This is a genomic window from Armatimonadia bacterium (assembly GCA_039679385.1).
Classification (GTDB): domain Bacteria; phylum Armatimonadota; class Zipacnadia; order Zipacnadales; family JABUFB01; genus JAJFTQ01.
This window is the reverse complement of the sequence record JBDKVB010000097.1, coordinates 1-57,671: the sequence shown is the minus strand read 5'-3', so window position 1 is coordinate 57,671 and position 57,671 is coordinate 1. Positions and strand designations below refer to the sequence as shown.

The following is a 57,671-nucleotide window of genomic DNA, read 5'->3' as shown; positions in this document are numbered from 1 at the left end:
CCGGCAATCGCGAACGACTAGGGTACGGGGAGAGCCTGGGACGACTGATCGCCACAGGCGCCCCGCTCGGGGTCGACTGCCCGCACCGCGACTTCAGCCTGTTGGGGCAGGCCTACGCCCTCGGCGTCCCGGCGACGGTCCACGCAACCCTGGGCACGGACATCATCGACCAGCATCCAGAGTTCGACGGCGAGGCGAAGGGCGGCTGCAGCGGTCGCGACCTGGGAGTGTTCGCCGAGCACGTCACTCATCTGGCCGGTGGGGGAGTGGTCCTGAACGTTGGGTCGGCCGTGACCGGCCCGGAGGTCCTCCTCAAGACGGTGTCGATGGCCGCCAATCTTGGGAAGGCCCCCACGGGGCTTATCACCGCCAACTTCGATCTGCGCACGGGAGCCCCAGACGATATCGTCGACCCTTCGAAGCACAAGTTCTACTACAGGGACATCAAGAGCGTGGTGACGCGGATCCCGCAGGCCTTCGGCGGACAGGGCTACATGGTGGCGGGCAACTTCCTCGACACCTTGCCCGCGCTGCACGACCTGCTGACCCGTACGCACTAAGGTCCGGGCAGACTCCCTGGAGTCTTTCCGCAACGCTTCCGTTACGCCGCCGTTGGTTCAGGCATGGTCCTCGCTCACCGATAGGAGGTGTAGTACTTCAGCCAGAACCGCCATGGAACGGATGCTTGCGAATGCCTCGCCCGACTGCTGCCCTGCTGAAGCATGACGCGGACGACCCACTGGCAGGCGACCAGGCCACAGGGCGCCATGCCTTTCCTGGCCTGCAATGCCCGCAGTTCATTGATCGTGACTTCGCCCACATGCTCGCCCACGATCTGCGGTCGCCGCTGACGGCAATCCAGATGGCCGCCGAGATCCTTGCCGAGCGGGACGACCCCAGGATGCGCGCCAGGCTGGCAGGCGTCGTGTCTGATCAGGCACGGACCATCGCCTGGGGTCTGGAGAGCCTGGTCATGCTGGCGGACGAGGAGCAGCTCCAGGACGCGCCCATGGAGCCCGTCGACCTCGCGCGGGTTCTGCGCGGGGCCGCTGCCGACTTGTCCCCGCTGAGCGGTTCGCGCCAGGTAACGACCACGCTGCTCACTGCCTCGGAGCCGGTGATGGTGGCAGGCGTTCCGCAGGCCCTGCACCATGCTGTTCGATGTGTGCTGCACGTCCTCGTAAGCATCACGCCCCCGGGAGGGCAGGTCACTGCCAGACTCATGGAGGCATCGCCGGTTAGCCCCTCCGATGACACCACGCTGACCATGCTGGCCGAAGCCCCAGAAGCAGGCCCCGGGCTCCCCGTTGACAGCTCCGGTCTGCCCTGGCACCGACTGCCGCTACTCTCCGTCTGCAGCCTCATCGCTCAGCATGGTGGGGCTGTCGAACCCCTTGGCGAGTGGGTGGGCATCACGCTCCGGTTAGCGCCCCTGCACAGCAACTGCAGCAGGATTGGCGCTGCGGCCTAACACTGATCACCGACCCCAGAAGCCCTCTCTCTGCCCTTTCCCCTTGCCTGGTACCAGTGCGTCTGGTTGCCCATGCCACCCCCGGACGTGTCACGTCCCCAGCTATCACGACCCCAATCGACGGACTGCATGTCTCGATAACGCATTTGTGTCAAAGAACGGCCTCCTTACGTACGTGACAAGCAACAGTGGATACATTCTGGAAGTGAGTGGTTGACAAAACAGAGCAAAGCGCCTATTCTCTGTATGTCTGAAGCTGATGTCATGTCGCGAGAAGTGTAATATGGTCTAAGTTGTGGCTATTCTCTGCGGCGCCGGCGGCAGTCGGGGATTGGTCCGGGCTTGGGGCAGCTCGGTCGACGTCGAACCCGACCCACCCGCCGAAGACCGCACTTGGCCATTTGACGCAGACCACCCAGGGGGGACGGCCGGTGACTCGCGCCGAACGTGAGCGTCTCATCGCCGATCATATTCGTCTTGTGCACCAGATTGTCGGGCGCATTGGTGCACACCTGCCGGAGACTGTCGAAAGGGAAGACTTGGTGAGTGCGGGTATCCTGGGGCTGATCAAGGCAGTCGACCGCTATGACCCAGGACGCGGAGCGAAGCTCGCAACCTATGCCAGTTCGGTGATCAAGGGCGAGATCATGGAGTGGCTTCGCTCCAAGGACTGGGCACCACGAAGTGTACGGAGAAGGGCCAGGGAGTTGGCGACCCTGTCGGCCGGCCTTGAGTACGAGCTGGGCCGGGCGCCGACCGAGGCCGAGATCGCCGAGGCGATGGGCGTCGACATCGACCAGTACCGCAAGCTTCTCGACGAAACAAGCGCAGCAGCCGTGCTATCCCTCGAGGAGACCCTCGCGGGAGTCGACGACGAGCGCGAGCCGCCCAGCACGCGTCAGGACGGTTGCGGCGAGTTTGCGGATCCGGCCCTGCAGGTCGAGAACGAGGACGTGCGGAGGGTGCTGGTCGGAGCCGTCGAGCGTCTGCCCGAGCGCGAGCGACAGGTCGTCGGCATGTACTACCAGGAGGGGCTGACCCTCAAGGAGATCGGTGCTGTACTCGGAGTCACCGAATCACGGGTCTGCCAGATCCACAGTCAGGCAATCGCCAGGCTACGAGGCGTCGCGGCCCGCGAGCTGCTTGTGGCCGTTCCTCACTAGAGGTGTCCGTCCCTTTCTGGGCCCCAGGGGCGATCTGCCCTCATGGGGCCTACTCCTGCGACTCCGTGGCGTCCGCTCGCAGCCTGCCCTCATGCCTGCACCGAACTGGGTGCCGCCTCGATCAGGGCTCCGCCAGACCGCCGGAAGCGCTGGCCACGGGCACCTTGGGAAGGCAACTTTTGTTTGTATCGCTGGGAGCCGTATGCTATAATCGCGTGGTTGTTCTGGACGGCTGTCCCATTGCGAAGGGAGTTGTCTGTATTGTCAAGGTACATGAGGCTGATCGGAGCGGGGCTGCTCGTAGCATGCTCCCTCCTCGTCCTGGCAGGCTGCGGGAACCAACCGATTGCCGTGGTCAACGGGAAGAAGATCACCCGTAAGGAATTCCTCGACCGACTCGAGAAGGAATCCGGACGTGACGCCTTGGTAGCGATGGTGCAGCGTCAGTTGCTGGACGATGCCTTCACCGCCGCCAAACTCACCATTCCGGAAGCAAAGATCACCGAGCAGATCAACACGCTCAAAGAGCGGCTTGGCGGGGCAGAGGGTCTCAACAAGGCTCTGACCGCTCAGGGCATGACCGAGCAGGACCTCCGTGACCAGATTGCTTCGAACCTCAAGCTTGAGATGCTGGCCACGAAGGACGTCAAAGTCGACGACAAGGCGCTGCGCGCCTTTTTCGAGCAGTACAAGATGCAGCTCGATCGGCCAGAGATGGTCAACTACAGTGAGATCGTCGTCGCTTCGGAAGACGTCGCGAAGCGCGTCGCCGCGTCGGTGGCCAAGCCTAACGCCAACTTCGCCGATCTTGCCAAGCAGGACAGCGTCTCCGATACCCGCGATCGTGGCGGTAAGGTCTCTCCGCTTCCCTGGCAGGCCATTTCCCCGGCAGAGGTTGCTGAGGCACTGCGCACTCTCAAGCCGGGCAGCGTGAGCGCGCCGATCACCTCTCAGGGCCGATGGTACATCGTCAAGCTCGAGAGCATCACGCCTGCGCAGAAGGCTGACTTCGACCGCGACCGCCAGAAGATCGAGGAGATGTACAAGGCCAGTCAGGCGAAGGCCGGCCCCGAGCTGCTTCAGGAACTTCTCTCGAAGGCGAACGTTAACATCGTTGACCCCAAGTACGCGGACCTCAACGAGAAGTTCAAGCCCAAGAGTGCCCTCCCGCAGTTCGGCACCGGTGGAGCCGGGGCGCCCGCCGCGGGGTCAAACGAAGCTCAGCCGCAGGGGCAGCAGCCGGCGCCGCAGGGCCGCTAGTTCGCAGTCAGCTCCCCTCCATGCCATACCCGACCTTGATCGGTTTCCGGGCGTCCGCCATTGACAGAGGCGGGCGCCCAACGTTGCGACAGGACTGGCCTTGCACATGAAGCAGTTTGACGAGCTCGTACGAATCATGGCCCGCCTCCGTGCGGAGGAAGGTTGTCCCTGGGACCGCGAGCAGACCCACCAAACCCTCAAGCCCTACCTGCTCGAGGAAGCCTATGAGACGCTGGAGGCCGTTGACAGCGGCGACCCCCAGAAGCTCTGTGCCGAACTGGGCGACGTCCTGCTGCAGGTTGTCTTCCACGCCCAGGTGGCCGACGAAGAGCACAACTTCAGCATCGAGGACGTCTGCAGGCGCATCAGCGAAAAGCTCACCTTCCGACACCCGCACGTCTTCGGTGATGTGGAGGTGCGCGACAGCGACGAAGTAGTCACCAACTGGGAACAGCTCAAACGGATGGAAGCGGAGAACGGCGAGCGGGAGTCGGCCCTCGACGGCGTTCCCCCGGCGCTCCCCGCCCTGATGCGGGCAACCTCTCTGCAGAAGAAGGCCTCCAAGGTCGGCTTCGACTGGGAGGACATCTCCGGTCCGCTTGCCAAGGTCCGTGAAGAGCTGGCCGAGCTCGAGCAGGCACAGAAGACCGGCGACAGCCAGGCGCTTGCGCACGAGCTGGGTGACCTGCTCTTCGCCGTTGTCAACGTGGCCCGCTTCCTCAAAGTCGACAGCGAGCAGGCGTTGCGGATGGCTTGCGAGCGGTTCTACGGACGTTTCCGGTATGTCGAAGACGCCGCGCAGGCTGCCGGCAAGGACCTGCACGGAATGGACCTTGCGGAGATGGACGCACTCTGGGACGCTGCGAAGAAGGCGGAGTAGCTTGCGTCTGGACCAGTTCCTGCGAAACACGGGCCTCATCGTCCGCCGCACCGTCGCCAAGACGGCGTGCGATGAGTCGCTGGTCGAGCTCAATGGCAAACCGGCGAAGCCCGCAGCCGAAGTCCGGGTCGGCGACCGGCTAACACTGAAGCTCGGGCTGCGCATCAGCGAGTACGAGGTGCTGCAAGTACCCCTGCGGCCTGTGCCCAAAGCAACGCGAGAAGACTACGCAAAGCTCTTGCGAACAGAAAAGCTGGAAGTCGAACTCTGAGACGCGACGTTACGTAACCTTGTGCATCACTGGGCGTCGCCCAGGTCAGTAGACCGGCGAACGCCGTCGAACCATATCAACTCGGAGCATTCGCGACAAGAGATCCGAGCCCACAACTGGATAGGGAGGACCCTAGATGGCGAAGTACAAGCCCGTCTACATGTTCAGCGACGACACCACGGAGCTGGAGAAGGAACTGAAGCACGAGGGCGAGGCCCTCAAGAACCTGCTGGGTGGCAAGGGCGCCAACCTCAACATCATGACCCGCGCCAAGCTGCCGGTTCCGCAGGGCTTCACCGTTACCACTGAGATGTGCAACGAGTTCACCAGGCTCGGTGGTAAGTACCCCGCCGGCCTCAAGGACGCCATCCTTGCCTGCATGCGCAAGCTCGAGGCCGAGACCGGCAAGGAGTTCGGCAACCCCCAGAACCCGTTGCTCGTCTCCGTGCGCTCCGGCGCTCGTTCCTCGATGCCCGGCATGATGGACACCGTACTGAACCTTGGCATGAACGACGAAGTTGCCGACGGCATGATCGCCATCACCGGCAACGAGCGCTTCGTCTGGGACGCCTATCGGCGCCTCATCATGATGTTCGGTAACGTCGTCATGGGCGTCAAGCGCGAGCTCTTCGAGGGGTGTTTCACCGAGGTCAAGAAGGAAGAGGGCGTCACCGAGGACACCGAAGTCTCCGTCGAGGGCCTGAAGAAGGTCGTCGCGATGGAGAAGAAGGTCTACAGCAAGGAAGTCGGCAAGCCCTTCCCGCACAAGTCCGAAGAGCAGCTCATGGAGGGTGTCCGCGCCGTCTTCGAGTCCTGGGAGAATGACCGCGCAATCGCCTACCGCAACATGAACAAGATCCCCCACGACTGGGGCACTGCTGTCAACGTGCAGACCATGGTCTTCGGCAACATGGGCGAAGACTCCGGTACGGGCGTCGCCTTCACCCGCGACCCCGCAACCGGTGAGAAGGTCCTCTACGGCGAGTACCTACAGAACGCCCAGGGCGAGGACGTTGTGGCCGGCATCCGCACCCCCGTGCCGATCGCCGAACTCGAGAAGATCGACAAGAAGTGCTACGACCAGTTCGTCGACATCTGCGCGCGCCTGGAAGCCTTCTACAAGGACGTCCAGGACATGGAGTTCACGATCGAAAAGGGCAAGCTCTTCATGCTGCAGACCCGCAATGGCAAGCGGACCGCGCAGGCCGCCCTCAAGATCGCTGTAGACCTCCACGATGAGGAGCGCATCACCGAGGACGAGGCCGTCATGCTCGTCCCGCCGGATCAGCTCGACCAGGTCCTGCATCCCCAGTTCGACCCGGCGTCCCGCAAGAAGCACCCTGTCATCGCCGAGGGCGTCGACGCTTCGCCAGGCGCGGCAGCCGGTAAGGTCGTCTTCCACGCCAGCGACGCCGAGAAGTGGGCCGAGCAGGGCGAGCGCGTCATTCTCGTCCGCACCGAGACCTCGCCGGAAGACATCCGCGGCATGAAGGCAGCCAGGGGTATTCTCACCTCCTTCGGCGGCAAGACCTCCCACGCTGCTGTTGTTGGTCGCCAGATGGGCACCCCGTGTGTCGTCGGCTGCGGCGAGATCGAGATCGACGAGAAGAAGAAGCAGTTCGTCGCCCGCGGCACGACCGTCGTCAAGGAAGGCGACTGGATCTCCATCGACGGCGGCGACGGCGAGGTCATGAGTGGCGAAGTCCGCCTCGGCGAGTCCGTCATCATCCGTGGCCTCCGTGGCGACAAGAAGTCCCAGAAGGACCCGATGTATGTCTACTTCACCCGGCTGATGAGCTGGGCGGACAATGCGCGGACCATGGGTGTGCGCGCCAACGCCGATACGCCCGAAGACAGCACTCTGGCCATCGCTCTTGGCGCCGAGGGTATCGGCCTCACCCGCACCGAGCACATGTTCTTCAATGAGGAGCGCATCCTGAGCTTCCGCAAGATGATCCTCGGCGAGACCGCTGAGCAGCGCGAGACCGTCGCCCTCAAGGAGCTCCTCCCGCATCAGCGCAAGGACTTCACCGGCATCCTCAAGGCCATGGACGGCATGCCCGTCATCATCCGCCTGCTCGACCCGCCGCTGCACGAGTTCCTGCCGCGCGAGAAGGAAGCGGTGGCCGAAGTCGCCGCAGCCATCGGCAAGACGCCCAAGCAGGTCGTCGAGATGACCGAGGCCCTGCACGAGTCCAACCCGATGCTCGGTCACCGTGGCTGCCGCCTCGGCGTCACCTTCCCCGAGATCTACGAGATGCAGGTGCGCGCCATCTTCGAGGCCGCTTGCGACCTTAAGAAGAAGGGCCTCAACCCGAAGCCTGAGGTCATGATCCCGCTGGTCAGCCTCCAGGGCGAGCTCGAGATCTGCTTCGAGTACACCGAGCGGATCGCCAAGGAAGTCATGGCCAAGAAGGGCGTCGAAGTCGAGTACATGATCGGTACGATGATCGAGCTGCCGCGTGCTGCCCTGATCGCCGATGAGATTGCGCAGAAGGCCAAGTTCTTCAGCTTCGGTACGAACGACCTGACCCAGACCACCTTCGGCTTCTCCCGCGACGACGTCGAGGGCAAGTTCTTCGGCGACTACATCGAGAAGCGCATCTTCCAGGTCAGCCCCTTCGAGACGCTGGACCAGCAGGGCGTTGGCAAGCTCGTGAAGATGGCTGTTGAGCTCGGTCGCGGCACCAACCCGAAGCTCGAGCTCGGTATCTGCGGAGAGCACGGCGGAGATCCCGCGTCCGTCGAGTTCTGCCACAGGGTCGGCCTGAACTACGTGTCGTGCTCGCCGCTGCGCGTCCCGATCGCCCGCCTCGCCTCTGCCCAGGCAGCGATCAAGGACAAGGACGACAAGAACACCGTCGGCGAATAAGCCTCTGTACGCCAGGGGGAGGCCCGTCCTCCCCCTGGCGTTGCTCGTTTTGTGTAGGGTCCGGCTTGTCATTGGGCGGGGACGCCGGATACGCCAGGCGAAGCCCTCGTTACCACACACGACCTGGCGGATAACCGCAACGCACCACCTGCGGCCGCGACGACCGCTCCTCAGTCCGGACACCGCTGATTGCCAGAGACGATTTGACTTAGCTGTTTGAGGGATGAACCTCCTTCGGAGCCCCGTGCCGGGACGCCGCAAGGCCACCAGATGCTGAGGCCTTGCTTGCCTCCGGGGTGCTCCTGCCGAGGTATCGTGCATAGGAATGGGTGAGCCACGATGACCTATATTGAGAGCATTTTCGCACGCGAGATCCTGGATTCGCGCGGCAACCCGACCGTGGAAGTCGACGTTGAACTGATCGGCGGCGCTACCGGCCGCGCAGCAGTGCCCTCCGGTGCCTCGACCGGAGAGAGGGAGGCCCTGGAGCTCGTCGACGGCGATAAGGAACGCTTCGGTGGCAAGGGTCGCCTCAAAGCCGTAGACAACGTTAACGAGAAGATCGCCCCCGAGCTCGTCGGCTGGGACGCAATCGACCAGACCGCCATCGATGCTGCTATGATCGAGCTCGACGGCACCGAGAACAAGTCCGACCTCGGCGCCAATGCCATCCTCGGCGTCTCCCTCGCTGTCGCCAAGGCCGCAGCGAACGCCGTGGGCCTGCCGCCCTACCAGTACATCGGCGGCGTACACGCCCATACCCTTCCGGTCCCGATGATGAACATCCTCAACGGCGGGTCCCACGCGGACAACAACGTCGACCTGCAGGAGTTCATGATCATGCCGGTCGGCGCTTGCTGCTTCTCCGAGTGCCTGCGCTGCGGTGCCGAGGTCTTCCACGCGCTGAACAAGGTCCTCAAGGACCGCGGTCTCGCCTGCGGCGTCGGCGACGAGGGCGGCTACGCCCCGAACCTGCAGTCGAACGAGGACGCCCTCAAGGTTATCCTCGAGGCCATCGAGAAGGCCGGCTACACCCCTGGCGAGCAGGTCCGGATCGCTCTCGACCCGGCGGCCAGCTCCTTCTTCGACTCCGACAAGGGCAAGTACGTCCTCGCTGGCGAGGGCAAAGAGCTGACCTCCGCCGAAATGATCGACTTCTACGCCGACCTCGTCGAGCGCTACCCGATCATCTCCATCGAAGACGGTCTTGACGAGAACGACTGGGAGAACTGGCCCAAGCTCCGCGACAAGATCGGGCACAAGGTCCAGATCGTTGGCGACGACCTGACCGTCACCAACACCAAGTATCTCAAGCAGGCCATCGACTGCGGCGCCATCAACGCGATCCTGATCAAGGTCAACCAGATCGGCTCGCTGTCCGAGACCCTCGCAGCCATCGAGATGGCCAAGCGCGCGAAGATGACCGCCGTGGTCTCGCACCGCAGTGGCGAGACCGACGATGCGACCATCGCCCACATCGTGGTCGGCACCAACGCCGGGCAGATCAAGACCGGCGCGCCCTCCCGCATGGACCGCGTCGCCAAGTACAACGAGCTGCTGCGCATCGAGGAGCAGCTTGGTGAGATCGGCGTCTACCCCGGGATCGAGGCCTTCTACAATCTGGGCTAGTCCTTAGCTGAGTTCCGACCTGCCGCGAGCCGGTGCGCATCTCTGTGCACCGGCTCGTTTCGTCAATCGAGGCTACCCGGAGGGCAGGTAGGTCGCTCCTCAAGCTCCGTGGACAGATAAGCCCCAGAATCTATATTACGATAAGTAACCGCCTCGCTGCTCCACCTGACCGATCTCCCGCCCTTCGCGCTCTTACCACGGACCGGAAGCGCCTCTGGAGAGTCTCTATAGAATTTCATGAGCAACTCTTGATTTTACCTTTCATTTTCGTTTAGAATACGGACGCATTGCTGGCAACTCCTGCAAGTCCCAACAGCCTCTGAGCCGGGTGGGGGGTCACCACGGCAGGCGGTGTGGGGCAAACTCCGCCTCCGTGGATGGCCACCGGCCATCCACCCCTCTACCCGCGCCAGACGCTTCGTGCCCAGCCGAACAACCGCTCTCACACTGATCCACGGGTACTGAACGCAGATGGCAGAATCCGACATCCTCAATCTAGGCAACGAAGCCGCCTCGGTCTCCGAGAAGTCCGCGGCAAGTGGCGCCGCCCAGTACTGGCCGGCCGAAAGCGAGCAGTTCATCCGGTTGCTCGCGGCAGCCTCTTCCGGTACGGCGCAGACGGCGATCGTCGTTGGTCCACCGGGGCGCGGCAAGAGCTGGCTACTTGGTGCGCTCATCGACGAAGCCAGGGCCGCCGGACACATCGCCCTGCATGTCCACGTCGACCGTTACTTCACTCCCGCAGGTCTTGCCGGGCGCGTCTCGCAGCGCCTGATTGAGCTCCATCCCCAGTTGACGCTCACCGATGCAGTCAAGCCCTCGGCCGATCCTGAGCTGCTGCCGCAACTTCTCGCCGCAGTCGACTTGCAGGCCCAGGCGGGCCAAGTCGCGACAGTGCTGGCCTTCTCAGGGCTAAACGCACATCTCGACGCACCCGCTAGCCTCGACGTCTTCGGTTACGTCTCAACCCTCCTCGAGCAGGGACGACGGCAGCTCCGCAACTGCCTGACCCTCGTGGAGTTGCGCTCCGGTTTCCAGTCCTCCAGGTTGGAGGGTCTGGCTCGTAGTGGACTGCTCCACTTCCCGGTGGGGGAGCCGGTCGACAAGCTGATCGAGCTCGTCCTGGGTTCGGACTCGGCGACTGGGCTTCCCTTCTCGCCGACGGTGCGGCCGGTTGCCGCAGCCCGGGCACGTGGCAACCTCCACGTCCTGCGGGCAGCGATGCGCAGCATTGCCTCACGGGCGGAGGCGGCTGGTCTGTCGGAGATCGGACCGGTGGAGTGGGAGGCCCTGGGTACCCGCACCATCGCCGATGAGCTCGAGGGCCTTGCCTTGCCTCGCTGCAACGCTTTGCTCTCCGCACTGGTTGACTGGCCTGCAGGCGGCTACATCCACCTCTCCGATCTCGAGCGGCGCCTGCAGATTGAGAACGCTGTCGCGACGCCGGAGGAGTTCGCGGAGCAGCTCCTGCAGTTGCGTCAGGGCGCGCCGGTCCTCGATCTCGTGCCCCAGGGCGACCCACCTCATCTCCGGTTCCAGTGGCCTGAGCTGCGGTCGGCCCTGGCGCGCTCACGAAGGCGTGGTATCCCGACAAGCGTTCTGGTTCTGCGACGGCGTCTCCAGGCACAACTGATCGAGGCCGGGCAGGCCGCGCAGGCTGACGATCCCGAGACGGCCCTCCGGGTCCTGCAGCTTGTCGTGGCCGATTCTGAGGATGAAGAACTGGAGACCTTCCGCAAGCAGGCCGCTGCGCTGGCCGTCGAGATCTGGCAGGGGCATCACTCGCCGACTACCGCCCAGCGGGTAACCGCGGCACATCTGCTGCGAGCGACCGCCGGGCAACGTGCCATCCGCTATCTGGTTGTCGGCCTTTCGTACCCCGACAGCGAGCTGAAGCTGGTCGCCGAGGAGTGCCTCTGTGAGATCGGCGCGCCTGCTGCCGGCGCTGTAGCAAGCCTGCTGGCCGCGCCGGACGTTGAGCTGCAGCTCGTGGCGATCCGCCTCCTTGGTCGCATCTCCTCGGGCGAGGCCTTCGATGCCCTGGAGAGAACGCTGACGGCAGAGGCGTCCGTGCTACGACTGGCTGCGATCGAGGCCCTGACTGCACTCGCCGACAGACGCGCGGGCAAGGCGTTGGCAACTTGCCTGGGCGACCCAGAGTCCGAGGTGCGGATTGCGGCGCTGTCAGCGATCGCCTCTCTGGGCTACACTGGCGCAGTCGACGCGGTCGGCGCTCTTCTCATTGATGAAAGCCCGCGAGTTCGCGAAGCGGCCGCCGATACTCTGACCAGCCTTGGGCACCGCGATGCCGTTCCGGCGCTCATGCACTGCCTGGCCGACGCCAGCCTTCAGCTACAGGAGGCTGCCGCCAGGGCCCTGGTGACCTTCGGCGAGAACGCGCGAGTTGCACTGCTCGACGCCCTGGGCGCCCCGGAGGTCAGCGAGCGGCTGGTCGGCTTGCGTGGGTTGCGCTTCTTCCCACCTTCGCAGTCCGTTCCACCCATCGTCGGGTGCCTGCGTGATGAAGACCGCGAGGTCGTCGAGGCTGCCGCTGAGCGGCTGGTGGAGTTCGGGTCTGACGCGGTGTCGCCCGTCGCGGAGCTTCTGGCCGACCGCCGTGACCGCGTCCGTGAGGACGCTGGTCATGTGTTGGCGCGCCTCGGTGAACCGGCTGTTGCTGTGGTCGAGGGCGCGCTCGTCGACCGCGAACCACTGGCACGTGCCGCCGCTGCACGGACCCTGGGTGAGATGCGACACGAGGCCTCTCTTGGGGCTCTCACTCGGGCCGCTGCCGACGAAGACAGCCGGGTTCGTCTCGCAGTCCTTCGTGCCCTGGTTGACCTGGGCACCGTTGAAGCGCTGGAGCCCATCGTTCTCGCCATGGCTGACGCAGACTCACGGGTTGCTGCCCTGGCCAGCGACGCTGTGGCGCATCTGGGCGACCGTGCCCTCAACGCTCTCCTGAACCATCTGGAGACGACCGTCGCGGGACTGGGCGAAGCAGTCGCTGCTGCCCTGGCCACGATCCCGGCAGCCGCCACTCCAGCCCTGGTGCAGATCCTCTCGCACGACACGCCGCCACGGCAGGCAGCCGCGGTTCAGGCCTTGCAGAGGATTGCCGCACCTGAGGCGGCCGCTCCGGTTCTCGAGCTGCTTGACACACCGGCGCCTGTGGGAGAGGCCGCACGGGAGTTCGCTCTCCAACTGCCCGCTCTCTCTCTCCCCGCACTAGTTGAGAAGCTGCGTGCCGAGCGCTCTGAGCTCCGGAGGATCGCGGCGGACATCTGTGTCGCCCTTGGTCCGACTGGACTGCAGGCCCTCGTGGAAGTCTTGAGCACCGGTGAGGAGGTCGCCAGGGTCGCTGCCCTGGACGCCCTCGCCCTGTCAGGGGCAGGGATCGCACGCGAGCCGATCGTTGAGGCCACTCGTGACGAAGCGGGAGTGGTGCGGGTCCATGCCGCGAGCGCGCTTGGGCTGGTGCGGACCGCGGACGGTCTATCCGCCCTGTGCCGCCTCATTGCAGACACGGACGCCGAGGTGCGGAGTGCCGCAGCCAACTCGCTCCTGGTTCATGGACGCGACGCGCTCACCGCGCTGATCGACTACTACAGCCTGCGCAGTCGACTTCCCGAGCCGATCGTCACGCTAACACTTCGCGCGATGGGGGATGCTGCCGCCGCCGGGCTGATGGACCTGGCACGTTCGCAGTCGGCTCACGTGCGAGCCGGGGCGATCAACTGCCTGGTAGCGCTTGAGCACCAGGACTTGCTTGACCTGCTGCCCGGCCTGATGGGCGACCTCGACGACGAGGTGCGCGGATCCGTGCGGTCCGCCGTCCGACGCTTCGGTCGGGAGGCCTTGCCTCACGTCCTTCGAGGGTTCCTGGGCGACAGTGCTCCCGCCGAGGAGCTGGGCCGTGAGTGTTTCGCCTTGCTGGGCGAGATGTCGGTACAGCCTCTCGTCGAGCTCCTACTCGACTTCAACAGCCCCTTCCGGGTCCGAGCCATCACGGCGCTGGCCCAGGTTGGTTCCGCAACGTGTCTCGAGCCCCTGGTTCAGGTCATGGCCGAACGTGATGATAGCGTCCGCGTTCCGGCCCAGGACACCATCGTCAGCTTCGGCGACGAAGCCATCCCGATCCTTCTCGAGCATCTGGATGATCCGAACCCGGTGCTGCGGGAATCCGTTGTCACCTCCCTGGGGCGGATGACAGACCTCGCCTTGCCGGCGATCCTTGACGTCCTCACTGAGGCGCCGGACACTCGCCGAGCCATGGCGATCCGGGTCCTGCAGAGCATGCAGGTCAGCGACGGCGTGCCGCTCGTGGTCGATCTGATCGCGATCTCCGGAGACCTGGGAGAGGCCGCCCGCGACTACCTCACTGACCATGTGGATCTCGCGCTGCCGCTCCTGGGTGAGAAGCTGGCTTCCCAGGAGGCAAGCCTGCGAGACGCCGCCGTCGATCTGATGGTGTCCGTTGGCGAGCCCGCGCTCCAGACTCTCGCGAATGCCGCGGTGGACTCCCCGATGGCTGGGCGTATGGCTGCCCTGCGAGGTCTGGAAGCCCTCGGGGGCGCTACTGCGCGCCTCGCCGTCTCCATCGCCGCGACCGATCCAGAGGCGCAGGTACGCGCCCTGGCGGTCCAGATCCTAGTGCGAATGGGCGACCTCGCCACTGCCGCTCCGCTGGTCAACGACGAAGACCGCACGGTCTGCGAGGCGGCCATCGAGGCTCTGGCCGATCACGGCATCCTGGCAGTCCAGGCGATCCTGGATGCCTTCGAGCCCAACCTCGTCGCGCCACCCGCACAGGTCATCCGCGCGCTGAGCATCTTCGACGACGTTGCAGCACAGGCACTGCTCACCGCACTCGCCTCACCCACGGCGCTGCGTCGTGCCGGAGCAGTGAGCTGCCTGTGTGCCCTGGGCCATACCGACACCTTCCCGCAGGTGGCCTCTCTGCTCGCGGATCCGGAACTGACTGTCCAGCAGGCAGCGGCCGACGCTCTCGTACGAGCTGGGGCAAACGCCGTCGCCGCCCTGGTGTCTGCCTTGACCACGGGAGACGAGGCCCTCGTCACTCCTGCCGGTGACTGTCTGGAGCGACTTGGTGACTGCGCCGTCCCGCCACTGCTGGCTGCTGCGGAAGACCGGACCGTTGAACGTCGTGACGCCGCCATCGATGTGATTGCGCGGATCAACCCGATTGGCTGCGCCTCGCACTTCGTCGGGTGGCTGCGCAACAACGACGAGCGCATGCGCGTTGCGGCGGCGAACGCACTCAGGACCATCCATGACGAAGCCGCGATTCCCGATCTCCTCGACGGCATCGACGGCGACACCGAGCCCTCGCGTGATGCCCGACTGCAGGCTATCTGCAGCTTCGGCGAAGTGGCCGTTCCCCTCCTCCTGGAGCGCATGGAGGACCCGGGCTGGGCCAGCTCACCGGCTCTGGCACGGGCGCTGGCGACTCTTGGTGACATCGTCGAAGAGGCCATCCTGGAGCTGCTGGGCGACAAGCGTCCCGAGCGCCGTCTTCTCGCGACACGTACGCTGCTAGACATGAAGGTGGAGCGTGCTGCGCCGCAGCTTCTGGCCCTGGTCGTTGACGAGAGCTCCGAGGTGCGTGCTGCAGCCGCCCTGGCACTGGCAGCCCTTCCGTCGCACCTATCAGTCCCGCTCCTCGACGGCCTCAGGCACCCGGATCATGATGTGGCCAAGCTGTACATGGCAGCCGTGGCTGCACAGTCCGAGGAGTTCCTGGACATCGCCGCCGAGCACCTTGACGACACCGACCCAGCCATGCGCGCCGGGGTCATCCTCGCCCTGGGACGCGTTCGCCGTGACGCAGACTTCGCCCCTCTCACGGCAAGGCTTCGCGACGAGGTGCCACAGGTCCGCGTCGCTGCCACCTGGGCCTTGTCACGCTACCGCTCGGCCGAGGTGGCCGTCGTGCTGCTGGACGCCCTCGCCGACCCCGACGAGAGAGTATACGAGGCGGTCGTCTCCGCTCTACACGGCCTTGGCGCTGTGGCCCATCCGCTCATCGTGCAGCGCCTGGTCACCGAGTCCGACGAACTGGATGCCCGCGTCGCCCGGGTTCTCGAGTTGCCTGAAGCCACTGGCATGTCGCTCGTGCGCGGATGCCTGACCTCCTCCGAGCCGCAGTTCCGAGTGGCCGCAGCACGGGCTCTTGGGCACCTGGGGGCCGGCGACGACGCTCCAGTCCTTGCCGAGTTGCTTTCTGATGACGTCGCGCAGGTCCGTGAGGCTGGCGCAGGAGCGCTTCTGCGGATTGGCGAAGCCTCTTTGCCATACCTGCTGCAGCACCTCCAGCGCGGCGAGGCCAACAGCATCGACCTTGTCCAGCAGACCCTCCTTGCCTTCGGTCAGGCCGCCGTCGATCCCTTGACGGAGATGCTGCCTGCAGCCGATGCGACCGCCAGACGCCGGGTCATCGAGACCCTGTGTGAGATCGGCGACCCGCTGCCCGCGCCGGAGATCCTCGACTACCTGTCAGATCCGGTCGATGGCGTCCGGATCGCAGCGGCGCGAGCCCTACAGCGGTTCCGCTATGCACCGGCGATCGGCACGCTACTCCAGAACCTCGACAGCGAGGTGCCCGAGGTCCGCGAGGCCAAGGCTGAGGTCGTCGTGGGCTTCGGTGCTCTGGCCGTTGCGAACGTCCTCGAGGATCTGGACCACCACGGCTGGTCAAGTGAGCGCCAGGTCGTCGCAATCCTGCGCCGTCTGGACGAGCCCGCAGCCCAGCAGTGTGTGGAGATGCTCAGCTCTGAGGAGCACCATTTGCGCTGGATGGCGGTGAAGGCCCTCGGGCTGCTGGACACTTCCGCACACGCGATGTGTGTCGCGCCGCTGCTTGCTGATGAGGATGCCCAGGTCCGCGAGGCCGCTCTGGTCACCCTTTCGGTCGCAGGCCAAAGGGGAGCCGAAGCAGCCGCTCAGTGCCTCGAGGAGCCGGACGTCGTGCGTCGGCAGCGGGTCTCCCGGGCACTCGTGGAAATCGGCGACGCCGGCGTCGATGCCGCTGTCAGGGCCTGCGAGACTGCGCACGTCAGCGGGCGCCTCGGCATCGCCGAGGTTGTGGCCTTGTCGCAGCGTCCCGGTGACCTCCCGGTACTCAGCACCCTGTTGCAGGACCCGTCGGTTGCGGTGCGGCTCGCGGTCTGTGATGCCCTTGCCGAGTGGCAGACTCCGGACTGCGCTGCGATGTTGGTGCAGGCTCTCCGCGACCCCGAACCAAAGGTCACTGACAGAGCGGTCGAGGGCCTCAGGGCCCTCGGCGAAGTCGGTGGCGAGGCCCTGGCGACCATCCTCGTCGAGGAGACCGGCCCCGAGGACGAGGTGCTCCTGACCGCACTGACAGCCCTGGGCGAGCCGGCTCTCGCTGCCTTGCACTCGTACCTCGAGCGCGACGACGTCGCGGTCCGCACGCGCACGATCGAAGTCCTGATGCGGGTCAAGCAGCCGGCCTCTATGGCGCCCCTGGCCGGTTGTCTCGGCGTTTCCGCGATGGCAGTCCGGGCGGCAGCCGAGGAGGCTCTGGCCGAGTTCGGTGCTAACGCCGTTGCACAAGTGCATGCGGTTCTCCTCAAGGGAGTTGCACCTGCCTGCAGTGCCGCTGGCGCTACTCTCGCGCGGATTGGCCTGGCCGCCGTCTCTGCGCTGGTGCAGGGCATCCCGGGCAGTCCTGTGGAGGCCCGTGTCGAGGCGATCCGCGCCCTGACCGACATCGGCGACGCTGCCGTTGCGCCGCAGGTCACAGCTCACCTCACAGACCCTGAAGCCGCTGTCCGTGCCGCTGCCGCCGGTGCCGTGCAGCGCTTCCGCTATCTCGAGGCGCTCCCTCAGCTCATCAAGGGTATCTCCGACGAAGACACGGTGGCGCGGGGTGCGCGGGTCGATGCCATCTGCAGCTTTGGCGCTGCGTCGGTTCCTCTGCTCCTGGAGCGCCTGGAGGACCCGCAGTACGCGCAGGTTGCAGCTCTCCATGAGTGTCTGGCTCGCCTGGAAGACGTGTCCCACGGTGTCATCCTGGGCATGCTCTCCGACGAGACTCCGACGCGACGAGCCCTGGCAGCTCGGGTGCTGGAGCGCATGAAGCCCGAGGATGCCCTTGCGCCTCTGGCCGCGACGGTCCTCGACTCGGATGAGCAGGTCCGCATGGCGGCTGCACGGGCACTCCGGGCCTACGGAACAGCGGGTGCCCGGCCTCTGCTGGACCACTTCGCCACCACGGACCCGGTGCTCCGTGAGTACTACGCGCGGGCCCTGTCCGTTCAGGGCGACGAAGTCCTCGACCTGGTGGCCCATCTCCTCTCCGACGGGAACGTGGAGGCGCGACTCGCTGCCCTGCAGACCCTCTCCTATGCTCTTCGACCTTCGGATCAGGGCACTGTGGAGGCCTGCCTCGTCGACGATGACGTTGCCGTCCGCTGCGCTGCCTGCACTGCCCTGGCTCGCTTCGGCAATCGACAGGCTGCTGAAGCCCTGGTGGAGGCCCTGGGTGACTCGCAGGAGGCTGTCTTCGATGCTGCTGTCGAGGCTATGGGGGCCCTGGGCGACGTCGCCTACGAGGTCCTGGTGCCGAGACTCGTGCGCGAGAACGGCGAACTGGATGAGCGCATCGTCCGCGCCATGGCCGTGGCCGGCGACGCTGCCGCGCCGGTACTGCGCGAGTGCCTGACCCGCGACTCTGTTGCCGTTCGAACTGCCGCTGCGAGAGCCCTCTTCTCCGTGGCCGGCGCCGAGGCGACCGGGGACTTCCTCGGCCTCCTCGACGATCCAGCCGAACCTGTCCGCCAGGTGGCCGTCGACTCCCTGCAGCAGATCGGCCCCTCGGTTGCCGGGAGCGCTCTCGATGTCCTGCGTGCCGGCAAGCTTCCCGGCGCCCTGTCCGCCGCCGACCTTCTGGGCCGGTTTGAGCGCGACATCTTCGACGATGTCCTGCCGATCCTCCGCTCTTCGGAGGTCGGGGCCAGAGCCGGTGCCGCCCGGTTGCTTGGGAGCCTTGGTGATGAGCGAGCAATCGCACACCTGGTCGTCCGCCTCAAGGATGCCGCAGCCGAGGTCCGTGCGGAGGCCGCCGGTTCACTTGGTCTGCTCGGTGCCGTCAGTGCCATCGCTCACCTGGTCGGCGCTCTTGAGGACCCGGACAGCCGGGTATCGAAGGCCGCCGTCGCAGCCTTCGCACGCATTGGTGAGCCGGCCGTCGATGGTCTCGTCAGTCGCATCCTGACCCCCGATGGAACGGTTCGCGATGACGTTGTCTTCGCTCTCGCCGGCATCGGTGAGGCTGCCGTAGAGCCCCTCCTTCGCGCGAGCAACGGTCAGCAGACCGATGTGACCGTGGCGGCCCTGCGGGCTTTGACGATCATCGGTGGTGAGAAGGCAGCCCAGCGGCTGGTGGCTGCACTCTATGATCCCCTCGCAGCCGTTCGCGCTGAGGCCAGTCAAGGCGTACGGGCCATCGGTCGAGTAGCAGTTCCGGTGCTGGTCGCCTCCCTTCGGCAGTCAGTGGCACCGGACGGTGGCGAAGCCCTGGTCGCAGCTCTGGCCGATCTGCGCGAGGCTGCGCTATCCGAGGTCGTCGCACTCCTGGAGAACAACGACGAGCGGCTGCGCAACGTGGGTGCTGAGGTCCTGGGCCGCATGGGTATGGTGGCGGCTCCTGTGCTGCGTCGCGCTCTCGGTCACTCAAATCCGGCGGTGCGGACCTTGGCCGCTCGTGGTGTCGCCCGCGTCGGTGACGTCTCGCTGGTTCCCGACCTCATCGATCTGCTCGAGGACAAGGACACCGGCGTCGTCGCCGAGTCGATCCATGCACTCGCAGACCTCGGTGACGCCCGTGCAGCAACGCCCATCGTTCGTTGTGTCGGCGCTACCAGTCCGGCGATCCGCGAGGCCCTCGAGTACGCACTTCCCGTGATGGGACCGGCAGTCGCTCTCCCGCTGACGGACCTGCTGACCTCGGAGGACCCGCTGGTCGTCCAGCAGGCGACTACCGCCCTGCGTCGTCTGGGACGTCCGGCAGAGACCGCGCTGGTGGGCCGGCTGAACAGCGAGTTGCCCGCAATGCGCGTCGCGGCCGCCAGGGTACTTGCGGTGCTCGACTCGCACGCCGTCATTGATCCCCTCGCAAAGCGCCTCAGTGATCCCGACGACGAGGTCCAGTGTGCAGTCGCGAGTGCCCTCGGAGCCCTCGGAGGTCCAGCGGTTGCCCCGGTTCTTGATCGCCTGACTGATCCCGATCCGCGGGTGTCCACAGCGGTACTGCTGGCCCTGCGAGCGATGACGGTCGACCCGATCTACAGCCTGATGGAGCGCGCTCGCGACGCCGACGAGAAGATGCGCTTTGCCGCGGTGAAGATGGCCGGTCGGTACGGTAGGGAAGAGGCGGTTCCGACCCTTCAGCAGCGGCTCCAGGACACCTCGCTGGCGATCAACCGCGAGGCAGCCATCGCTCTCAGCGAGATCGGGACCGAGCGTGCTATCAAGGTCTTGGCCGAGACCGCCATCACCCCGCGCCTGGAGTTGGCGCAGGTCATCCTTGAGCTTCTGCGGGGGCACCCGTCCCTGGCCATCCCGATCTTGGTACGACTGGCCGCACGTCCTGAGGCGCCGCCGGACCCGGACTATGCCTCCGTCGCCACCGACCTTGCTCGGAGCGCTCCCGGAATCGTCGACGAGCTCCTCGCGGATCCGGATGAACCCGTGCGCCGGGCTGCGGCAGTCATCCTCGGCGACATCGGCGACAGCCAGTCGCTGCGTGCCCTCGTCCGCAAAGCACGCGACCCGGATGTGGCCGTGCGCAAAGCCGCAGCGGTGGCCCTCGGACGCATGGGCGCCGAGGCCGTTCGACCCTTGGCCGCACTCCTGGGCGATCCGGAGCCTGACGTGCGACGAGCCGCCGCCGACGTACTGGCAACTATCGAGCAGGGCGGCGCCGAACTGCTGGTGCAGCAACTGAACTCCAGCAATGACACCGCACTCAAGGCCCTCGTCTGCACTGCCCTGGGACGCAGCACCTCGCCACGGGCTGTCTCGGCCTTGCGCGAGGCCATGCACAGAGAGAGCGACGAGTTGGTCCAGGTGTCGGCCGCTGCAGGACTCGCACGCCTGGGGCATCCAGACGGCCTGACCAGCCTCGAGACGGCCCTGCACTCGCCCGATGACGATACCCGCGGGCAGGCCGCCGAGGCTCTCGCCGACCTTGGCGGAACGGTTGCCCTCGCCCTGGTGTCGCTGATCGACGACTCCAGCGAGCGGGTTCGTGAGGCCGTCACCCGGGCCTTCCGTCACCTTTCGGCCGACGAGATCCCGATGCTGTACCCGTACATTCACCATCCCGATCCGCAGGTGAGAACCGCTGTTGCCTGCGCTCTGCGTGAAGTGCCGCGCGATCCGCAGGCCCTTAAGCTGCTCCTCGGGATGCTCCGAGACGAGGACGAAGGCGTCTGCAACGCAGCGATCGAGTCCCTGCCTCTGTTCGGTGATTCTGCGATGGAGGCACTCTCCGAGGACGCCCTGTCCGGAGATCCGGAACGTCGCTATGCAGCCTGCTGGGCCCTGGGACAGCTCGGACCGCAGGCCGTGGATACCCTGGTGCTCCTGGCGCGCCAGGACGCACCAGACGCCCGTTCAGACGCCTTCCGAGCTCTGGGACGCATTGGTGATCCGAGGGGCCGTGAGGCTGTCCTGGCCGGCCTGCAGGACCCGGCTCCCAAGGTCAGGGTCGCCTCCGTCGGTGCCTTGCGTCGCCTGGCTACCGGCGAGGACGCCCTGGTCCTCGTCGACGCGCTGGCCGACAGCGACACCAACGTCCGCATGGTTGCCGCTTCCGTCGCACCCGCGCTGATGACTGGCGCCTTGCGGCAGGGCATCGTGGGCCTGCTGCAGCATGACTCCGCCGACGTCAGAGCCGCTGCTGCCCAGGTTCTGCGCCAGGACGGTCATCCCAGTGCCGCACCGGCCCTGCGGAAAGCAGCCGCGCGCGAACCGGAGGTCTGGATCGCCGAGATGATGGAGGCCGCCGCCGAAGCGATCACGGGCTAACCGCCGCCAGTCTCCTCGCCCACGTCCTGCAGGCCCGGCCTTCTTCCGCCGGTATGCAGGACGTCTGGCCTGTCGCCGCGAATTGCCCTCCTCACTGCACACTGCACGAGGCCGACCTCAATGAATGATCCCTCACTAGAGCGCGCTGGCGCCTCAGACGCCGGAGCGCTGACATCGCTGTCCCTCCTGCAGCGGACGCGGACACTGCTCGAGAGCCACCAACTGCGCCCGGTGAAGTCGCTGGGGCAGAACTTCCTGATCGACGACAACCTCGCCCGCAAGATTGCGGCGGCGGCACTTGAGTTCCAGCCGAAGCGGATCGTCGAGGTGGGCCCCGGTCTGGGCGCGCTGACTACTGCCCTGGCCGACGGCGGTGTCGAAGTCGTGGCCTTCGAGAAGGACCGCAAGCTTGAGGCGCCGCTGCGCGAGCTGCTGGTGTCATACGCGGGCGTCGAGCTGCGCATGGGCGACTTTTTGGAGGCTGAGGGCCTGGACGAGCTGAGCCCCGGCTCCGTCGCCGTGGGGAACCTGCCCTACTACGTGACCACCCCGATTCTCGAGAAGCTGTTCCTGACCAGTCCGCCCTTTCTCGGGGTCATCGTCACGGTCCAGCGAGAAGTTGCGCAACGGTTGACCGCGCGTCCGGGGACCGCCGAGTACGGCTCGCTGACTGTTTTCTGCACCTACTACATGGAACGCGTGGAGGAGCTCTGTCGCCTGGGGCCCAGCGTCTTCCTGCCACAGCCAGGCGTGGCCTCCTCGGCGCTGCGGATGATCCCGCGCCGTGAGCAGCCACGGGAGGTCCGCGACCCGGTCTCCTTCTTCCTGGGGCTGCGGGCTAGCTTCGGCTACCGACGCAAAACGCTGGCGAAGGCCCTGGCATCGTCGCCCGATCTGAGCCTGACACGCGAGCAGGCCCAGGAGGTGCTCGTCAGCGCCGGAATCGACGGCCAACGCCGGGGCGAGACGCTGAGCTTCACGGAGTTCGTCGCCCTCGGTAACTCAATCGCCGGGCACAAGGAGACGCCTTGACCGCTTCACTGGGCCTTGACGCCTATGCCAAGATCAACTGGGCGCTGGAGCTTCTGGGCAAGCGCCCCGACGGGTACCACGAGATCCGCACGCTGACCCAGACGGTGTCCCTGTGTGACCAGTTGCGTGTCTCCGTGCGGGACCTGGTGCCGCCGGCACCACCCGTCACCCTCAGTGTCGAAGGTGACTGGCCTGCGCCGGCGAGTCCCTCCAACCTGTGCTGGAAGGCCGCACTGGCCTTCCGTGAACGCTTTGGCTGGCCGGAGGCGGTTGACCTGTGGCTTTCCAAGGAAGTGCCTGTGGGTAGTGGCCTTGGCGGCGGCAGCAGCGATGCTGTGGCGGTCCTGATGGCCTTGTCACGGCTCAGCAGGAAGGGTGACACCGAGAGCCTGCTTGAGCTGGCGGGCAAGCTGGGCTCAGATACTGCTCTATTCGTGCGCGGAGGCGCTGCGCTGTGCAGTGGACGCGGCGAAATCGTGACCCCGGTTCCCTGCCCGCGCGAGTACCATCTGGTCCTGGCGCGTCCCGACTGCTCTGTGTCCACGCCGGAGGCCTACTCACTGCTCCAGCCCGCCGACTTCACCAGCGGCGAGCAGGTGAAGGCACTTGCCGAGCATCTGACCCAGGGCGCGGAGCCGGCCGCAATCGCCGGGAGTCTGGTCAACACCTTCCGGGACAAGGTGGCTCAGCGCTACCCGCAGATCGACGAGGTAGTCGACGAACTGCGGGAGGTCGGAGCGCTTGGGGCCGAGATGACCGGCTCGGGCTCTGCGGTATTCGGGGTCGCCGAGGACGCAGCGCATGCCCGTGACATGGCTCAGCGCCTCCAGGATCGCAGGTTCTGGGTGCGGGCAGTCAAGACGGTTCCAGCAGGACACAAGGTCTGGGAGGACCAGCGATGAGTGAAAAACTCGCGGCCGCAGTTCTTGCTGCCGGTCGCATCGACACGAAGCTGCGCCAGGCCACTGGGGCAGAGGCGAAAGCCCTGATCCCGGTGGGCGGTCAACCGATCATCGACCGGATTCTCGGTGCCCTGGACGGTGCGGAGACGGTCGACGAGGTCCGGGTAGTCTGCGCCAAGGACTCGCCGGTTCTCAAGCATGTTGGGCCGCGCGCAGTCGAGGCTCAGGGGCCTGGCTTCATCGATACGCTGATGACCGGAGCCGAAGCTCTGGGCATGCCGGAGCGGCTCCTGGTCGTCACCGGCGACGTGCCTCTGGTGACCTCAGAAGGCCTCGACCATTTTTGCCGCCAAGCCTTGCAATGCGACGCCCATATAGTTTATCCTGTGGTGCGTCGGGGGGATAGCGAACGCGTATTCCCAGGGGGCCAGCGTACCTTCATCCGCCTGCGGGAGGAAGAGGTCACCGGGGGAAACGTGGCGGTGCTCAGCCGCGACTTCCTGCAGCACCAGGGAGACCGCCTATCTGAAGCCTTCGCAGCACGCAAGAACCCACTCCGCTTGTGCTCGATGTTGGGGTGGGGTTTCCTTTTGCGTCTTCTGCTTGGGCGTTTGGGCATTCCGGAAGTTGCTGCTCGCGCCGAAAAGGTGCTGGGCTCCAGGGTGCTGGTGGTCTACAGCCCGTATCCCGAGCTCGGCTTCGACGTTGACAAGCCCTCCCACCTGGCGAGTGTAGAAGCATGTCTGGCACAGCGTTCCACCTAGGCGCGGCTGCGTCCTGGGAGGGGCGTCGTTACCGCGAAGGCGGGACGGGACGACCTCTGAACACTGGGGCGTCGCCAAGCGGTAAGGCACGGGACTTTGGATCCCGCATTCGAAGGTTCGAATCCTTCCGCCCCAGCCAACCCCTTTCGGGAAGTCAGCAAGTCACATCTGAGGTGCACTATTGTGCAATACGGACCCCTGAAGATCTTCTCGGGCAACGCCAACCCCGAGTTGGCGAAGAGCATTTGCGAGATCCTTGGCGAACCCCTCGGGGACATGGTCGTAGACCGCTTCTCTGACGGAGAGGTTCAGGTCAAGATCAACGATAGCGTCCGTGGCAGCGATGTCTTCCTCATCCAGTCCACCTGCCACCCGGTCAATGAGCATCTCGTCGAGTTGCTCGTCATGCTGGACGCCTTCCGTCGTGGCTCTGCCGAGCGCATCGTCGCCGTCTTGCCCTACTATGGCTATGCGCGCCAGGATCGCAAGTCGCGCGGCCGCGAGCCCATCACTGCTAAGCTGGTGGCGAACCTCATCACCGGTGCAGGGGCAAGCCGCCTGCTCTCCATCGACCTCCACACCGACCAGATCCAGGGTTTCTTCGACATTCCCCTTGATCATCTCCCGGCCCGCCGAATCCTGGCCGAGTACTTCCGCGGTAGGGGCTTCGGCGGTGACGACACCGTCATCGTGGCTCCCGACGTGGGCGCGCTCGATGAGGTCAACCGCATGGCCGACGAGCTCGACGCTTCCATCGCCATCATTGCCAAGCGTCGCCCGCGCCCGAACATCTCCGAAGTCCAGGAGATCATCGGCGACCTCAAGGGCAAGCGCGCGATCATGCTCGATGACATGATTGACACCGGCGGCAGTCTCGCCGGCGGCGCTCGCGCCCTGCGCAACCTGGGTGCAGTCGAGGTTCATGGTGCCGCGACACACGCGATCCTGTCTGGGCCTGCAATGGAGAAGCTCAGCGACGACGCTCTCGACTCCATCGTGGTCACCGACACCATCCCCTTGACGCCGGAACTGCAGCAACTCGACAAACTTGTGGTGTTGAGCGTAGCACCACTTCTGGCCGAGGCAATTCATCGGATTCACAACAGTCAGTCTATCAGCGCTACACTCGGTAACAACGCGCCGCGACAGCAGCGTCTGCTCTAGACGTTGTCGTCGTTGCCGACAGGTCCCTCTCCAGAAAGCGCCAGGCAGGCCTGAGGGCGGCGATTCTCTGCCGCTTTCCTGGAGCCCTGAGTTTGACACTCTCCAGGGGCTCTGCTATAATGGCCGCGTTTCTGTCGGAGAGTGCCCTGAACCGACCCTGTAGCGCCTCACGGGGCGTCTGGCATGCATCCGTGTCCCCCGCGCAAGGAGGCCGTACCGCAAAATGGCGAGGAAGATCCTTGTCGTTGATGACGAGCGTCACATCGTCCGCCTAGTCGAAGTTAACCTGCAGCGCGCCGGCTATGATGTGGTCACGGCCTATGACGGCGTCGAAGCGCTCGAGAAGGTCAAGGCTGAGAAGCCTGACATGATCGTCCTGGACGTTATGATGCCGCGCAAAGATGGTTTCGAAGTGCTGCAGGATCTCCAGGGAAACCCGGCTACGGCGGATATCCCGGTCATCATGCTGACGGCCAAAGCTCAGGACGCCGACGTCTTCAAGGGATGGCAGTCCGGGGTTAGCTCCTACCTGACCAAGCCCTTCAACCCCCGCGAGTTGCTGACCTTTGTCGAGCGCATCTTCCAGAGCCTAGACGAAGGGCCTGCCGGCGGCGACGACCAGAGCGTCTGGGAAGTCTGAAGCCTTTCAACCGAAGCCAGACTCCCTCGGTTTGCTGCCCGTGTATGCAAAACGACCGCCCTGTTTGGGCGGTCGTTTCGTGTTCTCGTGCGTACTGAGCGGCCTACTGCACACTCAGCCCTGCGTCAAGGAACTGTCCGCCAACGGTCTGATGGCAATGAACGGCCAGCACGTTGCGGCCCGGAACTAGTGCCTTCCGAAGTGCCTCCGTTACCTCAACCACCCCGTAGTCCGTCGTGAACCCGGTGAGGGTCGCCAGCAGCTTGCCATTGAGGTAGACGTCGGCGTCCTCGTCGTGATGGATCTCCAGTAGCCCAAGCGTCATCTTGTTGTCCGCTACCGTGAACTCCTGCCGCAGCCACAGGTCCTCCGTCTTCCACTCAGTTCCCACGACGGCGCCAGGCGTGGTCGTGGTGCCGAAGCCACCAGGGCCCGTCTTCCAGACGCGGTCGTCATAGGCCACGGCCATCCATTCACCCTCGGGCTTGTCCATTGTGTAGCGCCAGGTCTGCGGCTTCTGCTGCGAGGTCGGCAGTAGCACCTGTGGGTGGAGTTCCGCCAATCGTGGCGGCTGCGTCTCGTAGGCAGCGGGGCGTGAGTTGATCGCCTTGAGGAGGGCCGGGTCGTACTTCGGCCGCCGGTCGTAGAAGTACACGCCGTTCTGCTCCTGCTCAATGTCGGTGAGCTGGGTGTAGCAGAAGCCAAACATGTTCGGGTTGTCCAGCAGGGCGTCCGTCAGGCCCTTGTAGCGCACCAGGAACTCCTGTGTACTGGTGGTGGCCGCACCGTAGCCCCAGGCCTTCTCCTGGCCCTCTCCGGCGGCCTGGAGGCGTGTTCCGCCGTACTCGCTGACAAAGTAGGGCTGGCCGCGGTAGGCGCTGCGCGGATCCTCCGGCCGGTTGTTCCAGGCGTTTGCACCGGTCAGCGAGAACAGGCTGTACCGGGCGCGGAAGCCGTCGGGATTCTGGTTGTAGTCGTGGCAGTCGTACACGTCGGTCTCGGGGACGAAGTGGACATAGCCACTCGTGTCCAGGAAGGGCCGGCTCGGATCGACCAACTGCGTCACGGCGAGGAGCTGCTGGGCCCTGGCTGCCCCCACATTGCTGCCGGTCTCGTTGAGCGGGCACCATCCGACGATGCTGGGGTGATTGCGATCGCGAGCGAGGACTTCCTGCCACTCGACCATGACCTGGGTGAGGGCCGCCGGGTCGTCCAGATTGACACCCCAGCTCGGGTATTCACCCCAGACGAGATAGCCGAGTCGGTCGGCCCAGTACAGCAGGCGGGGCTCGAAGACCTTCTGGTGCAGCCGCGCTCCGTTGAAGCCGGCCGCCATCGACAGTTCGATGTCGCCGCGCAGCGCGTCGTCAGTGGGGGCCGTGTAGATGCCCTCCGGGTAGAAGCCCTGATCCAGCACCAGACGCTGGAAGACCGGCTTGTCATTGAGCAGTACCCGGTTGCCCTCTACTCGGAGTGTTCGCATGCCGAAGTAGCCCCAGACCTCGTCCACCACTTTCCCCTCACGCTCGATCGTCACGCGCAAGTCATACAGGTTCGGCGAGCCGGGCTCCCACAGCTTCGGCTGTGTGATTGGCAGGACTGCGAGAGTCGAGCGCCAGGCAGCCGGAACCGTCTCCTCCGCCACGACCTTACCGGCGTCATAGGCGGCAACGCGAACCGTCGCACCCGTCGAGGGCCCACCAATCTGGGCCTGAACAACCGCGCGGCGTCCCTGCACATCCGGGGTCACTGTCAAGCTCTGCACCCAGGTGTCACCGGCCGCCTCCAGCCAGACCGTCTGCCAGATGCCCGTGGTGCGCGTGTACAGGCAGCCATAGCTCTCCGGCCGGTGCGACTGTTTGCCGGTTGCCTGGAGCCCGGACCGGGTGTCATCCTTGACCTGGAGCACCAGCTCGTTAGTGCCTTCCTTCGCCTGCTTCGTCACGTCGAAGCGGAAGGGTGTGTAGCCGCCACGATGGCTCCCCACATACACGCCGTTGAGCCAGACGCGGGCCTCCCAGTCGACTGCGCCGAAGTTCAGGAGTAGGCGCTTGCCCTCCATGTTGGCCGGTACCTCGAAGGTGCGGCGGTACCATACCTGAGTCATGAAGTCGGTGTTGGCGACACCGGACAGCTTGCTCTCGGGGCAGAAGGGGACCGTGATCGTCCGGGCAAGGTCGTGGCCGGTCATGAGACCGCGCTGCTCGCCGGTGGCCTCCTGGTCGACCTCGAACTGCCAGGTCCCGTTGAGGTTCAGCCACAGGTCACGGCGCAAATCCGGCCTTGGGTGCTCGGGGCGTGGCGCCGGTCCAGCCATGCAGACCGTCGACGCCACTACTGCGAGAACGGCTGCCAGGCAGCCTCGTGAGATTCTGTGCATCTTGGGCCCTCCCGTCAGGTTCGGCGATCTGAGATGGCGTGTTCCTTCAGCATCGACCTGTCCATGTCCTTCCCGGCGTGGGGAAGAGGTGAGTGGCCGTAGCGGGGCGAACAGATCGTGGCCCTAGACCGACAGTCGCACAGGGAGGAACACCATGGCTTTGGCCCACATGAACTACTACAACAAGGCGCTGCAGAAGGAAGTCGCCTTCTACGCGCTGCTTCCAGACCGCCAGGAGGCACCCGGACCTTACCCCGTCTACTACCTGCTCCATGGGCTGTCCGACGACTACACAGCCTGGCTGCGCTGGACGAGCATCGAGCGCTATGTACGCTCTCTGCCCCTGATCGTCGTGCTGCCCGACGGCGACCGCTGCTGGTACTCCAACATGCCCGACGGGCCGAAGTACGAGGACGCCCTGGTCCAGGACCTGATCCCCTTCGTCGACAAGTGGCTGCCGACCGTCGCCGAGGGGAAGGGACGGGTGATCGGTGGGCTCTCGATGGGCGGCTACGGCTCGATGAAGCTGGCTCTGAAGTACCCGGAGATGTTCTGCAGCGTGGCGGGCCACAGCGGTGCCTACGGCTTCGTGAAGAAGGGCGACACGGCACTGTCGGAGGAGGATTGCCCCTTCGTCCTGGCGGAGAAGCTGGACGCCTCAAAGGCCCCGGCGATCCGCTTCGACTGCGGCACCGAGGACTTCCTGATCCAGCACAACCGTGACTTCGACGCCCACCTGACCAAGCTGGGCATCGCGCACGAGTACGAGGAATTCCCAGGCACCCACAACTGGGGCTACTGGGACGAGCACGTTCAGCAGGCCATCGCCTTCCACTGCAAGGCCCTGGGGATCAGCCTTCCTGCCTGACCACCGGCGCTGTGATGTGCCCCGCAAGAGCCTCGCGCAGGGCATCCAGTCTCAGAGGCTTGCGCAGCACCCCACACACGCCCGAAGGCTCTGTCTGATCAGCCGAGAACTCGACACCCCAGCCAGTCAAGAGGACTACTGGGGTGTCGGGGTAGTGCTTGGCGATCAGAGCGGCCAAGTCCCAGCCGTTCATCTCGGGCATCCCCAGATCCGTGATCACCAGGTCGACCTTGTGCGTGGCCAGAAGGGACAGGGCCTGTTGGCCGCTGGTTGCACTGCAGGCCTTGTGTCCCAGAGCCTGTATCATGCCGGAAAGTACGACCCCCACTTCAAGGTCATCGTCCACCACGAGCACGACGCTCTGCTGCTGACTGGCTTCGGCAAGAGCCCCTGTGTCGTCTCCCTGCAGCGTGTCGGGGGCCGTCATGCACGGGATCCTGACAACGAAGGTAGCACCGGCACCCTCGCGGCTGTCCACGTCGATTGTGCCGTCTAGCCGGGAGAGCAGTCCATGGAGAGCAGCCAGGCCCAGGCCGTGAGAACGCGGCCCTTTGGTCGTGAAGAAGGGCGTGAAGATCCGTGCCTGCGTACCTGGTGACATGCCGATGCCTGTGTCGGAAACCGACAGGCACGCCTGTGTCCCCTCCGCCCAGGTCCGGATCGTGAGGGTGCCGCCCTCGGGCATGGCCTGCACCGCATTCGTGAGCAGGCACAACAGCCCATCCGCCAGCTCAGACTCCGAGGCGCGCACCTGGCCCGTTGGCTGCAGGTCGTGCAGCAGCACCAGGGGTAGTCCTTTCCGATCGGGCTCATCCTTCCAGAGCGGTCGCGAGAAATGCAACACCTCAGCGACCAGGTCGCGGAGATCGAAGGGGCTCGTCGCTGTGCTGCCACCGGCTGCATAGGTGTGCAGCCCACGCACCAACTCGGCCCCGCGGCGACAGGCCTGCTCAATCGAGGTGAAACGTTTCGTCTGCACGGTCCCCGGCGGTTCCCGTAGCGCCAGTTGCGCGTGGCCCATGATGACCGCGAGGAGGTTGTTGAAGTTGTGGGCGACGCCGGCAGCAAGAGTCCCAACGGCGGCCAGCTTCTCAGAGCGTCGCAGGGCCTCCTCCGCACGTCTGCGCTCCGTCAGGTCAAGGTCGATGCGGAATACCTGCGCGTTGTTCCCCGGCGCCACAACGACCGTGTGGATCGTGTATACATCGGTCGCGTGACCGTCAACACGACGGACGGTGCCTTCGTACGCAGGCATGAGGGCACCCGAGTGCGTAGCGCCGGTGCCCAGTCGCAGCGCCTCACGATGGCTCTCCATCACCTCTTCGGGCAACCCCAGATGATCGATGTGGCGCCCGAGAGCCTCAGCCGCCGGGTAGCCGAAGATGTCGGCACAGGCACGGTTCCAGTAGCGGATCGTCCCGTCCTCGTCATAGCCCTGAATCGACACGCCGGGGATGTGCTCCAGGAGCCCGCGGGTACACTCCTCGCGCTCGCGCAGATCCGCCTCGGCCATGGTGAGCCCTGCGAGGTCGCGCAGCAACTGGTCCGTCACCTGCTGCAGCTCCTCCTTCTGGCGAGCCAGAAGACGCTCAAGCCGGGTCTGGGCACGCTGCGAATCGGCGGCTTCCTGCCGGCGGGCACAGATGACCTCGGCGAATTGGCGGATCTCGCAAGCGGCCAGCGGCCTCCGCGCGTAGAGTACAGTACTCGTAGCTCCGAGCTGTCCCGCCAGGTCGTTGAGCCCCTCCACAGACCCCTCTGTCAGCAGCACGACCGTCAGTTCGGGATCAAGAGCGAGGATCTCTCGCGTCACTCGCACCCCGTCAAGACCTGGTGGCAGGTGGGCGTCGATAAAGGCGATGGTGAAGGGATCGTCGGCGGCGAGGGAATGACGCACGGCCTCGACTGCTGCGGCCGCGTCCTGGTACGCGCTCAACTCGAAGCTGAGAGGGCAAGTCTGATCAGCACCTGGACCGGTCGGCCCAGGGCCTCCCTGGGGCGCCGGCGGGACGCCCGCCTGCGATGGGGTTCGACCTCCCAGTGCGAGGTCGTACTCCTCCAGGGCCGTTGCCTCGGCGTGGAGTGCGAGTACGCGATGGGCTTGGGCAGCGGTCGCAGGCACTTGGCGTTCACCCCGGTGTTCGTCGGCGTCGTGAGACCTCGGGGCCCTTGTGTCGCGCGGAGGAGGGCCTTGCGCTGCGCTTGCCCCGATTCGACGCAACTCGCTCGCGGCTTGCCTTGCCCTCGGACCGCGCCCCTGGCAGATAGCAGGTGGCTGCTGGTCCGAGTACGCTTCGGGCAACCTCAGTGAAGCATGGCGCTCACGCCCAGAACAGGTTCGCTCCCAGTGACGATGCTGCGGGAAGCTGTGACGCCACGGACCAAAGGGCGAACATCCGATGCTCTTGATCGGCCAGTATAGGATCTGACCGCCGCCATGACACGTGGCTTATTATAGCACAGAGGTGAAACTGATGAAAGCTTGAGTTTTTCTGTGCCGTCACCGGAAGGTTTCGTGAAGGCAACCGCCGCGCAAACAGAGGTCCGACCGCAGTCGTCAGGCCGTGAGTGGCCTGTGGCGTATCTGTCACTCCCAGGAGGCTGCGGAGGTGACGGGAGGAGAGCCGACGGAGAGTTGCCTGGCGGGGCCCAGGTCAGACTGCCTGGGCCCCGCTGAGGTTCACTGCTCGTCAGTAACGTCGCCCTGGAGCGCTGGACGCTGAGGGTGTCGTGCCGGTGCCTTCACGACTGGGCGGTCGGTTGGGACCAGGGGATGGTCCGGGCGCTGGCTGGTGCTGCCCTGGACGAACTCGTGCAGGATTCTGCCCTCGTTCTGCGCGGGCGGCGCAAGACCCAGAAGGTGAGCCAGGGTCGGCGCGACGTCCGCAGTGGTATAGCTGAACTGCGCGTCCCTGGGCACCTTCACACCGCGCTTGACGCCCGCCCCGGACAGAATGAGCGCGCCCATGACGGAGGAGACCTCGGTCTCGTAGGTCGGAATCATCGGACCGTGGTTACCGCCGCCGCAGGGGAAGATCAGACGCTCTTCGCCCAGCCGCAAGGTCTCGTCGCCTGACCACCGGTACCCTCCGGCGTAGACGAACACGATGTCGCCGATGTACTCGCCCCACAGACCGATCATTGGTGCGTCTTCCCGTGCTAGAACGATCGGAAGAACATGACACCCGGTGTCAGGGTCTTTGAGGTCTCGGAGGGCCGTTAGGACCTCCCTGCGCAGGTCCTCGTACTCGCCCTGCGGCACGATTCCGCCCTCGTCGCGCCCCTGAAGGTTGACCCAGAGGTGGTTCTGAGACAGGAAGACCTTGCTGCGCTTCCAGTCCACGTGCCGGCCGTCATCACTCAGGGCGACCCAGCCGCGCGTCTTGAACAGGTTGAGGAGGGATACCGCTTTGGCATTGGCCGGCGTTCCGTGGTCAGAGGCAACGGCGAACACCGTCTGGCCATCCGTGAGCTCCTCGACGAAGGCACCGACGAAGCGGTCCGCCGCCCTGTAGTAGTCGCGCAGGATCTCCCAGTTCTCCTCCAGGTTGCCCGGATCGTAGTCGGTGCCCGTCGGATCGACGCGAGCCTGGAAGGTGTGTCCCATCTCGTCGAGGATGTGCCAGTGCAGGTACACGAGTGAGGCGTCGAGCTCCTCGACGGCCAGGTGGACGGCCTTCGCCCAGCGGCTCGCCTCGGCACCCATGACTTGGTCCACGGTGTCAAAGCCCAGCAGGCCGTGGCAATGCAGACCACAGGTGCCTCCCGCGTGCAGGTACGGGCCCAGGACCTCGGTCAGGCGCTGACCCAACCAGGGGTTGGAGATGATCCGGCCGTCGGTGGGGAAGGCGTCCAGGCGGAACAGCCGCAGAACTGAAGCGTCAGGGGCGATCTCCAGGAGCTTGAAGCGGAAGGCGCCTTCGCAGTCTCCCTGGTCGGCGGTGGTGAAGGGTGCGCGGAGCCAGCCGCTCCATTCGCGCGCGGAGAGCTCGGCTACCTGCGTCTGGAGGTCCTTGGACTGCGCGATCGTGACGGTGTCGTAGCCGCCGCCCTGGCTCCAGATCAGGACCTGGTAGCGGGGGCCGGTTCCCTCGGTTGCCGTGAGCACCTCGACCTCGGTCTCAAGCAGCGGGAGCTTGCTCTCCGGAGTGTTGGTCCAGCCGGTAGCCTCACGCAGCTCGATCAGCGTGCCGCCCTGCTGGTCGGGGAGATTGTGGTACACCGTCGGAGCGGCGAGGTCGTAGTACGAGCGAGCAGGCTGGAAGAGGCGGTCAAGGTGGACTGCCATCTCGGTGGTCGGGGGATACCCGGCGTAGTTGACGACGACACTCCGCATCCCTGCTCTGGCTGCGGTCTCCCAGAGGTACTCGGCCCGACACAGTCCAGCATTGAAAGCCTCAGCCCGGTGGTACTCCCAGACTGGCTCGCCCGGCAGGTGCGATCCCCACTGCACAACCCCGTGGTTTCCTGGAGTAGCGCCTGTAGCGAGGGTGGTCCAGTTGGTGGGTGTCTGGGCGGGGATGGCAGGACGAATCCTGGTGAAGACTCCGTGGCCGATCAGCCGGGCCAGGTTGGGCATGGCTCCTTCAGCCAGGAAACGTTCGACCATCGTGGGGACCATCGCATCAAGACCGAGGAAGACCGCACGCTCTGCTCTTGCCACAGCACTGTCTCCTTCTGTGCCCGCCCCTGCGTCCTGAGGTCTGTGCGAGCCGGGCACGGTTGCGGTGATAGTCTGCGTCCAGCCACGTGTCTGAGCCGGCATGGCCGGCCGGACTCAGACGCGAAAGACTCCCTTCCTGTGGGGTGCCAAGGCGAACGCCCACATCCCGGGAAACCGAGCGTCACCCGAGTTCGGCGCTGACGGCTCGGCAGCAGAGAGGGAGCCCGCGAGAAGCCGAGGCCCTACCACAGGTGGAAGACCAAGTCCTGCGACGCGACGCCGTACATGGCGGAGATGTGCAGCTTGACCTCGCCGTTGGCCATGTCGAGGGACCCGGTGGCATCGCCGAAGGTCTGCTTGTCTCCGGTCTCCTTGCCATCCGCCGGGCAGGACTGGGTTCCCAGGCGACCGGGTCCAAGTGGTCCGCCGGTACGATTGGGGCAGGTGCCGACCGTGCAGATATGCTTGGGGTTCCGGGTGACTGCGCCACCAACCGTGGTGATGATATCCTTGTTCGCAAGGCCCAGGCTGAGGCCTGCGGTGAAATGCCAGTTGGCGACCACGCCCGGGATCATCATATCCTTCGCGAGAGTACCTGTGACCGAGTACGAGTTCTTGGCGATCCTGAAGTCCGCCCCGATGCTGAGGCCGCCACCCAGCGCCACGCTTCCAGTGCCTGCGAGTGTCCCCTCCGGCTGCACGGTGAAACTCGCCCCCGTGATCTGCCGGACCCCGAAGCCGATGCTGCCCGTTCCCGAGACGCCGGTGTTGTCTGCGACGAGTCTGGCCTCTGCAAGAGGGATGCCGAAGGCCTCCACCTTCCCCGACCAGCTTCCATTGAGGTTCCCGGCGGCATCGAGGACGGCGTTCAGCGGCTTGCCCAGAACCTGCAGCGGGAACTTGATCCCGGCTGCGGGGTCGACCTCACGGTCGACCTTCGCCTCGGCGAGGGTCCATGCTCCGACCTTGATGCCGGTACTGGACCGCCAGCGCATCTTGCCGTCCGGTGCGATCGTGTAGGTCAGGTCGCGTGCCAGTCCAGCGATGTTCGTGCTGCCGCTCCAGACCAGCGACGGCTGCAGGTTCGTCAGTTGCAGGGCGAAGGTGCGTGCTCCGAGGACGGGGATGTTGATCGACGCTGAGCCGGAGCCGCTCACCTGGCCGTTGCTGCTGATCTCCAGATGGCCGTCCATGAGGTCGTGCCCGCTGAAGCTGAGCGTGCCGTCATACACTGCGCGAAGGGTGTTGGCCGCGTAGCGCAGGTCAAACTCGTGCGCACCAAGGGCTGCAACCGGCGTAAGGCCGGCCTTGCCGGTGAAGCTTACCTGACCGAAGCCGGTGATGCTTGCGGAGGTCTTGGGGAAGCTGTAGGTCCCCAGGTTCAGCGCACCAGACCAGTCCGCCGAGAGCGTGTCCTTCGCGTAGCCCAGTACGAAGCGCCTCCCGCCACCCACGCCCGGAACCGCCTGATTGGCCGCCCCGGTGATGCTGAAGACGCCGTCGCTGCTGATGACGCCTCGAGTGTTCGGGAAGTTGTAGGTCCCCAGGGCCAGGGTGCCCTGCCAGAAGGCGGTGAGTTGGTCCTTCGTGTAGTCGAGGGTGAAGTCGCGTGCGCCGGTGATCCCGGGGACGCTCAGGGTCGCTACGCCGGCAACCGTGACCTGTCCCGTTGTGCTGATCAGTATCCTGGTGTTCGGGAAGGAGAAGGTGCCCAGACTCACAGTCCCAGCCCACAAGCCGCGCACCTGCGCGCCCTCGTAAGTGAGGCCGAACTCGCGCTCCCCCAGCCCGGGAAGGGTGATCGGTGCCTTGGCGGCAAAGCTCATTTCGCCGCCGGGGCCGATCGTGACGGGCGCTTCCGGCATGACGTTGGTGCCCAGAGTAGCCTTCGCGAGGCCCTTTGCCGAGAGCTGCTGACCGTCATAGGCCAGCGCGAAGTCGATCGCCACCCCGCCGGGCGCCGTCAGACGGTAGGAGCCGGTCACGTCGACCTGCCCGGCGCTGGAAATGCTGATCACGGCGTCGTTGAAGGCATAGGAGCCAAGCCGGATCGTGCCCCGCCAGGCGGCCTTCGGTGCGCCCTGCTCGAGGGAGAGCTGGAAAGCCTTCGCGCCACCGAGGCCCGGGAGATCAAGTGCCTGCGAGCCCTCGAGTGTTGCCTGATGTGTGAAGCCGCCGCCCGATCGGACGCTGCGGACCCTGACGGCGGCGCGCTGGAAGGCGAAGGTCCCCAGGTTCATGGCCCCGGTCCAGTCGGCCGTCATCCCGCCGGGCCTGATCACATAGCCCAGCTTGACCTCGTTGCCGGCCAGCGTCAGCGTGCGTGACCCCTCTAGGCCGGAGGGTGAGATGGTGCCGGAGCTAGCCTGCGCAGCGCTCAGCCCGGGGATAGCCACCGACCCCTGCCAGGTGCCGGAGACGCGCTTCCTGGCATCCAGGGCGAAGTTGAGGTCGACCTTCCCGACCTCAGGAACCTCGACCGTGCCGCTGCCCATTGTCACGCCGTCACGAAGGGAGGTGACTGCCTCGACCGGGAAGCCGGCCACGGTGACCGTCGTGCGCTCCTGGGCCGGGCCAAGGACCTCGACACCGGCCGCTGGGGCCTGCGGCGTCTGGGCGGCACCGGTTACCGGCACCGCACCGTCGGACGCAGACTTGGCCGTTCCCTCCGGAGCAGGAAGCTGACCCACCGTGGACACCGAATCGGTGCCGTCGGCCAGCAGCAACGGAGTCGGCAGCAGAACCAGGGAGAGCAACAGCAGGATGAGTGGGCGTGCGGAACGAACCATCATCGGCAAGGACCTCCACCTGAGGGCCGCAGTCAGAGACCGCTGTTACTATGGCCCAAGAACAACAATTCATCCTTCTACGTTCCACTGCCATTTCCCTCCTCTCGGGGTCCTGGCCCCACGCGAGGGAGGATGCAAGCTCTCCGCGACGCACAGCAGGTCAGAGGGCATCCCATGAGTTGGGGGTCTGGCTGTCGAAGGGAGGCACGCAAGATGCGTTCCGTGAGCTCCTGTCGGTGGTTCGTGCTGGGTCTGGTCCTTCTAGGGTGTGCCGGGTGCAGTTCGGCAGAGGACGCGTCCATACCGCTCGGAGAACCCGTGCTGGAGGCCCCGACGCTGCATTGCCTCGGAGCCTACTGGGTGATCCGTGGTGACGAGAACCGCAATGCGCGAGTCGAGCTGCGCTTCCGGAAGGCAGGCAGTGCCGACTGGCGGCTCGGACTGCCCCTCTTCCGCGTCGAGAAGGAAGCACTTCGCGGCAGTCGTGGCGGCACCGCCTTCGCGGTTCCCTCGGATGCCTGGCTCTTCGCCGGTAGTGCACTGCTCCTGGAGCCGGGCACGGCCTACGAGTTGCGTCTGAATCTGATTGACCCTGAGGGGGGAGAAGCGGAGCGTCTCCTCGCCTGCCGGACGCTGGCTGAGCCCGTTCGACCGCCCGACCTGACCCCGCTGTATGTCATGCCGGGCAAGGGTGGAGGGAGCGGCACGGCCCAGGACCCCTTTCGGGGCCTCGCAGCCGCTCAGGCAAGGGCGCAGCCCGGGAGCCTGATGCTGCTCGGCGTCGGCGTGTACGAAGGCACCTTTGAGGTTACGAAGTCAGGCGAGCCGGGACACCCGATCGTCTGGACCGCGAGGGGAGATGGCGAGGTCATTCTCGACGCTCAGGGCAAGGCGCCGGAGGTGCCGGCACGCGCTGTCTCTGCCTCCGACGTGCACGATGTCTGGTTCGAGAGGCTGACGATTCGCCGCGCCCAGTGGGGACTTGTGGCCCACGGCTCGTCTCGGGTGGTGATCCGCCGCTGCCGGTTCGAGGCTGTGAAGAACGGGATCACCGCGACTCGCAACGACGGCGACACCCTCCGCGGGCTCTTTATTTCCGACAACACCCTCGAAGGTCCGCTGAACTGGCCACGTCCGGCGAACGCGGGCGACATCGAGGAAGACCGCGGTATCCAAGTGTCCGGCGTGGGCCATGTGGTCTGCTACAACCGGGTTCGGAACTTCAAGGATGCCATCGACACCTTCCCCAGCCAACGCTGCGAGGCCATCGACTTCCACAACAACGAGATCAGCGAGTGCGTCGACGACGGGATTGAGATGGATGAGTCCTATCGGAACACGCGGTGCTTCCTCAACCGGCTCACGAACGTCTTTCAGGGCATCTCCACTCAGCCGGTCGTTGGCGGCCCTGTCTACATCTTCCGGAATGCGCTCTACAACGTGACGGTCGAGCCCTTCAAGATGCACAACAGCCCCTCGGGCGCCCTGATGCTGCACAACACCTGCGTCAAGTCAGGAATGCCGGTCATGGTCGCGACCTCGGCAACGGTGCGCAACTGCGTGTGGCGCAACAACCTGTTCCTGGGCACGGATGCCGCCTACGCTGCAGAGTTCACGTCGCCGATGGCGGGCTGCGATTTCGACTATGACGGCTTCGCCCGCATCCGCAGCGGCAACCTGCTGAAGTGGAATCGCGTGCGCTACGCGACCCTCGAGGAGGTGCAGGCCCGCAGCCCCGTCGAGAAACACGCGGTCCTGGTACGGGCCGACCAGGCCTTCGCCTCGGGTCTTCAGGTACCTGGAGACCCGGCGGGTAGGGCCGACCCGGAGAGCGTTGACCTGCGACTGCGACCGGGCTGCGAAGCCGTGGACGCGGGGGAGGTGCTTCCCGGTCTCAACGATGGGTATGCGGGGAAGGCCCCTGATCTTGGCGCCTACGAACTTGGAGGCGACCTGCCGCACTTCGGACCGCGACCGGAAGAGGCTGCGAAGTAGGCTGCGGCGCACACAGCTTGCGTCGAACAGCGTTCACTTTGGCGAAGGACGAAGGGTTTCAGATTCGCGCGGCGAACCCCTGCAAGTGTTCTCGCCATGCGAAGCCAAAAGGAGCCAACCGATATGCCAGAGACACTGCGCGCCGCCATCATCGGCACGGGACGTCCACACGGAAGCGAAGGACGAACGGGGTCAGGAATGGCCCATTCCCACGCCCGCGGGTACAACGCCTATCCCGGGGCCGAGATCGTCGCTCTTGCCGACATCCGCCCGGAGAACGCCCAGGCCTTCGCCGAGCAGCACTGCCCGAAGGCTGCGCTCTACACCGACTTCAAGAAGATGCTCAAGGCCGAGAAGCCGGATGTGGTGAGCGTCTGCCTGTGGCCGCAACTGCACGGAATGGCCGTCATGGCCTGCGCGAAGGCCGGGGTTCGCGCCGTGCACTCGGAGAAGCCCATGGCGCCGACCTGGGGCGAGGCCCAGAAGATGGCCGCCGCCTGCGAGAAGGCTGGCACGCAGCTCACCTTCAACCACCAGCGCCGCTTCCTGCCCGCCTTCCGGAAGGCGAAGGAAGTCGCCCACAGTGGCGCCATCGGCGACATCGTGCGGCTGGAGGGCTCCTGCAGCAACATGATCGACTGGGGTACCCACTGGATCGACATGATGTTCTTCTTCAACAACGAGAACCCCGTCAAGTGGGTCCTGGGGCAGATTGACGCCCGTGAGTGGCATGAAGTCTTCGGACTACCCTACGAGCACCAGGCGATCTGCGAAATGAAGTTCGAGAACGGCGTGCGCGGCGTGCTGTTCACCGGCGAGGACAGCGATATCGGCTGCTCCATGCGCATCATCGGCACCGACGGCGTCGTTGAGCTGCGTGGTGGCGACACTCCGCTGTGGGTGCGCGGCAAGGGCGACAGCAAGTGGAAGACGCCGAAGCTCGGCGGCGGACTGCACGGCGGAGATGCAATCACGCTGGGGATCAAGGACCTCCTCGATGCGCTCAAGGAGGGACGCGAACCGGAACTGGCGGCTCGTCGCGCCCTGCAGACCACCGAGGTCATCTTCGCGACCTATGAGTCCAGCCGGCGACGCGGCCGCGTCGATATGCCGCTGAAGCAGAAGGACTCCGCTTACCTGTCGATGATCGAGGACGGGACCCTCAAGCCCAAGAAGGTCAAGCGATAGCCAACCTGTCCATCATTGCCAACGGGGGCTCGGGTCTGTGCCTGGGCCCCCGGAACGTCCCTGGCGCGTGATCAAAGGGAGGCACCGATGCGGAAGCTCCTGGTCGTTGCTGCGCTGCTTCTGCCCTGGGCAGGACTATGCCAGACGACCTATGACGTGGCGCTGATCCGGCCGACGAGTCTGCTCGCTCAGCGACCCTCAGCCGGTGGCGATGTCTCCACCTACTTCCAGAACCTTCGCAACGTTCTCGACGTGGCCGGGCTGCGCTACCACACAGTCGAAGAGACTGCGCTGGTGGCCAAGCAGGTCCCGGTGAGCGAGTTCGTGGCATGCCCCTACAACCCCGACATGCCCGCGGAAGTCGAGGCAGCCTTGCTGCGGTTTCTCGATGATGGCGGCCGAGCGCTGCTGTGCTTCTTCTGCCCGACGGCCGTGCGCGAGCGCCTCGGCATGGGTGAGCTGCTGTTTGCCCCGGCCGGTGAGGCCCAGTCCTTCGCCACCTTGCGGGCGACGAGTTACGCGCCACCGGGGATGCCTGCGGAGGTCGGCCAGGGGAGCTGGAACGCCTACCTGCTTTCAGGGCTGGAGACGGGCAAGTCCCGACCCGTGCTGGACTGGGTGGCGGGCGATGGCAAGACCGACTCTGGGCCGGGCATGGTGATGTCGGATCAGGTCGCCTGGATCGGGCACGTCATGACGCCCGGTGACTTGGCCGGGAAGGCCCAGATGCTGCTCGCGGTGTTCGGGAGTTGGAGGCCGGAAGTCTGGCAGCGAGCAGCCGCCTTCGCGTGCCGGAAAGAACTGGGTTACCAGTTCGCTGCGGACTGGGACGGGCTGAAGAAGCTGGCGGCCGACAAGCCGGTGAAGAGCGAGGTCGAGGCGCTGGTCGCACGCTTTGACCGACTGACGACCTCGGGTGCTGAGGCGAAGCCCTGGGAGGTCTTCCGCGAAGCTGTGCAGTTGCGCTCGCAGGCCGAAGACCTGTACCTTGCTTCGCTGCCCTCGCGGCCGGACAAGCTGCGTGGCGCCTGGGTCGTGATACCGCAGGGAGCCAGTGACTGGGGCTGGGAGAAGACCGCCCGGGTCGCGAAGGAGAACGGCCTGACAGACCTGTTCGTGCGCGTGGAGTGGGGAGGACGAGCCTCCTACCACAGCAAGATCATCCCCAGTCGGCTTGAGGGTGACGAAGACCCGGTGGCCGAGGGAATCGCGGCCTGCCACAAGTACGGGCTGCGCTATCACGCCTGGTTCATCAACAACAACTGGCGCACTCCTACAGACGAGATCATCGCCCGCGGTCGCGAGAAGGGCTGGTGGCAGATCGGCCCTGACGGGTCCGACCGTGTGCTCGAGGGTGGCGACCGGGTATTCTGGCTGAACCCCTCGGAGCCCGGGGTGGTGCAGCTTCAGGCCGACATGATGGCTGAGTTCGCCGCGAACTACCCGGCCGACGGCGTGCACTTCGACTACATCCGCTACGAGAACTACAGCGGGTCCTACGGACCCCGTGACCGCGAGCGGTTCGAGAAGTGGGCCAAAGTGACGGCCGCGAAATGGCCGGATGACGTCCTCGCGGGTTCCGGCGGTAAGCCCGATGGCCCGCTGTTCGAGAAGTTCGCCGAGTGGCGCTGTGAGCAGGTGAGTAACGTCGTCCGTGCGGTCGCGGAGGAGGTCCACAAGGTTCGTGGCACGCAGAACCCGGTGACGATCTCAGCGTCGGTCTATCCGAGTTGGCCCTACCATCGCACCATGGTCGGTCAGGACTGGGCACGCTGGCTGCGCGAGGGCTGGATCGACTTCGTCTGTCCGATGGCCTACGATTCGCCCTCGGGCTTCGAGCGCCACACCGACCGAGTGAAGCGCCAGCGCGAGGCAGCCGGTGACAAGCCGCTGTACGTGGGGATCGGCGCGTGGCTGCATCCCGGGCCTCGCACCGTGGCCGAGTCCGTCGTGGCCGACCGTGAGCTTGGCGCCGATGGGTTCCTGCTGTTCTCGTACACTACCGACCTGGGCGACCGGTTTCTGCCGGCTCTCCGCCGCGGGGTCTTCGCAGGAGACTGAGATGGGGGCACCCGACTTCTACTTCGCCATCAACGCAACCTTCAACCATATCCTGAGACACTTCGGTGAGGGTGCGCTGTACGCCTACTGGGAAGAGATGGGTCGCGAACACTATGCGGCCGTGACAGAGGCGGTGCGTGAGCGAGGATTGCCGGCGCTGCAGGAGCACTGGGAACAGCTCTTTGCAGAGGAGCCCGGTAGCGAGATCGCCTGCGTGCTGGAGGGCGACTGCCTGACCCTGGAGGTCCGCACGTGCCCGGCCTTCCGCCATCTCCTCGCTCATGGCCGTGAACCGATGCCGCTGTACTGCGACCACTGCCTGTACGTCTCGCAGGGGATGCTGGAGCCGGTCGGAGTTGGCGTCGAGATAGAGGGCGGACAGGGAAGCTGCGTGCAGCGTTTCCGCAAGAAGGAGTAGCGGCCGGTACGCTGCCGGACAGAACACAAGAGGGCACGGGTGACGAGAGGCTCCCGTGCCCTTTGCGTGGGTGCAGACAGGTGGGGACGCCGCTACTGCCGACCCGCCGGTCGTCGAGGAGGCTGAGGCCGGGGTCGCAGGCGGCCCTCCAGGTTCAGCGGCTCAAGGGACGCTTCCCAGTCTGTCAGGCACTTGTGCAGGTCTTCGATCGTGTTTGGGTGCGTGCCCTCGGCGGCGAGGTTCAGGGTCTCGCCACGGTCGGCGGTCATGCTGAAGAGCTGCTCAGTCGGATCGCCCTTGTAGGTGATGAGCTTCCATTCCGGCGTCCGCACCATGCGGCCCGTGATGGCGGCCTCACTGACGACGAACTCGCGCCAGGAGACGTCGCGACCTTCGGCCAGAGGCCGGAGACTGCGTCCTCGGGCCTTCGGCATGGCCTCGATACCCGCATAGTCGGTCAGCGTCGCCGCTACGTCGAGGCCTGAGACCAGGTGCGTGCGGTCCTGCACGCCCTCGGCAATCTGCCCTGGCCAGGACACGATGAAGGGCACCAGGGCGGCCTCGTCGTACAGGTACATCTTCTGCCACAGGTGATGGCAGCCCATCCCGTCACCATGGTCGGCAGTGAAGACCACGACGGTGTTGTCCGCGTGGGGCGAGTCCTCCAGCGCATCGAGCACGCGCCCGATCTGTGCATCGACCATCTCGACGTGCCGGTAGTAGGCCCAGCGGTAGTAGCGCCACATCCAGTCAGGCCATCTGGACATGTACTTGCCCCAGGCGCCCTGGGGTCCTCGCCAGGCTTGCTTGACCTTTTCGGGCTCGCGCGGGTCGAAGTTGAAGTTGGGCTGCAGCGGCGGCAGCTCAGCCTCAATCTGTGGGTAGGGCAGCTCCTCCGGGTGCTGGCTGTGGAGGAACACCCAGTAGCAGATGTCGTGCGGCTGCAGGAAGCCCAGGGTCAGGAAGAAGGGCTTGTCGCCCGTGTAGTTGAGCAGGAAGCTCTCGGCCGCCCGCGAGACGACGGAGTCCGTGTTCTCACCGATCCCGCTGCCGTTGGTGAGCACCCTGAAGGTCTGGGCGAAGTTCCGTCCGGTCACGTGCCACTTGCCTGAGTAGAGCGACTCATAGCCGCGAGTCGAGAACCACTGCCCGAAGTCGGGCATGGTCTCGGCGATCGGGTAGACGTCGTTGATCACAACGCCGTTTTCGCTGGGTGGTCGGCCCGTGACCCAGGCAGCCCGAGCGGGACAGCAGACCGGATTGGCAGAGTAGGACTCGCGGAAGGAGACGCCGCGAGCCAGGAGCCGGTCGAGGTTCGGCGTGTGCACGTACTCGCAGCCATGCCCGGAGAGGATGTTCCCGTTGAGCTGGTCCACGGTGATGAGGAGCAGGTTCGGCGGCCGGTTGAGGTGAACCGCGGGGGCTCCGAGTACCGAGCTCCCTCCTGCGGCGAGGGCCGCTGCACCCAGAGCTCCGGTCTGGAGAAACTGACGCCGGGTCATGCCCCTGGCCATCACAGGCTCACCTCCGTCATCTTCAGCGAGGGTTGCCACAGGTAGGCACGCAGACCGCCGATCGCAAACAGCAGGCGGCGCTGGTCATCGAGCCAGTAGGTGTAGGGGAGAAGGCCCTGACCGAACTGCTCGTAACCATGCAGGCGCAGCGGCCCGGCGGCAAGGGGTACCTCGACAGTGCGCCGGTAGGCCAGACGCTGCCCGGGTCGCAGGAGCTGCAGCTCCTCGAGCATGTCGAAGTCGGCCTCGGAAGGGTCATCGGCAGGCCACCGCTGCAGCGCCTCCATCACGCACCAGTTGGCAGACAGAGGAAGTCGGACCGGGGTTACCCGAGTGCGAGTCCTGGTGCGGCGGACCTCCGCGCCGAGGAGTTCACCCTTCTCGCGAAGGTCGGTGGCGGGAATCGGGGCGCCCTGCGCGTCGAGCATCAGAGAGTGAAGCTCCCAGCGCAGGGGCGTCGACAGCTTGTCTGCGGCGCAGGTGATCAGGACTTCGACGCGTTCGGAGTTGCCGCCGACCATCGGCGAGATGCCGACCTGCAGCGTGAAGGTGTCGGCAGCGGTCGGACTCTTCCGCAGCCTCAGCACCCCGGGCCCTGCGAGGGCGTCGATCTCCGCAGGCCCAGAGGGGAAAACGGCTCGCACGGCGTAGGTGTGTTCCCACTGACCGGCCGGGCTGAAGCTACCCGCGGGCGGGACGAAGGTCCGCAGCGCCGGCCACAAGCGACGCAGTGATAGGGGCAGATCCGCGGGCGCCAGTTCGGGCACCTCAGGCATGCAATCACCTCCAGGAGTCTCCGCGTAGTGGGCCCAGGCAGGGCCTTGTTACCCCAACAGCGCGACCACGCAAGCACTTGCATCCTGTGAGACTGCCCTTAGTGACGGACCTACCCCCGGCTGCGTTCAGACTACTCGGTGTCGACCAGCAGGGCGGTCTGAGCAGGCACACTCAGGCTCAGGCTTCCGTCGGCCGCACGCTCGATCTTGAGGGCGGCACTCGTGCCATCTCCCCGGTAGATCGTGGCGCTCGTTGTCGGCCAGGTGATTGAGACCGTCACCGGCGTTCCTGCCGGGTTGTACACGGCTGCGAGCGGACGACCGGCGATCCGTGCTCTGAAGCCCCAGACGCCCGGGACTTGGAGACGGCTGAAATCCTCAACTGTCGGGGCGCCCGCTGGAGCGATCCAGGCTACATAGCGGAGCGGTTCCCCTGGCTTCGCTGCGTAGGAATCGCCGGCAGTGCGCAGGTACAGCATGCTGTTGGCGGTCCGCTGCTGGGCGTATCCCGGTCGTGCCGGCATGGTCTCGAGGGTGGCGAAGTTGTGCTCCAGCACGCGGGCAGTCAGGTCGCCACAGCGGAAGCCATCGCCCTCCGCCGTCAGCGCGAGCTCGGGACCGAACCGGAGTTCGCCGCCCAGATAGGGCACGGTCTGGGCCTCCTTTGCCTCCAGCTCGACGAGTCCCAGAAGGCCCCAGCGGCTGAGCAGCCACACCTGGGTCGCCTGCCAGGGCGTTGGTGCGACCTGCGGGTTGAAGATGCCGTTGATGTAGCCCTTGCGGGGTGAGTAGCGAGCGGCCAGGATAGAGGCGTCCCCGGCGACGGCGACCGAGGTCTGGTCATCCGGCCCGGAGAGGAACAGATGGGTTCGGTCACGGGCACCGCTCCCACCCAGGGCGACCTCGATGTTTGCCGCCAGGAAGGCGCCGTAGAGCGGCTGGCTGCGCTGCGGGTCGCTGACCATGCCGCCGACGAAGGTGTCTCGGGCGCCGCCACCGACGGTGCCGGCGAAATGCCACGTACCGAAAGCACCGCGGGGACCGCCAATGTTGCGGTCCAGCTTGAGCCAGTTGTCGGCGGGCTTCCTGGCCTCCACGTCACCGCGGTAGAACATGCCGGTGTAGACGGCCGCGTCGTCGCTGCCGATGCCCTTGCGCTCCATCGCGCGATCTGCCAGGTACTTGTTCTGCCCGTCTCCGGTCACGCCGGCCACAATCTCCGGGCCGTTGGGAGAGGCGTCTGCCCAGTAGTGCTTCCACCAGCAGTCGGTGTAGTACTCGGGCCGCGCCTCGGCGGTGTAGCTGAGCGGGTAGTAGTTGACCGTCTTCGCGAGGAGCTCGCGGGCCTTCTCATCGTGGGTGAGCTGGTAGTAGCGCCCGATCCACACGAGGTTCAGCGTGTGGTAGGTGTCGCATTCGGTCTCCGGGCCGATGTAGTGAAAGCCGCCATCTGGCAGGAGCGCCTTGTCGAGGGCTGCGAGAGTCCCGTGGGCCGCCTCCTGGTACTTCGGGTCGCCCCACAGCTCGTAGGCAACGGCCATGATATACAGGACGAAGACGTCCTGATTCGGGTAGATGCGCGCGCTGGAGCCCCACGCGACGTTATCGGTGTAGCCATGCTCGGCGTAGCGCCACCACTTCTCGTACTGAAAGTCGGCCAACTGGCGCAGAGGAGCATCCCAGCGCTTCCAGGCCTCCTTGCCCTCGGGGAGTTGGCGCAGGAACCAGACGGCATCCATGAGCGGGCCCAGGGCGAAGCGATCGGCGTTCGGGTCGCTGGTCTGCTCCCACTTGCGGGTGTAGTACCAGCTTCCCTCCTTCTGGTTGGCGAGGCAGTAGTCGATCACCGCAAGGGCGTTGGCGATGAGCGTCGGGTCGCCCTTCCGGGGCGACTGATCGCTGGCGGCGGCCCAGGCCACGGGGAGCAGTCGTGCGCACACACCGCGGTAGGACCAGGCTGAAGTCGGATTCTCGGGCAGGTCGGGAGTGGCCTTGACGGACTTGAGGCTCTCGATCACTGTCTGGAAGTACGGGTTTCCGCTTTCCTTGAGCTGCTGCATGCGTTGCTTTCGCTCCTGAACGATCCAATCCTGAAGCGTCTTGTGGGGAAGGTCCTTCGGCGAGTGGAGTGTGAAGTCATCGAGGACGACTGTGAGGCCGGCCGGAACCGGGGGCTGTCCGTATCCCTGGGCGCGGAAGCCGAAGGACTGGATCTGATCCCAGCCCGCCGGCTCGTGGGCCTTCGAGCAGTCGGAGAGCTTGATGCGCTGCTCCTTCCAGCCCGTCCAGTCGAGCCTCCACTGGGCCATGTAGTACCCACCCGGGGCGACGAAGACGATCGGAACCGAGAGGTTGACCGGGGTCTTGAGGTAGGCCCAGAAGCGCAGTTCATCGAACTCCCGCCAGTCGGCGGAGAAGCGCGGAGAGTCGCAGATCGGAGCTGCGGCTACATCCCACTCGAGGGCGTGGCCGCCGCTGTGGACCGGGCTGGTGACCGGCTGCATCTTGGACCACGAGGCGAAGGTGCCCTCGACGTCGTCGAGGGTCATGAGGGTGTCGGCAAAGGACACCAGGGGACTCAAGGCGAGCACGGATACGAGGACGAGCACTCTCATTGGGGTTCCACCTGACTTGGACATGCTCACGGTTCACGACACCGTTGCGGATACGGGAGGGTCTTTCGTCGCCGACGGGGGCCTGACCTCTCACAGGGGTGTCTGGGAGAGAGGCGAGGGGAGAGGAGTATGGCTGTGGGGGACAGGTGAGGTGCCGGCATGTCCCCCACAGCTCGGAGGGCTGGACTAGAACCGGCGGAAGCTCTCCTCGATCTTCTTGACACGCAGGCGCTGTGTGAGGTCGCCCTTCGCGACGGCGTCGGCAACGACAGCCAGGGCCTCGTCCGTCGCACCAAGGGTCTCGTCGATGTCCTCGGCCTTGTGCATGTAGGTGATGAAAAGCAGGCCGCCGCGCCGGAGGAGCACGCCACGGACTGCGGTCTCCTGGAGGAACAGGCTCCATACGTCGGCGTTGAGCTTCGCGTCGTCGTAGTGGAAGCCCGGCATGGACATCGGGGCCAGTCCGCTGCACCAGATCGGTACGCCGTGCTTCTCGCCGAGGGACTTGATGCCGTCCATGAGGCGCTGGCCCTGCTGCCAGATATGCTCGTGGACGGGCTTGTTCTTGTACTCGTCGAGGGCTGCCGCGACGGCCGCCAGGGAGAGGCACTCGCCGCCATAGGTAACGCTGATGAGCAGGTCCTTGGCCGGTTGCATGATCTCGCGCTTGCCGCAGACGCAGGCGACGGGCATACCGTTGGCGATGCCCTTGGCGAAGCAGGCCAGGTCCGGGGTGACGCCATAGTACTCCTGCCCGCCTCCGGGCGCGAGCCTAAAGCCGGTGACGATCTCGTCGAAGCACAGCACCACGCCGAACTCATCGCACAGGTCGCGCATGCCCTGGATGGCTTCCTTCGGAGCAGCCGTCCCGGAGGCGACATCGACGAAGACCGCCGCGACCTTGCCCTTGTACCTCTCCAGCAGGTTGCGCAGGGCTGCGTTGTCGTCGCGCGGGAAGCCCTTGACCATCGCGCGGAGACATTCGGGAACCCCGGCACCGGAAGGTGGCTCGCTCTGCGCGGCCCAGGTGTCAGCCCAACCTCGATAGCCGGAGTTGAGAATGAGCTCCTTGCCGGTGTAGGCCCTGGCGATGCGGGCTGCCGCTGAGGTCACCTCAGCGCCGCCCTTGAGGAAGCGCACCATCTCGGCGCAGGGGACCATGTTGCAGATGCGCTCGGCGGCCTCGACCTCGACCTCATGCAGCAGGCCGAAGATCATGCCTTTGCTGAGCTGCGCACGGACGGCCTCATCAACCGCCTCGTAGCAGTAGCCGAGGGTGATGGGGCCCAGTGCGAGGATGTAGTCGATGTACTCCTGACCATCGACGTCCCAGACTCGGCAACCCTTGCCGTGATCGACGTAGATGGGGAAGGCGCCCGGCGCATAGCCCTGCGGGCGCTTGCTGCTGGTCTGTGAGCCGCCGGGGATGACCTCGACAGCGCGGGCGTAGAGCTCCTGCGATCGATCGAGCTTCAGTGGACCAGGCATGTTCTGACCTCGGATCCGTCCAGGTAGTACCTGGGTGTGTTAGCCGGCCTTACCGACCGCGCCACAGACGCGGAACCACTTCTCGGCAACCGGCAGCATGGCTTGGGTCGCTTCGGTGTAGGCGAAGGGGATGTGCTTGTTGCGGCTCTCGCCCCACTGATCCAGGAGCGACTGGCGAACCGCTGTGACCAGCTCGGTGACGACGTTCACCTTGGTGATCCCCAGGGAGATGGCACGGCGCAACTCCTCGTCGGGGGTTCCGCTTCCACCGTGCAGAACGAGGGGAAGGCTGACGGCGTCGCGGATCTGCGCAAGTCGCTCGAAGTCGAACTGGGGCAGAGCGGTGTAGTGGCCGTGGGCATTGCCGATGGACACGGCGAGGGCATCGACGCCGGTCTGGGCCACGAAGTCGGCGGCCTCCTGCGCGTCGGTGAGTGTGGAGGCCCCGGAGCTCTCGTGGCTCGCCCCGGCCCGACCGACATGCCCGATCTCGGCTTCTACCGTGACGCCCAGCGGATGCGCCCTGGCCACGGTCTCTCGCAGGGCCGCCGCGTTCTCCTCGAAGGGCTTGGCGGAGTAGTCGAGCATTACGGAGGTATAGCGGGCGTCCAGGCAGTCCTGGACCTGCTCCAGAGACCGCCCGTGGTCGAGATGGAGCGCCGCGGGGACGTTGTAGTAGCCCATGAACAGGCGGGTCATATCGGCGAGCATCAGCGGCGACAGGATGCCGTAATCGGGTCCGGCATGCATGAGAATCACCGGGGCCCGCAGGTCTTGCGCGAGGCCAAGGATGGCGGCTGTGGTCTCCGCATTCCAGGTATCGAAGGCAGGGACACCATAGCCCTCAGCGTAGGCGCGATCCAGAATCTCGGACATCGGGAGCAAAGGCAACAGCAGGACCTCCAGTACGGGTTGAGGCGCCGCTCTTGCGGCACCGGGTTGTTCAGTCAGGTTGCGGAGCCACGGTGATCGACATACTGTCCAGCTCGCAGACGCCCTGGGCACGAGGGCTGATCTCAAGGCCCACTTCGGCGGCCGGGGCCGTGAAGGTGAGACTGGTGCGCCACCAAGCCTTGCTCTGGTGAGCGCCGCCCTGGGCGAGGTAGCCCGCGTTCGCCAGGTTGCGGACGATGATACGCATATCGCTGACGGTATTCAAGCGGCTCTGGTAGACCAGGAGGTACAGGGCACCGGGCTTGAGGCCCTTGATGGTCTGGCGGATCGTTTCCTGCTGCTGCGAGGCGTTGATCTGCAGACGCGAGGCACCCTCAGCGGCCCCATCGGCGGCGACCTTGAAGGTCTTCGTCGTGGGCGTGCTCCAGCCCTTCAGACCGTCCTCGAAACCACCGTTCTGGACCAGGTTCGGACCAATCAGAGTGAGAACACGAGGTGGCTCAGGACCCGGCCAGGAACCCGCAGGCACGACTTCGACCTGGGCCGGTGTGCGCGGGAGCTTCGGCATGGGCGATCCGAAGGGGACAGCGCCACAGTCCGGGGCCGGACCGGTGAAGTACCCGGGCTCACAGCCGGGTAAGGGCTGGCCCAGGAGACTGGAGAGATCCACACCACGGCCACGGGCAGGACTGTCGGCCTTGAGAGAGGCGTCGCGGCCTGCGGCATCGGTGAAGGAAGGATCGCCTGGATTCACCCACAGGCTATGGGCGTCGAGGCCAAGCCTGGCAGCGAGCTCACGGCCTGCGTCCCAGCGCTGGTCCGTGTCGCGCCGCACGTAGACGTTGTAGTCGCCCTTCCAGTTGGGGTCCACCGACTTGCCGGAGTTGCCCCACCAGGCTTTGCACCAGAACAGGTTGTTGTAGTAGTGGTAGTTGGGGGTCCCGATGCCGAAGACCTTGTTGGACTGGACGGCGGCTCCGGCGGTGCAGGTGTTATGGTAGACGTAGACAAAGGCGGGCTTCAGCTCCACCTCGCCGTAGTTGCGGTAGTCCTCGGAGTTGCTGAAGAACACGTTGCGGTAGGCGTAGAGTGGGCCGACCTTCGGGGCTTTGATGCGGAACCCGCAGATGCACTGCTGCACGATGTTACCGTTCCACCGGCAGTCTTCCTCGGCACCATTCGGTTCGAGGCCGTCGTCGGAGCAGTTCGAGATCAGGTTGTGGTGGATGCGCAGGCCGCGATTGGCTCCGGGAGCTCCTCGGTCCTCAATCCCATCCCACACGTCGTGGATGTTGTTGTCGTGGACCTCGTGGCCGCCCAGGCTCTGGTTGATCTGCACGCCATAGCGGTCGTAGAAGCCGCCGGTCTTGTGGGCCTGCCAGTTGTCCCAGGCCCCGGGGAGCCTCGGGTTCGCACCGGCATAGGGGTTCATGAAGATCTCGTTGAACCGGACGGTGCAGCGGTCTGATTCGTTGTCGAGCCATACTCCGTAGTCGACCGGGCCGAGGGTGCAGTTCTCGACCACCGAGCCCAGCGACGCCTCGATTCGCACACCAAAGGCGGCGTTGCGCAAGGTTACCCCGCGGACGACGCAGCGATCTGCACTGGAGATGTCCACACACGCCACTCTCGGGGCGAAGGTCATGGGGATCGTCCGAGGATCACGGTCGTCCTGGAAGCGGATCAGGAGGGTCTGGGCATCCCGCTGGTACATCCCGAGGGCCTTGACGCCGACCCAGCCGGAGGGCTCGATCCCATGCTGGAAGATGTAGGGCCACTGCCAGCGCTGCTCCTTCACCGTCCGTGGGTCGACGCGCCTCTCGTCGAGCATGGTGACGATCTTGCCGTCAGCGGTGACGGTGAAGGGCAGGAAGGGGATCTTGGCACGCCAGACACCGGGGGCAATATCGGTCGCGGGCTGCCAGTCCGGGGTGATCGGGGTACTCCCGTCGATCACGGCTCCGGGCTCGCCCTCGAGCGTCACGGGCTTGAGGTACTCGCCGCCGAAGTTGAAGCTCACCTGCTCGTGGTACACACCGGGCTGCATCCGCACGGTGTCTCCCGGCTTCGCACGATCCAGAGCGGCCTGCACGGTCAGCTCGCCGCCGGGTGTCACGGTGATGACGGCCGCATAGGTGGCGCAGGTGAGGCAAAGAGCAAGAGCCGATAGGATGACGCGCATGGCACAGGCACCTTCCTTCGCGTGAACCTCACAAGGCGTTGCATCCACACCTGGAGCTATTCCCGGTACACTGCCTTTGCCCTTCTGCAGTGGTCGAGGGGCTTGTGCCCGGGACCTTGCGGCTACCGGACCATAGAACGGGCCGCCCTGTCAGAAGGGCGGCCCGTCGGTAGAGCAACCTGGCGGACATCGGCGCGGCTACTTCTCCATCGGAATGATGACACCGCGCATGATGATGTCCTGGGCAAAGATGAACACTAACAGCGTTGGGATGGCTGCGAGCACCAGCGCTGCGTAGATCATGCTCTGTGGAGCCCAACTGCCCATCTGCTGCAACCAGACCATGAGGGTCCACATGTTCTTGTCCTGGCAGACAACGAAGGCCCACATGAAGGACCCGTAGGCTGCGGTGAAGGCGCCAAGACCGATGACCGCCAGTACCGGGGTCGACATCGGCAGGCAGATCCTCGTGAACATCTGCACCTCGGAAGCCCCGTCGAGTTCGGCCGCCTCGTACAGATCGCGTGGCAGACCGTCGAAGAAGCCCTTCAGCAGGAAGATCGAGTAGCCATTGGCCGCGCTGGGCAAGATCAGGGCGTAGAAGGTGTTGAGCAAGTGCAAGTGCTTCATGAGCAAGAAGTTCGGGATGGCCGTGACCTCAGCCGGGAAGGCCATGGTCGCGAGGAAGAACAGCAGGATCTTGTAGGTCTGCGGCAGATTGTAGCGGCTCAAGGCGTAGGCCGAGAGTGGGTTGATGGTGAGCGTGAGCGCCAGGACGCACACGACCAGGATGAAGGTATTCCGCAGCGCCCTGCCGTGCACGGAGATGTAGGCGATGACGTCGCGATAGTTGCGCGTCACGAAGTCGCGCTTGATCGCACTGCGATCTGCCTGCATAGCGCTCCACTGGGCTTCCTTCATCGGGGGCTCAGCGACGTCGAAGCTCGTGAGCTTCGTCTGGTAGGCCGCGTTCACGGCTGCGACTGTGTGGTAGTGGTCACGGAGCCAGTTGCGATACAGGATCTGCGGCGTCTCGAGATGGATGAACTGGGCGGGCGCGCCCTTCTCGTCCTCGAGGAAAGCGGCCCAGTCAGCAGCCGGGATGCCATCCCAGGGGTAGTGCGGACTCAGCGTCACGTCCGTCCAGTTGTTGACGGCCTTCCCGGCGGTCCCATAGACCTTGTGCAGGAACTTGAGGTCGTTGCTGTAGCGCTTCTTCAGCCACTCGGTGAAGGAGGGCTGGGCGCCGGGTTCGAACACGACGAACTGGTACGGCACGTCGGTTCGTACATACTTGAGCCAGTCCGTGGCGAAGTTGGTCTGCTTCGGCATTCGCTCGGGCAGCCGAAGGTCGGCGATGGACTTGATGGGCAGCTGGTAGCGCTTCGCGTAGGTCTTGGGCTCGTTGGTCGGCTGGCCGGGGCCGAGGTCCTGATTGGTCAGGAACTCCTGGAACATGCCCTCGACCGGCGCAGGGACGCGGAACCGTGACGGAAGCGTCTTCTTGAACTCCATCTGCTCGGTGTAGCGCAGGTCCTTGAGGGGTTGGAAGACGCGCTTGTGCCATTCCTCGCGCCGCAACTGCAAGTCGAAGTACTCGCGGTCCTCGCGGTAGGCGGCGTTCAGCTTGAGGACGTCGCCGTTGTACCGTTTGGACAGGAACTCCTGGTAGCGGCGCGCGCCGTCGAGGCTGATCTTGGGCTTGGCGATCGAGTAGGCGTGGGCCGTGAAGGTATAGGTGAGGGGCAACGAGTCGAGCCACTGCGTATAGTCCTCGACCTGCTTCTGGTTCACCGTCGCCGGGCGCTTCACGTCCAGGAAGTCGCCGATGTCCTCGCCGGTGGCGTAATTGTAGAGGGTGGAGTCCTCGTTGAAGGCGCTCTCCATGAACTTCTTGTAGAGCGCCTCATCGCTGTACCAGTAGGCGGGCACCAGGCGGAAGTCGTTGGAGTCTACGTTACTGGTAAAGGAGCTACTGACCATGAGCCAGAAGGGCACGACCATGGTGACTGCGCCCAGGCTCAGGGTCAGGTAGATAGCTGCGATCAGCAGGCGGGTTTTGGGCGCGCGGCGACCCACTACGGCGATGTGAGGCATTGGCAGACGTCCTCCCCTTGGTAGGGCGGTGCTTAGTGCGGCGCAGGCGGCTGGACAGCAGACCGACGCCTAGTCCTTGGCGCTGGCGGTGCGGAACTCCAGCCGCGACAGGATGCGCAACTGCATGACGGTGAACCCGATGAGCAGCGAACCGAGTATCCATGCCATGGAGACGGCAAACCCGTACTTGAGGTACATGTAAGCGTTGCGCCAGATCTCGAGCCCGAGAACGGTGGTGGCGTTCGCCGGGCCACCGGAAGTCATGATGAAGATGGGCTCAAAGGCGCGGAAGGCTCCGATGAAGGCGCCCACGAAGTTGATGATGATCAGGGCCCGCAGGAAGGGCACCGTGATGGTCCAGAACTTGGTCCAGAAGCCGGCGCCGTCAAGATCGGCGGCCTCGTACATCTCTTCCGGAATGGCTCTCATGGCGGCCAGGTAGATGATGCAGCCCGGGCCAACGGAGGCCCAGATCTGCGGCAAGATAATGCACACCATAGCGATCGCCGGGAAGATGGGGATGCCGAAGACCGGGTTCGCGTCATCCAGGAACTGCTGAGTGTCGGCTCGGAACAGCTCGGGCCACACGTGCTGCACGCCATAGGTGACGACCAGAACCGTCGCCGCGCAGGAGATCAGACCGACAACATACTTCAGCGGCGAAGGTGAGGGGTTCGTGAAGGCCAGGACAGCGCCTGCTGCGGCCAGAGCGGCCAGGAACAGCACCCAGACGCCCGTGATACGGACGCCCTGCACGACCGCGTATACGGCGATCGCCGACCAGACGACCATGGCTGCGAGATTCGCGAACCGCCAGAGGCGGGTGGCCCGTTCCCCCTCTGCCCGCCGGTAGAACCACAGTGGAACGATCCCGTAGATAGGCCACATCCACCAGGCTAGCTTCTCCGGCTCACGGTCGCGGTTGTTCCAGAAGCTGGTAGCCAGACCAGCCCCAAGCCCTGCGACCAACAAGACCAAAAGCTCACGCGCGATCTCGCTGGCCGGCCCGTAGATGCTGTTGAGGAAGCCGTGCGGGCTGGGGTCATAGAACTGCTTCCAGAGCATGTAGATGACCAACCCGGTAGTGACCGCCGGCAGGTAGTAGAGGGTGCGGTAGAAGACCTTGAGCCGCGGCACCTCATGTAGCAGCACAGCCAGGGCAATCGGAGCGCAGAAGCCCAGGGACAGCATCATGAAGGCATACCACAGCGTCCGGTACATCGTGAGCCAGAAGTCCTTCGAGAAGATCGCCTCGGAGAAGTTCTGAAGCCCCACGAAGGCTGTGCCTGCGATGATGCGGTAGTCTTGGAAGGCCATGATCGAGCCGCGAGCCAGGGGGTAGTACTGCCATATGCCGATGAGCACCAGCGCCGGCAGCAGCAGCATCCATGCATAGATGTTCCGTCGGCGCTTGTAGCCGACCGTCTCCGTCTTTGCCCCCGAGCTTTGAGACTGGATCTGCACCGAGTAGTGCGACAGGCTCTTGCGCATGAGGGTGATGAAGGCGATCGCCATGAACAAGACGACGAAGAACGTGATGATCGTGCGCATCCGCTGTATGTTGGGCGGGATCCGGCCAAGGAGCTTGGCGTTGGTGTTAGCCACTTCCTCCTTGAGGATTGTCCGGATCTGGTCAGCGCTGGGATCATCGACCTGCAGCGCCCGCTCGATGGGCACGGTCATCTCGATGTAGATGAGCTGGCAGTTCTTACCGTAAGGTTCGGGCCGTGCGTTGGCAACGGTGGTCTGGAATACGTCGGCCCAGCCCTTGGGTACCTCGCGCAGGTAGTCGTTGTAGCCGAACTCGGTCAGCCACTGCGGGTTGACGTACTTGGCGAACCCGGAGTCGATGAAGATCTTGGTCTTGATGCGCTTAGCCTCGGTGGAGGCGTAGAACTTGATGTACTCCCAGGCGGCGTCGCGGACCTCGGGGTCGGTGATGGTGGAGTTGATGCCGTACATGGTGGCATTGATCTCACCATGGCTCTCGCCGCCGGGGCCCTTAGGAATGGGGGCGAGACCTACCTGGGACGGGTTGACCTGGGCGATGTACTCGTCGCGCAGGTACTGGAACATCATGCCGATCTTGCCACGCTGCCAGCCGAGACTGCTGGCCGGGTCGCCGTCGACACAGCCCTCATAGAGGCGCTTTTCCTTCTTGAGTTCATCGATGGTGAAGGTCCGGTGGCACTTCTTGCACTGAGCCTCGGTCTGCCCGATCTCGAAGGGAACCGGCTCGCCGTCGTTGGGGCAGCGGGTCCACTTCCCGCGTCGCAGCTTCCAGTAGAACTGGATGGCCTTGACCGCGCCGTCGTCATCATAGGCGGCGCGCCAGTTTCCCTGCTTGTCCTGAACGACGGCATCACTTCCCGCCGACCACAGGAAGCTCATGAAGTTCCAGGCGGCACTGCCCTTGGTGGCCAGCCCAAGTCCATAGACGCCGCGCTCGGGATCGGTCATGCGGAGAGCGAAGTCGTACATCTCATCCCAGTTCTGGGGCGGCTTGTTGGGATCGAGGCCGGCCTTCTTGAAGAGGTCCTTGCGGTACTGAAGGGCCATGACGACCACGCCGTAGGGGATCGACCAGACGTGCTCCTGATTGTCGGGGCCCTTCCGCTTGATGACCTGCCAGACCTGGGGAGGAATGAGCTTGCTGATGTCCTCTTCCTGCTGCCACTTCTCTACGTACTTGTCGAGCGGGTAGAGGAACTTCTGGGAGATGTAGGTCTCCGACTGGCGGAAGTTGACGTACAGAACCTCGGGCGCAACACCGCCGGCCATAGCCATGAGTGGACCGGAGTCCATCGCGCCTACGCCCTGGATGACAAGACCCTCAAAGGGAAGAAGCTCGACGTTGGGGTGCTTCTCACGGAAGGCGTCGGCAATGGCGAGAATGGCCTTCTGGTCGGGAGTGACCGCGAGGTCACGCGTGGGGAGAAACTGGACGCGCAGGACGATCTTCTTGGCGGCCGCCTGACCCGTGCACAGAAGGGCAAGGCAGGCGGTAAGCGCCAACGCAGCGGCAAGTGTCGAACGGCGCAAGACGCAACGCCTCCTGGAGCTTAGCGGGGAATCGAGCAAGACACCGAAAACGTAGTATAGCACGATCGGGTAACGGGAGGAAACGGGGAATATGGCGACGGCATGGCCCTCCGGCTGCGAGGGCCATGCCGCTGGAGGCTAGGGGATCGGGATGTTCTCGATAACGAAGGGCAGCAGCTTGTCCGGCGCCCCGCGACGCGTGGCAAGGTAGCGGACGAACTCCGGGTCCTTCACTCCCCTGAAGGTCAGCGAGACGGTAGTGACACCGTTGCGCATTGAGGTGGACGTGGAGACCGCCGGGAACTCGCGGCCCTCCTTGTCGACGGCGAAAACTTGTTCGGGCGCCGACATGCTCCCATAGTAGCGTGTGTAGGTCGCGGCAGCCTGCTCGGTCACGGCGACAAGAGCGCCAGGACGAACCGCACCAGGCATCGGGGGCATTGGCGGCGGCGGGGCCGCCGGTCCACCTGGAGCGCCCAGTCCGGCTGGTGGCGGAGCGCCCGGACCAGCGGGCGGAACAGGTCCTCCAGGAGGCACAAGGGGAGCAGGCGGTGGCGGAGGCGGCGGAGTTGGACGCG

32 protein-coding genes and 1 tRNA gene (1 of these 33 running past the window's edge) are annotated in these 57,671 nt (G+C 65.3%); 20 read left to right on the top strand and 13 right to left on the bottom strand.

The window, feature by feature from the left end:
* From ABFE16_11605 to ABFE16_11535, 15 genes are all read left to right on the top strand, one after another.
* Positions 1-560 carry the 3' portion of a hypothetical protein gene (locus ABFE16_11605; protein ID MEN6345939.1) on the top strand. Its footprint begins 430 nt before the window's first position, so only the last 560 of its 990 coding nucleotides appear in the window; its start codon lies beyond the left edge, outside the window; it ends in the stop codon at positions 558-560.
* A gap of 131 nt (positions 561-691) precedes the next feature.
* Positions 692-1,471 (top strand): histidine kinase dimerization/phospho-acceptor domain-containing protein, encoded by a 780-nt coding sequence (locus ABFE16_11600; protein ID MEN6345938.1) that lies wholly within the window; start codon positions 692-694, stop codon positions 1,469-1,471.
* Between the two features lie 431 nt (positions 1,472-1,902).
* Complete coding sequence (locus ABFE16_11595; GenBank protein MEN6345937.1) at positions 1,903-2,634, top strand: FliA/WhiG family RNA polymerase sigma factor; 732 nt, start codon at positions 1,903-1,905, stop codon at positions 2,632-2,634.
* 261 nt (positions 2,635-2,895) lie between these two features.
* Entirely contained in the window at positions 2,896-3,894 is a 999-nt protein-coding gene (locus ABFE16_11590; protein ID MEN6345936.1) for a peptidyl-prolyl cis-trans isomerase, read from the top strand.
* Positions 3,895-4,000: 106 nt separating this feature from the next.
* Complete coding sequence (gene mazG / locus ABFE16_11585) at positions 4,001-4,774, top strand: nucleoside triphosphate pyrophosphohydrolase (GenBank protein MEN6345935.1); 774 nt, start codon at positions 4,001-4,003, stop codon at positions 4,772-4,774.
* 1 nt (position 4,775) lies between these two features.
* Positions 4,776-5,045, top strand: coding sequence for a S4 domain-containing protein (locus tag ABFE16_11580; GenBank protein ID MEN6345934.1), 270 nt, complete (start codon positions 4,776-4,778; stop codon positions 5,043-5,045).
* A gap of 136 nt (positions 5,046-5,181) precedes the next feature.
* Complete coding sequence (gene ppdK, locus ABFE16_11575; protein ID MEN6345933.1) at positions 5,182-7,917, top strand: pyruvate, phosphate dikinase; 2,736 nt, start codon at positions 5,182-5,184, stop codon at positions 7,915-7,917.
* A gap of 339 nt (positions 7,918-8,256) precedes the next feature.
* Positions 8,257-9,546: a phosphopyruvate hydratase gene (gene eno / locus ABFE16_11570; GenBank protein ID MEN6345932.1), complete on the top strand. Its 1,290-nt coding sequence runs from the start codon at positions 8,257-8,259 to the stop codon at positions 9,544-9,546.
* 471 nt (positions 9,547-10,017) lie between these two features.
* Complete coding sequence (locus ABFE16_11565; protein ID MEN6345931.1) at positions 10,018-21,621, top strand: HEAT repeat domain-containing protein; 11,604 nt, start codon at positions 10,018-10,020, stop codon at positions 21,619-21,621.
* A gap of 120 nt (positions 21,622-21,741) precedes the next feature.
* A complete protein-coding gene (rsmA, locus tag ABFE16_11560; protein ID MEN6345930.1) occupies positions 21,742-22,653 on the top strand; it encodes a 16S rRNA (adenine(1518)-N(6)/adenine(1519)-N(6))-dimethyltransferase RsmA in 912 nt (303 codons plus the stop codon).
* Positions 22,650-23,555: a 4-(cytidine 5'-diphospho)-2-C-methyl-D-erythritol kinase gene (gene ispE, locus ABFE16_11555; GenBank protein MEN6345929.1), complete on the top strand. Its 906-nt coding sequence runs from the start codon at positions 22,650-22,652 to the stop codon at positions 23,553-23,555. Before rsmA ends, ispE begins: the two co-directional genes overlap by 4 nt.
* Complete coding sequence (locus ABFE16_11550) at positions 23,552-24,319, top strand: nucleotidyltransferase family protein (GenBank protein ID MEN6345928.1); 768 nt, start codon at positions 23,552-23,554, stop codon at positions 24,317-24,319. The genes ispE and ABFE16_11550 overlap by 4 nt, the downstream gene beginning before the upstream one ends.
* A gap of 64 nt (positions 24,320-24,383) precedes the next feature.
* Positions 24,384-24,458, top strand: a tRNA-Gln gene (locus ABFE16_11545).
* 44 nt (positions 24,459-24,502) lie between these two features.
* Complete coding sequence (locus tag ABFE16_11540; GenBank protein ID MEN6345927.1) at positions 24,503-25,483, top strand: ribose-phosphate pyrophosphokinase; 981 nt, start codon at positions 24,503-24,505, stop codon at positions 25,481-25,483.
* 223 nt (positions 25,484-25,706) lie between these two features.
* Positions 25,707-26,123 carry a response regulator gene (locus ABFE16_11535; GenBank protein MEN6345926.1) on the top strand — a complete coding sequence of 139 codons (417 nt, stop codon included), beginning with the start codon at positions 25,707-25,709 and terminating at the stop codon, positions 26,121-26,123.
* Positions 26,124-26,226: 103 nt separating this feature from the next.
* On the opposite strand, the gene ABFE16_11530 is transcribed toward ABFE16_11535, so the two are convergent.
* Positions 26,227-28,503 carry a sugar-binding domain-containing protein gene (locus tag ABFE16_11530; protein ID MEN6345925.1) on the bottom strand — a complete coding sequence of 759 codons (2,277 nt, stop codon included), beginning with the start codon at positions 28,501-28,503 and terminating at the stop codon, positions 26,227-26,229.
* A 154-nt stretch (positions 28,504-28,657) separates the two neighbouring features.
* Here ABFE16_11530 and ABFE16_11525 point away from each other — a divergent pair, with 154 nt between their 5' ends.
* Entirely contained in the window at positions 28,658-29,371 is a 714-nt protein-coding gene (locus tag ABFE16_11525) for an alpha/beta hydrolase family protein (GenBank protein ID MEN6345924.1), read from the top strand.
* Here ABFE16_11525 and ABFE16_11520 read toward each other — a convergent pair.
* The 3 genes from ABFE16_11520 to ABFE16_11510 form a co-directional block, all read right to left on the bottom strand.
* Entirely contained in the window at positions 29,355-31,493 is a 2,139-nt protein-coding gene (locus ABFE16_11520) for a response regulator (GenBank protein MEN6345923.1), read from the bottom strand. The genes ABFE16_11525 and ABFE16_11520 overlap by 17 nt on opposite strands.
* A 558-nt stretch (positions 31,494-32,051) precedes the next feature.
* Entirely contained in the window at positions 32,052-34,034 is a 1,983-nt protein-coding gene (locus ABFE16_11515; protein ID MEN6345922.1) for an alkaline phosphatase family protein, read from the bottom strand.
* A 242-nt stretch (positions 34,035-34,276) separates the two neighbouring features.
* Positions 34,277-36,826, bottom strand: a complete 2,550-nt coding sequence (locus tag ABFE16_11510) for a hypothetical protein (protein ID MEN6345921.1) — start codon at positions 36,824-36,826, stop codon at positions 34,277-34,279.
* A 210-nt stretch (positions 36,827-37,036) separates the two neighbouring features.
* Between ABFE16_11510 and ABFE16_11505 the strand changes: the two genes are divergently transcribed.
* From ABFE16_11505 to ABFE16_11490, 4 genes are all read left to right on the top strand, one after another.
* Positions 37,037-38,818, top strand: a complete 1,782-nt coding sequence (locus tag ABFE16_11505; protein ID MEN6345920.1) for a right-handed parallel beta-helix repeat-containing protein — start codon at positions 37,037-37,039, stop codon at positions 38,816-38,818.
* A gap of 123 nt (positions 38,819-38,941) precedes the next feature.
* A complete protein-coding gene (locus ABFE16_11500) occupies positions 38,942-40,006 on the top strand; it encodes a Gfo/Idh/MocA family oxidoreductase (GenBank protein ID MEN6345919.1) in 1,065 nt (354 codons plus the stop codon).
* A gap of 87 nt (positions 40,007-40,093) precedes the next feature.
* Entirely contained in the window at positions 40,094-42,067 is a 1,974-nt protein-coding gene (locus ABFE16_11495) for a family 10 glycosylhydrolase (protein ID MEN6345918.1), read from the top strand.
* Between the two features lies 1 nt (position 42,068).
* The gene (locus ABFE16_11490; GenBank protein MEN6345917.1) at positions 42,069-42,485 is read left to right on the top strand and encodes a hypothetical protein; all 417 of its coding nucleotides are present in this window, start codon (positions 42,069-42,071) and stop codon (positions 42,483-42,485) included.
* 92 nt (positions 42,486-42,577) lie between these two features.
* Here the strand turns inward: ABFE16_11490 and ABFE16_11485 are convergent, their stop codons facing one another.
* The 9 genes from ABFE16_11485 to ABFE16_11445 form a co-directional block, all read right to left on the bottom strand.
* Entirely contained in the window at positions 42,578-43,999 is a 1,422-nt protein-coding gene (locus ABFE16_11485; GenBank protein MEN6345916.1) for a sulfatase-like hydrolase/transferase, read from the bottom strand.
* A complete protein-coding gene (locus ABFE16_11480) occupies positions 43,999-44,775 on the bottom strand; it encodes a hypothetical protein (protein MEN6345915.1) in 777 nt (258 codons plus the stop codon). Before ABFE16_11480 ends, ABFE16_11485 begins: the two co-directional genes overlap by 1 nt.
* Before the next feature lie 131 nt (positions 44,776-44,906).
* Positions 44,907-47,390 carry a hypothetical protein gene (locus tag ABFE16_11475; GenBank protein MEN6345914.1) on the bottom strand — a complete coding sequence of 828 codons (2,484 nt, stop codon included), beginning with the start codon at positions 47,388-47,390 and terminating at the stop codon, positions 44,907-44,909.
* Positions 47,391-47,576: 186 nt separating this feature from the next.
* Entirely contained in the window at positions 47,577-48,878 is a 1,302-nt protein-coding gene (locus tag ABFE16_11470) for an aminotransferase class III-fold pyridoxal phosphate-dependent enzyme (protein ID MEN6345913.1), read from the bottom strand.
* Positions 48,879-48,917: 39 nt separating this feature from the next.
* On the bottom strand, positions 48,918-49,769 hold the full coding sequence (locus ABFE16_11465) for a class II fructose-bisphosphate aldolase (GenBank protein ID MEN6345912.1): 852 nt from the start codon (positions 49,767-49,769) through the stop codon (positions 48,918-48,920).
* Between the two features lie 52 nt (positions 49,770-49,821).
* The gene (locus ABFE16_11460; protein MEN6345911.1) at positions 49,822-51,954 is read right to left on the bottom strand and encodes a NosD domain-containing protein; all 2,133 of its coding nucleotides are present in this window, start codon (positions 51,952-51,954) and stop codon (positions 49,822-49,824) included.
* A gap of 198 nt (positions 51,955-52,152) precedes the next feature.
* Positions 52,153-54,051 carry a carbohydrate ABC transporter permease gene (locus tag ABFE16_11455; GenBank protein MEN6345910.1) on the bottom strand — a complete coding sequence of 633 codons (1,899 nt, stop codon included), beginning with the start codon at positions 54,049-54,051 and terminating at the stop codon, positions 52,153-52,155.
* A gap of 69 nt (positions 54,052-54,120) precedes the next feature.
* A complete protein-coding gene (locus ABFE16_11450) occupies positions 54,121-57,093 on the bottom strand; it encodes an extracellular solute-binding protein (protein ID MEN6345909.1) in 2,973 nt (990 codons plus the stop codon).
* A gap of 138 nt (positions 57,094-57,231) precedes the next feature.
* Entirely contained in the window at positions 57,232-57,534 is a 303-nt protein-coding gene (locus ABFE16_11445) for a hypothetical protein (protein MEN6345908.1), read from the bottom strand.
* Between the last annotated feature and the right edge of the window lie 137 nt (positions 57,535-57,671).

Coding starts and splice junctions, on each gene's coding strand:
- ABFE16_11445 (MEN6345908.1), bottom strand. CDS start 57,534: ATGCCCCCGATGCCTGGTGCGGTTCGTCCTGGCGCTCTTGTCGCCGTG.
- ABFE16_11455 (MEN6345910.1), bottom strand. CDS start 54,051: ATGCCTCACATCGCCGTAGTGGGTCGCCGCGCGCCCAAAACCCGCCTG.
- ABFE16_11600 (MEN6345938.1), top strand. CDS start 692: ATGCCTCGCCCGACTGCTGCCCTGCTGAAGCATGACGCGGACGACCCA.
- rsmA (MEN6345930.1), top strand. CDS start 21,742: ATGAATGATCCCTCACTAGAGCGCGCTGGCGCCTCAGACGCCGGAGCG.
- ABFE16_11500 (MEN6345919.1), top strand. CDS start 38,942: ATGCCAGAGACACTGCGCGCCGCCATCATCGGCACGGGACGTCCACAC.
- ABFE16_11505 (MEN6345920.1), top strand. CDS start 37,037: ATGCGTTCCGTGAGCTCCTGTCGGTGGTTCGTGCTGGGTCTGGTCCTT.
- eno (MEN6345932.1), top strand. CDS start 8,257: ATGACCTATATTGAGAGCATTTTCGCACGCGAGATCCTGGATTCGCGC.
- ABFE16_11485 (MEN6345916.1), bottom strand. CDS start 43,999: ATGGCCAGGGGCATGACCCGGCGTCAGTTTCTCCAGACCGGAGCTCTG.
- mazG (MEN6345935.1), top strand. CDS start 4,001: ATGAAGCAGTTTGACGAGCTCGTACGAATCATGGCCCGCCTCCGTGCG.
- ppdK (MEN6345933.1), top strand. CDS start 5,182: ATGGCGAAGTACAAGCCCGTCTACATGTTCAGCGACGACACCACGGAG.
- ABFE16_11565 (MEN6345931.1), top strand. CDS start 10,018: ATGGCAGAATCCGACATCCTCAATCTAGGCAACGAAGCCGCCTCGGTC.
- ABFE16_11490 (MEN6345917.1), top strand. CDS start 42,069: ATGGGGGCACCCGACTTCTACTTCGCCATCAACGCAACCTTCAACCAT.
- ABFE16_11480 (MEN6345915.1), bottom strand. CDS start 44,775: ATGCCTGAGGTGCCCGAACTGGCGCCCGCGGATCTGCCCCTATCACTG.
- ABFE16_11460 (MEN6345911.1), bottom strand. CDS start 51,954: ATGCGCGTCATCCTATCGGCTCTTGCTCTTTGCCTCACCTGCGCCACC.
- ABFE16_11550 (MEN6345928.1), top strand. CDS start 23,552: ATGAGTGAAAAACTCGCGGCCGCAGTTCTTGCTGCCGGTCGCATCGAC.
- ABFE16_11510 (MEN6345921.1), bottom strand. CDS start 36,826: ATGATGGTTCGTTCCGCACGCCCACTCATCCTGCTGTTGCTCTCCCTG.
- ABFE16_11470 (MEN6345913.1), bottom strand. CDS start 48,878: ATGCCTGGTCCACTGAAGCTCGATCGATCGCAGGAGCTCTACGCCCGC.
- ABFE16_11530 (MEN6345925.1), bottom strand. CDS start 28,503: ATGCACAGAATCTCACGAGGCTGCCTGGCAGCCGTTCTCGCAGTAGTG.
- ABFE16_11525 (MEN6345924.1), top strand. CDS start 28,658: ATGGCTTTGGCCCACATGAACTACTACAACAAGGCGCTGCAGAAGGAA.
- ABFE16_11495 (MEN6345918.1), top strand. CDS start 40,094: ATGCGGAAGCTCCTGGTCGTTGCTGCGCTGCTTCTGCCCTGGGCAGGA.
- ABFE16_11475 (MEN6345914.1), bottom strand. CDS start 47,390: ATGAGAGTGCTCGTCCTCGTATCCGTGCTCGCCTTGAGTCCCCTGGTG.
- ABFE16_11535 (MEN6345926.1), top strand. CDS start 25,707: ATGGCGAGGAAGATCCTTGTCGTTGATGACGAGCGTCACATCGTCCGC.